At 69.4% G+C, this 55,258-nt stretch carries 58 protein-coding genes (1 of these 58 cut by a window edge); 39 read left to right on the top strand and 19 right to left on the bottom strand.

Annotation, left to right across the window (positions count from 1 at the left end):
• The 6 genes from ABZ441_RS20935 to ABZ441_RS20910 all read left to right on the top strand — a co-directional run.
• Nucleotides 1-672 carry the 3' portion of a response regulator transcription factor gene (locus ABZ441_RS20935; RefSeq protein ID WP_358976177.1) on the top strand. It extends 132 nt beyond the left edge of the window, so only the last 672 of its 804 coding nucleotides appear in the window; its start codon lies beyond the left edge, outside the window; its stop codon occupies nt 670-672.
• 24 nt (nt 673-696) lie between these two features.
• Entirely contained in the window at nt 697-1,740 is a 1,044-nt protein-coding gene (locus ABZ441_RS20930) for a LacI family DNA-binding transcriptional regulator (protein ID WP_358976174.1), read from the top strand.
• A gap of 94 nt (nt 1,741-1,834) precedes the next feature.
• Entirely contained in the window at nt 1,835-3,007 is a 1,173-nt protein-coding gene (locus ABZ441_RS20925; protein ID WP_358976171.1) for a trypsin-like peptidase domain-containing protein, read from the top strand.
• A gap of 13 nt (nt 3,008-3,020) precedes the next feature.
• A complete protein-coding gene (locus ABZ441_RS20920) occupies nt 3,021-3,212 on the top strand; it encodes a hypothetical protein (protein ID WP_358976168.1) in 192 nt (63 codons plus the stop codon).
• 47 nt (nt 3,213-3,259) lie between these two features.
• Nucleotides 3,260-3,991, top strand: a complete 732-nt coding sequence (locus ABZ441_RS20915; RefSeq protein WP_358976165.1) for a response regulator transcription factor — start codon at nt 3,260-3,262, stop codon at nt 3,989-3,991.
• A complete protein-coding gene (locus ABZ441_RS20910; RefSeq protein ID WP_358976162.1) occupies nt 3,988-5,406 on the top strand; it encodes a HAMP domain-containing sensor histidine kinase in 1,419 nt (472 codons plus the stop codon). Before ABZ441_RS20915 ends, ABZ441_RS20910 begins: the two co-directional genes overlap by 4 nt.
• An 11-nt stretch (nt 5,407-5,417) precedes the next feature.
• Here the strand turns inward: ABZ441_RS20910 and ABZ441_RS20905 are convergent, their stop codons facing one another.
• Together ABZ441_RS20905 and ABZ441_RS20900 are read right to left on the bottom strand one after the other, a co-directional pair.
• Nucleotides 5,418-5,960 (bottom strand): PIN domain-containing protein, encoded by a 543-nt coding sequence (locus ABZ441_RS20905; RefSeq protein WP_358976159.1) that lies wholly within the window; start codon nt 5,958-5,960, stop codon nt 5,418-5,420.
• Nucleotides 5,961-5,992: 32 nt separating this feature from the next.
• Entirely contained in the window at nt 5,993-6,439 is a 447-nt protein-coding gene (locus ABZ441_RS20900) for a helix-turn-helix domain-containing protein (protein WP_358976156.1), read from the bottom strand.
• A 310-nt stretch (nt 6,440-6,749) separates the two neighbouring features.
• Between ABZ441_RS20900 and ABZ441_RS20895 the strand changes: the two genes are divergently transcribed.
• A complete protein-coding gene (locus ABZ441_RS20895) occupies nt 6,750-7,148 on the top strand; it encodes a VOC family protein (RefSeq protein ID WP_358976153.1) in 399 nt (132 codons plus the stop codon).
• Nucleotides 7,149-7,221: 73 nt separating this feature from the next.
• Here the strand turns inward: ABZ441_RS20895 and ABZ441_RS20890 are convergent, their stop codons facing one another.
• Both ABZ441_RS20890 and ABZ441_RS20885 read right to left on the bottom strand, forming a co-directional pair.
• Entirely contained in the window at nt 7,222-7,416 is a 195-nt protein-coding gene (locus ABZ441_RS20890) for a DUF397 domain-containing protein (protein ID WP_358976150.1), read from the bottom strand.
• A 13-nt stretch (nt 7,417-7,429) separates the two neighbouring features.
• Nucleotides 7,430-8,281, bottom strand: a complete 852-nt coding sequence (locus tag ABZ441_RS20885) for a helix-turn-helix transcriptional regulator (RefSeq protein WP_358976147.1) — start codon at nt 8,279-8,281, stop codon at nt 7,430-7,432.
• A gap of 246 nt (nt 8,282-8,527) precedes the next feature.
• On the opposite strand from ABZ441_RS20885, the gene ABZ441_RS20880 reads away from it, so the two are divergent.
• Both ABZ441_RS20880 and ABZ441_RS20875 read left to right on the top strand, forming a co-directional pair.
• Nucleotides 8,528-8,989 (top strand): ATP-binding protein, encoded by a 462-nt coding sequence (locus ABZ441_RS20880; protein ID WP_358976143.1) that lies wholly within the window; start codon nt 8,528-8,530, stop codon nt 8,987-8,989.
• 240 nt (nt 8,990-9,229) lie between these two features.
• Nucleotides 9,230-10,306: a cell wall protein gene (locus tag ABZ441_RS20875; RefSeq protein WP_358976140.1), complete on the top strand. Its 1,077-nt coding sequence runs from the start codon at nt 9,230-9,232 to the stop codon at nt 10,304-10,306.
• Nucleotides 10,307-10,313: 7 nt separating this feature from the next.
• Here ABZ441_RS20875 and ABZ441_RS20870 read toward each other — a convergent pair whose 3' ends face one another.
• Nucleotides 10,314-11,201 carry a phosphatidylinositol-specific phospholipase C domain-containing protein gene (locus tag ABZ441_RS20870; RefSeq protein ID WP_358976137.1) on the bottom strand — a complete coding sequence of 296 codons (888 nt, stop codon included), beginning with the start codon at nt 11,199-11,201 and terminating at the stop codon, nt 10,314-10,316.
• A 277-nt stretch (nt 11,202-11,478) separates the two neighbouring features.
• Between ABZ441_RS20870 and ABZ441_RS20865 the strand changes: the two genes are divergently transcribed.
• Together ABZ441_RS20865 and ABZ441_RS20860 are read left to right on the top strand one after the other, a co-directional pair.
• The gene (locus tag ABZ441_RS20865; RefSeq protein WP_358976134.1) at nt 11,479-11,763 is read left to right on the top strand and encodes an AbrB/MazE/SpoVT family DNA-binding domain-containing protein; all 285 of its coding nucleotides are present in this window, start codon (nt 11,479-11,481) and stop codon (nt 11,761-11,763) included.
• A gap of 22 nt (nt 11,764-11,785) precedes the next feature.
• The gene (locus tag ABZ441_RS20860) at nt 11,786-12,103 is read left to right on the top strand and encodes a hypothetical protein (RefSeq protein ID WP_358976131.1); all 318 of its coding nucleotides are present in this window, start codon (nt 11,786-11,788) and stop codon (nt 12,101-12,103) included.
• Nucleotides 12,104-12,187: 84 nt separating this feature from the next.
• Here ABZ441_RS20860 and ABZ441_RS20855 read toward each other — a convergent pair whose 3' ends face one another.
• Nucleotides 12,188-13,990 (bottom strand): bifunctional metallophosphatase/5'-nucleotidase, encoded by a 1,803-nt coding sequence (locus ABZ441_RS20855; RefSeq protein ID WP_358976128.1) that lies wholly within the window; start codon nt 13,988-13,990, stop codon nt 12,188-12,190.
• A gap of 181 nt (nt 13,991-14,171) precedes the next feature.
• On the opposite strand from ABZ441_RS20855, the gene ABZ441_RS20850 reads away from it, so the two are divergent.
• The 12 genes from ABZ441_RS20850 (at nt 14,172) to pstB (ending at nt 26,947) form a co-directional block, all read left to right on the top strand.
• Entirely contained in the window at nt 14,172-15,242 is a 1,071-nt protein-coding gene (locus ABZ441_RS20850; RefSeq protein WP_358976125.1) for a PDDEXK nuclease domain-containing protein, read from the top strand.
• Between the two features lie 80 nt (nt 15,243-15,322).
• Nucleotides 15,323-16,246: a mycothiol synthase gene (gene mshD, locus ABZ441_RS20845; RefSeq protein ID WP_358976122.1), complete on the top strand. Its 924-nt coding sequence runs from the start codon at nt 15,323-15,325 to the stop codon at nt 16,244-16,246.
• A gap of 92 nt (nt 16,247-16,338) precedes the next feature.
• Nucleotides 16,339-16,749, top strand: a complete 411-nt coding sequence (locus tag ABZ441_RS20840; RefSeq protein ID WP_358976119.1) for a GntR family transcriptional regulator — start codon at nt 16,339-16,341, stop codon at nt 16,747-16,749.
• Nucleotides 16,746-17,639 carry an ABC transporter ATP-binding protein gene (locus ABZ441_RS20835; protein ID WP_358976116.1) on the top strand — a complete coding sequence of 298 codons (894 nt, stop codon included), beginning with the start codon at nt 16,746-16,748 and terminating at the stop codon, nt 17,637-17,639. The genes ABZ441_RS20840 and ABZ441_RS20835 overlap by 4 nt, the downstream gene beginning before the upstream one ends.
• Nucleotides 17,636-18,613: an ABC transporter permease gene (locus ABZ441_RS20830; RefSeq protein WP_358976113.1), complete on the top strand. Its 978-nt coding sequence runs from the start codon at nt 17,636-17,638 to the stop codon at nt 18,611-18,613. The genes ABZ441_RS20835 and ABZ441_RS20830 overlap by 4 nt, the downstream gene beginning before the upstream one ends.
• 268 nt (nt 18,614-18,881) lie before the next feature.
• Nucleotides 18,882-21,128 carry an RNA degradosome polyphosphate kinase gene (locus ABZ441_RS20825; RefSeq protein ID WP_358976110.1) on the top strand — a complete coding sequence of 749 codons (2,247 nt, stop codon included), beginning with the start codon at nt 18,882-18,884 and terminating at the stop codon, nt 21,126-21,128.
• A complete protein-coding gene (locus ABZ441_RS20820; RefSeq protein WP_358976107.1) occupies nt 21,115-22,104 on the top strand; it encodes a CHAD domain-containing protein in 990 nt (329 codons plus the stop codon). The genes ABZ441_RS20825 and ABZ441_RS20820 overlap by 14 nt, the downstream gene beginning before the upstream one ends.
• Complete coding sequence (locus ABZ441_RS20815; RefSeq protein ID WP_358976104.1) at nt 22,101-22,529, top strand: NUDIX hydrolase; 429 nt, start codon at nt 22,101-22,103, stop codon at nt 22,527-22,529. Before ABZ441_RS20820 ends, ABZ441_RS20815 begins: the two co-directional genes overlap by 4 nt.
• A 271-nt stretch (nt 22,530-22,800) precedes the next feature.
• The gene (gene pstS / locus ABZ441_RS20810) at nt 22,801-23,934 is read left to right on the top strand and encodes a phosphate ABC transporter substrate-binding protein PstS (protein WP_358976101.1); all 1,134 of its coding nucleotides are present in this window, start codon (nt 22,801-22,803) and stop codon (nt 23,932-23,934) included.
• Nucleotides 23,935-24,065: 131 nt separating this feature from the next.
• Complete coding sequence (gene pstC, locus ABZ441_RS20805) at nt 24,066-25,058, top strand: phosphate ABC transporter permease subunit PstC (RefSeq protein WP_358976098.1); 993 nt, start codon at nt 24,066-24,068, stop codon at nt 25,056-25,058.
• Nucleotides 25,055-26,143 carry a phosphate ABC transporter permease PstA gene (gene pstA / locus ABZ441_RS20800; RefSeq protein ID WP_358976095.1) on the top strand — a complete coding sequence of 363 codons (1,089 nt, stop codon included), beginning with the start codon at nt 25,055-25,057 and terminating at the stop codon, nt 26,141-26,143. The genes pstC and pstA overlap by 4 nt, the downstream gene beginning before the upstream one ends.
• A 27-nt stretch (nt 26,144-26,170) precedes the next feature.
• Entirely contained in the window at nt 26,171-26,947 is a 777-nt protein-coding gene (pstB, locus tag ABZ441_RS20795; protein ID WP_031093589.1) for a phosphate ABC transporter ATP-binding protein PstB, read from the top strand.
• Between the two features lie 267 nt (nt 26,948-27,214).
• Here the strand turns inward: pstB and ABZ441_RS20790 are convergent, their stop codons facing one another.
• Nucleotides 27,215-28,213: an inorganic phosphate transporter gene (locus tag ABZ441_RS20790; protein WP_358976091.1), complete on the bottom strand. Its 999-nt coding sequence runs from the start codon at nt 28,211-28,213 to the stop codon at nt 27,215-27,217.
• A gap of 5 nt (nt 28,214-28,218) precedes the next feature.
• A complete protein-coding gene (locus ABZ441_RS20785; protein WP_358976088.1) occupies nt 28,219-28,839 on the bottom strand; it encodes a DUF47 family protein in 621 nt (206 codons plus the stop codon).
• Nucleotides 28,840-29,060: 221 nt separating this feature from the next.
• On the opposite strand from ABZ441_RS20785, the gene ABZ441_RS20780 reads away from it, so the two are divergent.
• The gene (locus ABZ441_RS20780) at nt 29,061-29,408 is read left to right on the top strand and encodes a metal-sensitive transcriptional regulator (protein WP_358976085.1); all 348 of its coding nucleotides are present in this window, start codon (nt 29,061-29,063) and stop codon (nt 29,406-29,408) included.
• 84 nt (nt 29,409-29,492) lie between these two features.
• Here ABZ441_RS20780 and ABZ441_RS20775 read toward each other — a convergent pair whose 3' ends face one another.
• Both ABZ441_RS20775 and ABZ441_RS20770 read right to left on the bottom strand, forming a co-directional pair.
• The gene (locus tag ABZ441_RS20775) at nt 29,493-29,702 is read right to left on the bottom strand and encodes a hypothetical protein (RefSeq protein ID WP_358976082.1); all 210 of its coding nucleotides are present in this window, start codon (nt 29,700-29,702) and stop codon (nt 29,493-29,495) included.
• 99 nt (nt 29,703-29,801) lie between these two features.
• The gene (locus ABZ441_RS20770) at nt 29,802-30,674 is read right to left on the bottom strand and encodes a hypothetical protein (protein WP_358976079.1); all 873 of its coding nucleotides are present in this window, start codon (nt 30,672-30,674) and stop codon (nt 29,802-29,804) included.
• Between the two features lie 153 nt (nt 30,675-30,827).
• Between ABZ441_RS20770 and ABZ441_RS20765 the strand changes: the two genes are divergently transcribed.
• A complete protein-coding gene (locus ABZ441_RS20765; protein WP_358976076.1) occupies nt 30,828-31,010 on the top strand; it encodes a hypothetical protein in 183 nt (60 codons plus the stop codon).
• 144 nt (nt 31,011-31,154) lie between these two features.
• Here ABZ441_RS20765 and ABZ441_RS20760 read toward each other — a convergent pair whose 3' ends face one another.
• The 5 genes from ABZ441_RS20760 to ABZ441_RS20740 form a co-directional block, all read right to left on the bottom strand.
• On the bottom strand, nt 31,155-31,886 hold the full coding sequence (locus ABZ441_RS20760) for a phosphatase PAP2 family protein (protein ID WP_358976073.1): 732 nt from the start codon (nt 31,884-31,886) through the stop codon (nt 31,155-31,157).
• A 301-nt stretch (nt 31,887-32,187) separates the two neighbouring features.
• Nucleotides 32,188-33,177: a bifunctional lytic transglycosylase/C40 family peptidase gene (locus tag ABZ441_RS20755; RefSeq protein WP_358976414.1), complete on the bottom strand. Its 990-nt coding sequence runs from the start codon at nt 33,175-33,177 to the stop codon at nt 32,188-32,190.
• Nucleotides 33,178-33,292: 115 nt separating this feature from the next.
• On the bottom strand, nt 33,293-33,613 hold the full coding sequence (locus tag ABZ441_RS20750) for a hypothetical protein (RefSeq protein WP_358976070.1): 321 nt from the start codon (nt 33,611-33,613) through the stop codon (nt 33,293-33,295).
• Between the two features lie 227 nt (nt 33,614-33,840).
• A complete protein-coding gene (locus ABZ441_RS20745; protein ID WP_358976067.1) occupies nt 33,841-35,637 on the bottom strand; it encodes an alpha/beta hydrolase in 1,797 nt (598 codons plus the stop codon).
• A complete protein-coding gene (locus ABZ441_RS20740; RefSeq protein ID WP_358976064.1) occupies nt 35,637-36,005 on the bottom strand; it encodes a hypothetical protein in 369 nt (122 codons plus the stop codon). The genes ABZ441_RS20745 and ABZ441_RS20740 overlap by 1 nt, the downstream gene beginning before the upstream one ends.
• A 240-nt stretch (nt 36,006-36,245) precedes the next feature.
• Between ABZ441_RS20740 and ABZ441_RS20735 the strand changes: the two genes are divergently transcribed.
• A complete protein-coding gene (locus tag ABZ441_RS20735) occupies nt 36,246-37,823 on the top strand; it encodes an adenosine deaminase (RefSeq protein WP_358976062.1) in 1,578 nt (525 codons plus the stop codon).
• Nucleotides 37,824-37,838: 15 nt separating this feature from the next.
• Here the strand turns inward: ABZ441_RS20735 and ABZ441_RS20730 are convergent, their stop codons facing one another.
• Nucleotides 37,839-38,282 (bottom strand): ATP-binding protein, encoded by a 444-nt coding sequence (locus ABZ441_RS20730; protein WP_358976059.1) that lies wholly within the window; start codon nt 38,280-38,282, stop codon nt 37,839-37,841.
• Between the two features lie 211 nt (nt 38,283-38,493).
• Here ABZ441_RS20730 and ABZ441_RS20725 point away from each other — a divergent pair, with 211 nt between their 5' ends.
• From ABZ441_RS20725 to ABZ441_RS20715, 3 genes are read left to right on the top strand one after another with little or no spacing between them, the layout of a single operon-like run.
• Nucleotides 38,494-39,345: a Scr1 family TA system antitoxin-like transcriptional regulator gene (locus tag ABZ441_RS20725; protein WP_358976056.1), complete on the top strand. Its 852-nt coding sequence runs from the start codon at nt 38,494-38,496 to the stop codon at nt 39,343-39,345.
• Between the two features lie 8 nt (nt 39,346-39,353).
• A complete protein-coding gene (locus tag ABZ441_RS20720; protein WP_358976054.1) occupies nt 39,354-39,542 on the top strand; it encodes a DUF397 domain-containing protein in 189 nt (62 codons plus the stop codon).
• Entirely contained in the window at nt 39,535-39,771 is a 237-nt protein-coding gene (locus ABZ441_RS20715; RefSeq protein ID WP_358976052.1) for a DUF397 domain-containing protein, read from the top strand. Before ABZ441_RS20720 ends, ABZ441_RS20715 begins: the two co-directional genes overlap by 8 nt.
• Before the next feature lie 22 nt (nt 39,772-39,793).
• Here ABZ441_RS20715 and ABZ441_RS20710 read toward each other — a convergent pair whose 3' ends face one another.
• Nucleotides 39,794-40,408, bottom strand: coding sequence for a hypothetical protein (locus ABZ441_RS20710; protein WP_358976049.1), 615 nt, complete (start codon nt 40,406-40,408; stop codon nt 39,794-39,796).
• A gap of 170 nt (nt 40,409-40,578) precedes the next feature.
• On the opposite strand from ABZ441_RS20710, the gene ABZ441_RS20705 reads away from it, so the two are divergent.
• The 10 genes from ABZ441_RS20705 (at nt 40,579) to ABZ441_RS20660 (ending at nt 52,977) form a co-directional block, all read left to right on the top strand.
• Entirely contained in the window at nt 40,579-43,149 is a 2,571-nt protein-coding gene (locus tag ABZ441_RS20705) for a polysaccharide lyase family 8 super-sandwich domain-containing protein (protein WP_358976046.1), read from the top strand.
• Nucleotides 43,150-43,210: 61 nt separating this feature from the next.
• On the top strand, nt 43,211-43,807 hold the full coding sequence (locus tag ABZ441_RS20700; RefSeq protein WP_358976043.1) for a GNAT family protein: 597 nt from the start codon (nt 43,211-43,213) through the stop codon (nt 43,805-43,807).
• Nucleotides 43,807-44,706, top strand: a complete 900-nt coding sequence (locus ABZ441_RS20695) for an aldo/keto reductase (RefSeq protein ID WP_358976040.1) — start codon at nt 43,807-43,809, stop codon at nt 44,704-44,706. The genes ABZ441_RS20700 and ABZ441_RS20695 overlap by 1 nt, the downstream gene beginning before the upstream one ends.
• Entirely contained in the window at nt 44,703-45,398 is a 696-nt protein-coding gene (locus tag ABZ441_RS20690; protein WP_358976038.1) for a DUF402 domain-containing protein, read from the top strand. The genes ABZ441_RS20695 and ABZ441_RS20690 overlap by 4 nt, the downstream gene beginning before the upstream one ends.
• Nucleotides 45,399-45,768: 370 nt before the next feature.
• Entirely contained in the window at nt 45,769-46,077 is a 309-nt protein-coding gene (locus ABZ441_RS20685) for a hypothetical protein (protein WP_015610155.1), read from the top strand.
• A gap of 182 nt (nt 46,078-46,259) precedes the next feature.
• Entirely contained in the window at nt 46,260-47,129 is an 870-nt protein-coding gene (locus ABZ441_RS20680; protein ID WP_358976034.1) for a hypothetical protein, read from the top strand.
• Complete coding sequence (locus ABZ441_RS20675; protein ID WP_358976031.1) at nt 47,119-48,456, top strand: hypothetical protein; 1,338 nt, start codon at nt 47,119-47,121, stop codon at nt 48,454-48,456. Before ABZ441_RS20680 ends, ABZ441_RS20675 begins: the two co-directional genes overlap by 11 nt.
• Nucleotides 48,453-50,003, top strand: coding sequence for an SCO6880 family protein (locus ABZ441_RS20670; protein ID WP_358976028.1), 1,551 nt, complete (start codon nt 48,453-48,455; stop codon nt 50,001-50,003). The genes ABZ441_RS20675 and ABZ441_RS20670 overlap by 4 nt, the downstream gene beginning before the upstream one ends.
• Nucleotides 50,004-50,021: 18 nt before the next feature.
• Nucleotides 50,022-51,440, top strand: a complete 1,419-nt coding sequence (locus tag ABZ441_RS20665; protein WP_358976025.1) for an ATP-binding protein — start codon at nt 50,022-50,024, stop codon at nt 51,438-51,440.
• 1 nt (nt 51,441) lies between these two features.
• Nucleotides 51,442-52,977 (top strand): type IV secretory system conjugative DNA transfer family protein, encoded by a 1,536-nt coding sequence (locus ABZ441_RS20660; protein WP_358976023.1) that lies wholly within the window; start codon nt 51,442-51,444, stop codon nt 52,975-52,977.
• 32 nt (nt 52,978-53,009) lie between these two features.
• On the opposite strand, the gene ABZ441_RS20655 is transcribed toward ABZ441_RS20660, so the two are convergent.
• Both ABZ441_RS20655 and ABZ441_RS20650 read right to left on the bottom strand, forming a co-directional pair.
• Complete coding sequence (locus tag ABZ441_RS20655; protein ID WP_358976020.1) at nt 53,010-53,558, bottom strand: GNAT family N-acetyltransferase; 549 nt, start codon at nt 53,556-53,558, stop codon at nt 53,010-53,012.
• Between the two features lie 185 nt (nt 53,559-53,743).
• Nucleotides 53,744-54,823: an NlpC/P60 family protein gene (locus tag ABZ441_RS20650; protein ID WP_358976017.1), complete on the bottom strand. Its 1,080-nt coding sequence runs from the start codon at nt 54,821-54,823 to the stop codon at nt 53,744-53,746.
• Between the last annotated feature and the right edge of the window lie 435 nt (nt 54,824-55,258).

Here is a 55,258-nt window from a genome sequence, read left to right as displayed (position 1 = left end):
GACGTCATTCTCATCGACGGCCGCCGCGACCTCCCGCAGGTGCGCTCGCTCTGTCAGCTCCTGCGGTCCACCGGGCCGGGCTGTCCGCTGATCCTCGTCGTGACGGAGGGCGGGCTCGCCGCCGTCACCGCCGACTGGGGCATCGACGACGTGCTGCTGGACACCGCGGGTCCCGCCGAGGTCGAGGCCCGGCTGCGGCTGGCCACCGGCCGCCAGCAGATCACCGCCGACGACTCCCCCATGGAGATCCGCAACGGCGACCTCTCGGTCGACGAGGCGACGTACAGCGCCAAGCTCAAGGGCCGGGTCCTCGACCTGACCTTCAAGGAGTTCGAGCTCCTCAAGTACCTCGCGCAGCACCCCGGCCGGGTCTTCACCCGCGCCCAGCTGCTCCAGGAGGTCTGGGGGTACGACTACTTCGGCGGCACCCGCACGGTCGACGTCCACGTGCGGCGGCTGCGGGCCAAGCTCGGCCCCGAGCACGAGTCGCTCATCGGCACCGTACGCAACGTCGGCTACCGCTTCGTCACCCCCGAGAAGGCGGACCGCGCCTCCGAGGAGGCCAAGGCCAGGGCGGCGTCGGAGCCCGTGGGCGAGCCGGTCACCCGTTCGGAGCAGTCCGTGGAGACGGACACAGCCGAAGAAGCCCCGGTCCGGCCTGCCAAGCGGTAGGTCGATCCGCGTAGACTGCCGCGCGTGGCCAAGGTGACGCGGGACGATGTGGCGAGACTGGCGGGGACCTCGACAGCGGTCGTCAGCTACGTCATCAACAACGGACCCAGGCCGGTCGCCCCGGCCACGCGCGAGCGGGTGCTCGCCGCGATCGCGGAGCTGGGCTACCGGCCCGACCGGGTCGCACAGGCGATGGCCTCGCGGCGCACCGATCTCATAGGGATGATCGTGCCGGACGCCCGGCAGCCGTTCTTCGCCGAGATGGCGCACGCGGTCGAACAGGCGGCGGCCGAGCGCGGGAAGATGGTGCTCGTCGGCAATTCGGACTACCGCGACGAGCGCGAGGTCCACTACCTGCGGGCCTTCCTCGGCATGCGGGTCTCCGGACTGATCCTGGTCAGCCAGGGCCCCAGCGAACGGGCGGCGGCCGAGATAGAGGCATGGGACGCCCGCGTCGTCCTGCTGCACGAACGCCCCGAGGCGATCGACGACGTCGCGGTCGTCACCGACGACGTCGGCGGCGCCCAGCTCGCCACCCGCCACCTGCTGGAACACGGCAACGCCTACGTGGCGTGCCTCGGCGGCACCGAGTCGACCCCGGTCGTCGGCGACCCGGTCGCCGACCACATCGAGGGCTGGCGCCGGGCGATGCAGGAGGCCGGGCTGCCGACGGAGGACCGGCTCTTCCACGCGCCGTACAACCGTTACGACGCCTACCAGGTGGCCCTCAAGCTGCTCTCCGGCCCCGACAGGCCCCCGGCGATCTTCTGCTCCACGGACGACCAGGCCATCGGGGTGCTGCGGGCCGCGCGCGAGCTGCGGATCGACGTGCCGGGTGAGCTCGCGGTCGCCGGCTTCGACGACGTGAAGGAGGCGGGGCTGACCGATCCGCCGCTGACGACGGTCTTCTCGGACCGCCCGGCGATGGCCCGGGCGGCGGTGGACCTCGTCCTCGACGACTCGCTGCGGGTCTCGGGGTCACGGCGCGAGCGGCTGAAGCAGTTCCCGTCCGCGCTGGTGGTGCGCCGGTCGTGCGGTTGCGGCGAACCGACGGTCACCGGGCGGTAGCGGAAAGCGCCCTTATATCGGGCATACACGGTTCTGCCGGGCTTCTCAGCGGGTACTCAGGCTGTTCTCATGTTCGCTGTCCACGCTCGTAGACATGACCGACAGCCACCGCCCGAGCGGCGAGTACCCGATGCCCCCCTCGCACGACAACGGTCCGTACGACAACGGTTCGTACGGCACAGGCTCCTCGCACGGCGGCGACCCGTACGGCACCGGCTCGCACGGCGGTGACCCGTACGCCGGTGGCCAGGCGGCCTACCCGCCGCCCCCGGCCTACGGGCCCGAGCGGCCGACCACCGAGGTGCCCGCCGCCGCCCACGCCTGGCCCACACCGGCGCCCTGGCCCGCCCCGGTCGCGGACGCCCCGAAGCCCGAGCGCCGGGTCAAGCGCCCGCTCGCCCTCCTGGCTGCCGTGGCGATCGCCGCGGCAGCGGTCGGCGGCGGCACCGCCACTCTCATCGGCGAGCTCGCGGGCGGCAGCTCCGGCAGCTCCGGCTCCAGCGGTGTCGTCAACGGGACCACCGTCTCGCAGAGCAGCGCCGGCACCGTCTCCGGTGTGGCGGCGGCCGTGTCGCCGGCCATAGTCGAGATCAGCGCCACGTCCTCGTCCGGCGAGGCCACCGGTTCCGGCGTGGTCATCACCGGGGACGGCGAGATCGTCACCAACAACCACGTCATCTCCGGCGCCTCCAAGATCGAGGTGGCCCTCAGCACCGGGAAGACGTACACCGCCGACGTCGTCGGCACCGACGCCGGCAAGGACCTGGCGCTCATCAAGCTCCAGGGCGCGAGCGGGCTGAAGACGGCCTCGCTGGGCGATTCCTCCTCGGTGAAGGTCGGCGACCAGGTCGTGGCCATCGGCTCGCCCGAGGGGCTCACCGGCACGGTCACCAGCGGCATCGTCTCCGCCCTGGACCGCGACGTCACGGTCGCCAAGGACGAGGACCAGAGCCAGGGCCAGCAGCAACAGGGCGGCCAGAACTGGCCGTTCGAGTTCGGCGGTCAGCAGTTCAACGGCGAGACCGGTTCGTCCAAGACGACGTACAAGGCCCTCCAGACCGACGCCTCGCTCAACCCCGGCAACTCCGGCGGCGCCCTGATCAACATGAACGGCGAGATCATCGGCATCAACTCCGCGATGTACTCGCCCAGTTCGTCCAGCACCTCGGGCAGCTCGGCAGCGGGCAGCGTGGGCCTCGGCTTCGCCATCCCGGTCAACACCGTGAAGGCCGACCTGGACACCCTGCGCGCCGGCGACGGCTCCTGACGAAAAGGCCCCCATGAACCCCGACACCGCCCCCTTGGCCGCCGGCCCGTCCGATCTGGCCCTGCCGCTCGCGCTGGCCTCCGAACTGGCCGCCTCGGCCGCGTCCGCGTCGGCGCCCGCTTCCGCCCGTCCGCCCGAGATCCGCAGTGCCACCGGCCGGGGACGACGCGCCGCGCGACGCCGCGCGGCGGCCGTGCAAGGCTGAGAGCGCAGCACACAGCACCCGTCACGCCGAAGGAAGAGGACGAAGCGATGAGCCCCGCCGAAGACGATCCGCAGCGCGTTCTGATCGTCGACGACGAGCCCGCCGTACGCGAGGCCCTGCAGCGCAGCCTCGCGTTCGAGGGCTACGGCACCGAGGTGGCCGTGGACGGCTACGACGCCCTGACCAAGGCCGAGTCGTACGCTCCCGACCTGATCGTCCTGGACATCCAGATGCCCCGCATGGACGGCCTCACCGCCGCCCGCCGTATCAGGTCCACCGGCTCGACCACGCCCATCCTGATGCTCACCGCCCGCGACACCGTCGGCGACCGGGTCACCGGACTCGACGCCGGCGCCGACGACTACCTGGTCAAGCCCTTCGAGCTGGACGAACTCTTCGCCCGCATCCGCGCCCTGCTGCGCCGCAGCTCCTACGCCGTCACGGCGGACGGGGCCCTTCCCGACGACGACGTGCTGTCCTTCGCGGACCTCCGCATGGACCTCAACACACGCGAGGTCACCCGGGGGGCCCGCCCGGTGGAGCTCACCCGAACCGAGTTCACCCTCCTGGAGATGTTCCTGGCCCACCCCCGGCAGGTGCTGACCCGCGAACAGATCCTCAAGGCCGTCTGGGGATTCGACTTCGAGCCCAGCTCCAACTCCCTGGACGTGTACGTGATGTACCTGCGCCGCAAGACGGAGGCGGGCGGCGAGCCGCGTCTGGTGCACACGGTGCGGGGCGTCGGGTACGCCCTGCGCTCGGGTGGCGGTGACGGGTGACCGGCCTGCCCCGCCGGCTCCGCGCCCTGCCGCTGCGCTCACGGCTCGCACTGCTGGTCGCCATCGCGGTGGCGGTGGCGGTGGCGGCGGTGGCCGCCGCGTGCTGGTTCGTGACGCGGCAGGAGCTGGAACACCAGCTGGACGAGTCGCTGCGCAGCTCGAAGGTGGACCAGCCCTACCTGGCGAACCTGTACACGTACTGCAACGGCGGCACCTCGCTGCCACCCCGGCCCTTCACCGGTGTGACGGTCCAGCTCATCGACTCCCAGGGCACGGTCTGCATCGCCCCGGGAACGTCGAAACTGCCGGTCGGCGACGAGGACCTGGAGGTGGCCAAGCGGCAGCGGACCTACGCCCTGCACTCGGTGACGGCCGAGGGCGGCGAGGACATGCGGGTCTACACCTCCCAGCTGGATGTCCGGGGCGGACCGGGGACGGAGTCCGGCACCCTCGCGGTCTCGATCGCGCGCCCCATGAGCGAAGTCACCGAACCGCTCTCCACTCTCGCCTGGGTCCTGCTCCTCGTCTCCGGCATCGGCGTCTTGGGCGCGGGTGCCGCCGGTCTGTGGGTCGCCCGTACCGGCCTGCGACCGGTCGACGATCTCGCCCGAGCCGTCGCGCACGTGGCCGAGACGGAGGACCTGACCCTCCGGATCCCCGCCGAGGGCGAGGACGAGATCGCGCGCCTCTCCCGGTCCTTCAACTCCATGACCAGCTCCCTGGCCACCTCCCGCGACCGCCAGTCGCAGCTCATCGCGGACGCCGGGCACGAACTGCGCACCCCGCTCACCTCGCTCCGCACGAACATCGAGTTGCTCGCCCGCAGCGACGACACGGGCCGAGCGATCCCGCCCGACGACCGCAAGGCCCTGATGTCCTCGGTCAAGGCGCAGATGACAGAGCTGGCCGCCCTGATCGGCGACCTCCAGGAGCTCTCGCGGCCGGACGCCACCCAGCCCGGTCCCCTCCAGGTGGTCGCGCTGCACGACATCACCCGGACCGCCCTGCAACGCGCCCGGCTGCGCGGCCCCGAGCTGACCATCACCGCCGAACTGGCCCCCTGGTACGTACGCGCCGAGCCCGCCGCACTGGAGCGGGCGGTCGTCAACGTGCTGGACAACGCGGTGAAGTTCAGCCCCACGGGCGGAACGATCGAGGTCGTCCTGCACCGGGGCGAACTGACCGTGCGGGACCACGGACCCGGCATCCCCGCCGAGGACCTCCCGCACGTCTTCGACCGCTTCTGGCGCTCGCCGTCGGCCCGCCAGCTGCCCGGCTCAGGTCTCGGCCTCTCCATCGTGGCCCGCACGGTCCAGCAGGCGGGCGGCGAGATCGGCCTGACCCCGGCCGAGGACGGCGGCACGGTCGCCTCGATCCGGCTCCCGGGAGCGCCCCAGCCGCCGCCGGGGCAGTGAGAAGGATCCGTTCAAAGGCGGCGGCGGAACTCGGCGGCGAACTGAGGGGCTCCCCCGGCATCCAGCCTGTCCAGCAAACCGTGCAGGTCACGCGGCTCGCGGCGGTATCGACTCACCTGCACCCGAAGAACGGAGCTCACCTCTGCGGGGGCGAGGTCGAGCAGATCCAAGAGGAAATCGTCCGGGCGCAGCACTTCGATCTCGAACGGCTCCGAAGCCTCTGGGGGGAAGTCCTTCACGTTCAGGGTGACGACGCCATGCGCCTGGCCGCGTACGGCTGCCGCCAGCACATGACGATCCTTGGGGTCGTTCGTCATGGCCGGCATGAGCGCCGCGTATCCGGACACGAGACTGTCCGGGAAGGTGTCCGACATTGCGCTGACCAGCCCCTTGGCCTTGACGTCGCCGATTCGTTCGGCGACGTTCCTCGTCAGCTCGTCAAGGATGTCGTTGGACCAGAGAGGCTCGTAGAGCTCCGCCTCGGCGAGGCGCAAAAGCGTGTCCCTCAGGTAGTTGGGGAAGAGGACGCAAGTGTCCAGGACGACGCGCTGCACATCGCTCCAGTCGATTCGGCTTACTCAGTCGATCAGTTGTCGTACAGACCCGCGTCTTCGGTCAGCTCGGACAGCCGGTCAAGGCCCCTGCGGCGCTGCGAACGCCGCTTCTCCTTGTATGCGAGCACATCTGCCAGCAGCACCCGGCGGTGCCGGCCAGGGCGGGAGAAGGGGACGCTTCCTTCGTCCAGGATCTTGACGAAAGTCGGTCGGCTGACCCCTAGAAGGTCGGCAGCCTCCTGAGTGGTGAGCGTGGTGTTCACCGGGGCGACGGTCACGGCTTTGCCTTCCGACAGTGCCCTCACCACCACCACCAAAGCTTCGTAGACCTCCGACGGCAGGGTGCGCGTACTGCCGTCGGGACCACGCAGCAGTGCAGGCTCCACCGCTTGGGGCGTTCGATCGAGGAAAGCGCAGAGCTCAGCGATCTCCGCACGGTGTTCGGGCAGGAGAGTGCGGTCTTCCGTGGTGCCGTGCATGCTCTGTCTCCTTTGAGGGTCTGCCAAGCATGGCATAATTCGAAAGAAACGCAAGCGAGAGACCTTTGGCGAGTGCGGGCGGCGAGATCGGCCTGAGCCCGGCCGAGGGCGGCGGCACGGTCGCCTCGATCCGGCTCCCGGGAGCGACCCAGCCGCCGCCGGGGCGGTGAGAAATCCGGTCCCGGCACCGCCTCGGGACGGGACGGGAAGATGTCGCGGAGGGCGGTCGACCCGGGCGGGTCGCAGGCTTCCGTGTTTATGCCGGTCATCATGCAAGATCCGAAAGCGACGGCCTGGCTAGGCTGCTCTCATGCTGAGACTCGGAATCCCTGTCATCGGTGTCACGGACCTTCCCCGCGCAGTGGCCTTCTGGACCGCGGCCTTGAACCTGGTCGCCGCTCAGGAGGGGGAGAGCGAAACGTGGCGGACGCTCAACCGCCCCGACGGATCCGGCCGGGCCCTTGGCCTGCTGCGCAGCGCCTCACCCGTCGAGCCGCGGCCCCGCCTCCATCTGGACCTGTTCGTGGATTCTGCCGAGGAACAGCGAGCGGAGATCCGGAGGCTGGTCGGTCTCGGCGCGCGGACCGTCGAATGGGACCTCTACCCGCCTGAGCCCGACTTCGTCGTTCTCGCCGACCCGGACGGAAACATCTTCTGCGTCGTGGACCTGAGCCATGCGCCCAGCGGCGGACACGAGTCGGCGACCTGACACCCGCGCTCCCCTCGCCGAGTCCGGCCACCCGGCCGTCTGCGCCCCGGCCCCCGAGCGAACACCCTCCCGCTCAGGCCAGGTCGTCGAACTCGCCCTCCTTGGCCCCGCCGAGGAAGGCCCGCAGCTTTGCCCGGGTGGTGCGCACGACCACGTCCGGGTTGTCGCTCTCGCGCAGCAGTATCTCGCCGTCGTGCTCGGCCAGTTCGAGGCAGTCGGAGCCCTCGGCGTTCGAGGACTTCGAGGACTTGCGCCACTGGATTTCCATGACCCCTACGCCTTCATACTTGTTGTGCGATCTTTCGAATGAAGTCCCGCGAACGAACCGGGTCGAGTGACCGCTCCTCCGTCCGGTCCAGCGCGACCCGCCAGTTCACCAGACTCGTTTCCGCATCGAGGAATGACGAACCGGTCGCGGTGTCCACCTGCACGGTGTCCAGTTGCTGCACGGGCCCGTACACGTAGTGTGCCGAACTGCTCGCGAACGGGAAACCGCCCGCAGCGAAGGGGATCGCTCGGACCGTGACGTTGTCACGGTCGGATTCCTGCAGCAGGTGCGCAAGCTGGCCGCGCGCCACGGCCGGGTTTCCATAGGTCATTCGCAGCGCGGCCTCGTGAATCAGGAACACGCAGGCGAGCGGATCCTGCCGGTCCAGGACATCGCGGCGTTGCAGCCGGTGGGATACCTGCCGCCGTTGGCGCGCCGGATCGGGCGGCGGAACGCTTTCGGCGAAGACACTGCGGGCATAGTCCTCGGTCTGGAGCAAGCCAGGCATATACATGACCTGCACAGATCGAATGGCAGCAGCGTGGTGCTCCAGCTCGGCCAGATCGAGCGCGTCGCTGGACAGCTCGCCACGGTGATGTTCCCACCAACCACTCACCCGCTCCGCAGCCATGGCGGCGAGAGCATCGACGTATGCCGCGTCAGGGCATTGGTAGTGGTCGGCCCAGGCGCGTACCCGCTGAGGGCTCACCCCGAATCGCCCTGATTCGGTGTTGCTGATGGCGGTGCGATCTGCTCCCAAGCGCTCTGCGGCCTGGGCCAGCGTCAGGCCTGCATGCTCTCTGACTCTGCGCAGCTCGGAGCCCAGCCGGCGCTGCCGCACCGTGAGCAACTTCCTTGGCGGCATCAGAGCCTCCTCTCATCGGATCTCAGTGTGGCCGTACCCGATCCATCGGACGTTCGTTACTCAAATTATCGGATGTCGTATCACTAGTTATGGACTGTGAATGGCTCCGCGAAGACACCGCACCACATGCCATCCGCCCGAAGTGCGGCCGTGTCAGAGCACCTTGAGACGAGTGCGTCCGTACGGCCACCACCACGGTCAACGAGCAGCGCGCCCGTACGGAGCGCACCACGTGGGGAGAACGACATGACCAGCGTCCACACCACCGCACCCTCCGCATCGCCGTACCGGAAGGACGGCGAGGACTACCGGCTCTCCCTGCCCAGCACCGCACGTTCGGCCGGGATCGCCCGGCACTTCGTCACCTCACTACTCACGGGCACCCAGCACAGCGGCATCGTCGACGATGCCCGCCTCTGCGTCACCGAGGTCGTGGCGAACGCCCACCGCCACACCCGCACTTCACTGATCCGTGTTCATGTGGCGATCGGTCCGGAGCAGGTGACCGTCTCCGTCGCCGATGACGCGCCCTGGACCGCACCCCCGGCAGGCGGGTTCCGCACCGGCCCCGCGCAGGAGTGCGGGCGGGGGCTGATCCTCCTGGAAGCGCTGGCCTCGGCGTGGGGATCGGACGTCTGCGGGTGCTGCGCCCCCTGCCACAAGGCGGTGTGGTTCACCCTCTCCGGAGACGCGAAGCCTGCCGCATAGCGCTCATCTCGTCTGCCCGCACGGCGGTTGCGGCCTGACAGCCCGCCGTGATTCACCGGCAGGCCCGGTCACCGGCCCGCCCCACTCCTACGGAACCTGATGCGCCGCACCACCGGCGCGGCCTCGCGCTGCGCTCCTCCCGCATGCCCTGGTCCGGCACACGTCCCCGTTCCCCGCGCCTTCCAGGAGGTCGACTCGACCTCCGCCCGCCACGCCCGACCGCGTGCGTGGCTGCCTGCCGTGGCCTGGATGACCGCCGAGGGCCTCCACCCGCGCGCGAGCGGAACCACACTTGCCGTGGCCCGGGATCTCGCTGCGCGGATGGACTACCGGCGGGGACTCGTCCTGTACGACCTCGAAGGCACCGCAGCCCGGTGCGGAGTGTCGACAGCGACGGTGAAGCGCCATGTCCGGGTCCTGCGGGAGCTGGGCGCGCTGGCATGGCACCGGCACGGAACGAAGAGAAACCTTCGGCTCCCGGGGCGCGCCTACACGGCTACGGCAACCATCTACGCGGCGACGATCCCGGCCGCGTACGACGAGGCGATGGGACACCGGCTCGACGGCACCGGCTACGGCGCCCGACTGCTCGGGGTGACGGACAGGGGGCGGCTGCGCGCGGTCAGCGCCGTCCGCGCCGCGTCGCACCCTGTGGAAAAGCAGCGCACGAACACCGTCTGTCCCGGGGAGCGTGCACCCCATTCTCTTGGGCCCCACCACGACGTCCCTCCTGCTGAACTCGACGGTGGGATCAACTACACCTCGCGGGCGAACCGAAGCACCAGAAGAGTCAGGAACGGAGGCCGCCCGTCGCTCCGGAGCCCGTGGCAGGCGGCCCGCGACATCGAGGTCGCCCGGCAGGTCCGACCGCTCGTCGGCTGGACACAGCCGGAGGGGCTCCGCCGCCTGGCCTTCGCCCTGCGCCCATTGATCGACCGCGGCCTTGAGGCCCATGACATCGCCGCGGAACTCATCGGCCTGGCCGTCGACTGGCGTCCCGCACGGCCTGCCGCGTACATCACCGCCGCTCTCGCCCGGGACCGGCGGACCGAGACGGTCCGCCCGCCGGACAAGGAGCTCACGGCCGACCCGGCTGCTCACCAGGAGTGGCAGCGGTGGCTGGACAACCGCCGGGTCGACGCTCCCGCCCGCACGGACGACGACCGCCGCCACGCCCGCCTCTACGCGTGGGACCGGTGGCCCGAGGTGGCCGCCCACTACGACGAGGGCCCCGACGACGCCCTGGACCTCTACGGAACGCGGCTGTGCGCCTACGCCGTCAAGCGGGCCGCACACACGGCTGCGTCCCCGGCGTAGGAACGCCTCAGCCAGCCGGGTTGTGCCGGATCAGCGACTCGACCAGGCCCGAGCGGGTCGCCGGGTAGTCCAGCAGGACGATTCCGAGGCCGGTCCAGCCCGTCGCCTCCGACCCGTCGAGGAACGCGTGCACCTGCGGGTTGAGCCGGTCGGAGTTCCAGCGCGGCGGCAGCAGGGCCGCCGTGCTGACGTAGTTCATGAACAGCTTGCCGGGCTGTTGGGCTGCCTTGCGGAACTGCGCTTGGATCTTCGGGTACTTGGCTCCCGGCTCGGCCATGTAGTCGTCCTGGATGTCGAAGAGCGCCGGGTCTGCGTACCGGACCCCGGGCAGACCGCCGTTGTCGGCGAGGACGACCACCTTGCCGCGTGCACCGCCGAGGTCCGGGAGGGTGGAGTCGAGACGCAGGAGCGGGCGCCAGCCCTTGTCGTCGAGGTAGATGTCGAAGATCCGCCGGAACGCGGCGTCGCTCTCCTCCGAGTACTCCTGCTTGACGCGCATCAGCACGGTCTCCGAAGGGTGCCTGGCCAGGAAGTCCCGGCAGGCACCAAGGACGTCGTCGAAATTCAGGTTCTGGTAGTAGGCCCCGTGGTGGATCGCGTACGCGTCACCGCTGATCCGGCACCGGACGTCGAGAAAACGTATGCCGCTGTCCAGTTGCTGGGCCACGGTCGTGTTCTGGCACGCCGTCCAGGGGCCGCCGTAGCGCGCACCGGCGTTGTGCGTCCCCGGGATCGTGAGGCGTCGCAGCGGGGTGGAGTCGGCTATGCCGCCCATCCAGTCCTGCGTGCCGAGCGCGCGGGAGGCGGCTGCGGACGTCCCGCCGAGGAGGACTCCGGCGGTGACTGCGAGCGAGCCGGTGAGAAAGCTCCGGCGGGTGGCGGTGTACGGACTCATGGGCGTGTGCCTCCGGGGGCCGTGGGGGCTCGAATTATGTCGGGCACACCTCAATGACGGAACAGGGTCGTCTCGCCACCGACGCCCGCGTGGCCGGAACCCGTCGACCACCGTCCGACCGCGCCCCACCGCCCGACCGGATCGCCGCCGGGAGCCCTCCCAGGAGGCAACCCCGGCAACAAGCAACGCAATGCACGATTGCGAATTTCCCAAACTCGCAATATTCGCATTTCGCGCTACCTTGGCGAGGATGGCGACAGAGGTAGGAGGTCATTGCGTGACTGGAGCCACAGCCATACTGCGAAAGAACGGGCAGATCACACTGCCCAAGGCCATTCGGGCAGCCCTCGGGGTGAACCAGGGCGACGAAATCGAGTTCGAGATCACCGGCGCCGGTGAAGTGACGGTGCACGGACTCACCAAGATCCGCTCCGACCAGGCCTGGTTCTGGACTCCGGAGTGGCAGGAGGGCGAGCGCAGAACCAGCGAGGACATCGCTGCCGCTCGCACCGCCGTCCACGAGGACACGGACAGCATGTTCGCGCACCTCGACGAAGACTGACCCCTGACACCGGGAGGCCCGATTGCCCACTTCTGAGACGGCTGCCCACTTCAAGCGCGACTTCAAGGCCTTGAAGCCTGAGGAGCGGAAGCGCTTCGAGGACGTCATCCGGAAGAAGTTCGTTCCGGATGTGGAGTTGGGGCAGTTCCGACCCGGACTCCGGGTCAAGCCGGTTCAGGGCATCTCCTTGCCGCAGGGCGCACGCCCTGTCATGGAGATGACCTGGGCGCCGGACGGTCGTGCCACCTGGCAGTACGGAGACGAAGTCCGTCCCGGGGAGACTCACATCCTGTGGCGCCGAGTGGGGGGCCACGACATCTTCGTCCCCGGGCCGGCCTGAACAAGCCGACGGCCCGCCACGTGACGTGGCGGGCCGTCGGTCTCCGGGCCCGTGGGAGCGGCTGAACGCTCCCACGCACCGGAACTACTGCACGATCGTGATCCGGTCCGTGGCCGGCGGGGCCAGCGGCGCGGAGGCCGTGGAGTGGGCAGCCAGGTAGGCGTTGAACAGGTCCAGGTCGGACGCACCGACCAGCTTGTTCGTGCCCTGGCCGAGGGCCGCGAAGCCGTCGCCGCCACCCGCGAGGAACTCGTTCATCGCGACGCGGTACGTCTTCGCCGGGTCGATCGCCTCACCATTGAGCAGGATCGAGGAGGCGACCACGCGGTCGGCGCCCGACTTCGTCATGTCCAGCGTGTAGGTGAGGCCCTTGGAGGCCTGGAGGATCTTCGGGGACGCCTCGTTGGATCCGCTGACCTGCTGCTGGAGCGCGGTGACCAGCTGCGCGCCGGTCAGGTCGACGACGTTCATCATGTTGGTGAACGGCTGGACCGTGAACGCCTCGCCGTACGTCACCACTCCGTCGCCCTCACCGCCGGACGCCGTGTACACCAGGTCGGAGCGGATACCGCCCGGGTTCATGAACGCGACGACCGCGCCGCCCTTGTCCGCGGGAGCCAGGCCCTCCAGCTGGGCGTCGGCGATCAGGTTGCCGAGCGGCTTCTCGGGGGCCGTGGAGCCGCGGCCGTTGATGTCGGCGGAGATGAAGCCCTGCGGCCGGCCCGCGATGGGTGCGGCGAGCGTGTTCCAGCGGGCGATCAGCGCCGTCATGTCGGTGGCCTTGGCCTGATCCCGGCTGACGATGTGGTTGGCCGACTCCACCGACGTACGCACGATGTCCTTGGTGCGACGGTCGTAGGTGAGGGTCGTGTCGGTGTAGAGCTTGCCGAACGACGACGCCGAGGTGACCATGCGCGGCTTGCCCGACGGGTCCGGGACCGTGCAGACGTACGCCTGGTGGGTGTGGCCCGTGACCAGGGCGTCGACCTTCGGCGTGATGCCCTTGGCGATGTCGACGATCGGCCCGGAGATGCCGTCACCGGCGCCGGGGCTGTCGCAGTCGTAGTTGTACGAGGAGGAGGCCGGGGCCCCGCCCTCGTGGATCAGCGCGACGATGGACTTGACGCCCTGACGGTCCAGCTCCTTGGCGTACTTGTTGACCGTCTCGATCTCGTCGTGGAACTTCAGACCCTTGACGCCGTTGGCCGTGACGATGTTCGGCGTGCCCTCCAGGGTCACCCCGATGAAGCCGATCTTGACGCCGTTCTTCTTCCAGACCGTGTACGGCTTGAGGATCGGCTTGCCGGTCTTCTCGTTCGTCACGTTGGCCGCGAGGTAGGGGAAGTCCGCGCCCTCGAACTTCTTGCCCTTCGCGTAGCAGCCCTCGACCGGGTGGCAGCCGCCGTTCTGCAGACGGGCCAGCTCCGTGGCCCCCTCGTCGAACTCGTGGTTGCCCACGGCCGTCACGTCGAGGTCGAGCCCGTTGAGCGCCTCGATGGTGGGCTCGTCGTGGAACAGCCCTGACAGCAGCGGGCTCGCGCCCACCATGTCGCCGCCGGCCGCCGTGACGGAGTACGGGTTCCCCTTGCGCGCGGTGCGCAGCGAGGTCGCGAGGTACTCGACGCCACCGGCCGGGACCGACTTCACCGTGCCGTCGGCCTGCTTCTCACTGACCGTCCCCGCCGAACCGGCCGGCGGCTCCAGGTTGCCGTGCAGGTCGTTGAAGGAGAGCAGCTGCACGTCGACCGTGCGGGACGGGTGGTGGCCGTGGCCCCTGTCATGGGCACCCGCCGGCATCGCGGCGACGAGCGCGCCGACGGTGACGAGCCCGGCGGTGGCGGCGAGCACCCGCCGGGGCACACGGTTCTTCTGCGGAGTCGCTGACATCGGTCCCCTTGTGAGTGTCTGGATCCTGCGTGCGGCAGCCTAGAGTCAACGCGCGTAGCGCGACAGGTGTCCGGGGTTACGAACTGGTTGCTTCGTACTCGGAGACGGGCTGATCACCCGTAGGGGGCACATATGCGAGCAGAAACGTCACCGCAGCCATACGTGACGGAATCCTGCACTTATGAACAACGAACTCACAGGCGAGGCAGTGGTGCCGGCCCAGCACCGGGGCGAACTTCCCTCGGGCTTCTACGACATGCTCGACGACCTCAAGTCGATCGTAAGAGGCGCGCACGTACGCGCACAGCTCAAGGTGAACACCGAGATGCTCCAGATGTACTGGCAGATCGGCCGGACGATCCTGGAGAGGCAGGGCGGCGAGAAGTGGGGGACGAAGGTCGTCGACCGCATCGCCACGGAGCTGCGGACCGAGTTTCCGAACCAGCGGGGGTTCAGTGCGCGCAATCTGCAGTACATGCAGCAGATGGCTCGAACATGGACCGAACAATTTGCGCAGCAAGCTGCTGCGCAATTGCCCTGGGGCCACCTCCAGCTCGTCATGGACAAGTGCAGAACCCGCTTCGAGCTGGACTTCTACGCCCAGCACGCCGTCCACCACGGCTGGTCCCGTGACCGCCTCAGCACGCACATCCGCAGCGAGCTCCATCTGGCCCAAGGCGCGGCCGCCAACAACTTCGACGTCACCATCCCGGAGCAGTCCGAGGCCGCGACGCAGATCTTCAAGGATCCGTACCGCCTGGAGTTCACCCAGCTGTCGGACACCGCCGCCGAGCGCGAGCTCGAAGACGCGCTGACGAGCAGGATCATCCAGTTCCTCACCGAGCTCGGCTTCGGGTTCGCCTTCGTCGGTCGCCAGTACCCCCTCACCGTGGGCGATACGGAGTTCCGCATCGACCTGCTCTTCTACCACTTCAGGCTGCACCGCTTCGTGGTGGTCGAGCTGAAGACCACCAAGGCTCACCCCTCGCACCTGGGGCAGCTCAGCTTCTACGTCACTGCGGTGGACCGCCTCCTGCGCGACCCGGAACGGGACGACCGGACGCTTGGCATCCTCATCGCGGAGAGCCAGGACGCGACGACCGTCGAGTTCGCCCTCCAGTCGCAGAACCAGCCCCTCGCGGTGAGCACGTACGCGGGCCTTCCCCCGGGCGTACGGGAACTGATGCCCACCACGGACGACCTCTCCCGCATCGCCCATGAAGTGCTGCACGACGGGGCCGGCACCCGCTGACGAGGCGGGCGGACGGCGCCCCTGCGGGCCGTGCGACAGCCTGCCCCGGCGCCCCACCCCCGCCCCGTACGCTCGTACCCATGACGACTGACGCACCCCTCCCCTCACCCGGGCGCGAGATCGAGACCCTCGACGCGCTCACCCCCGAGCAGGCCGACGCCGTCCTCACCCTCCTCGGCGAGGCCGCCGGGACCGATGGCCGGCAGGCCGTCTCCGAGCAGGGGCGGCTGCAGTTGAGGGGCGGTCACCGTGAGGGCGTCCGGCATTTCCTGCTCACCGTCGACGGTGTGCTGGCCGGATACGCGCAGCTGGAGGACGCCGATCCCGTCGAGGCCCCCGCCGCCGAGCTGGTCGTGGCCCCCGTCCACCGGGGCCGCGGGCACGGCCGGGCCCTGGGTGCCGCGCTCCTCGCCGCGACAGGGAAGCGGCTGCGGGTCTGGGCACACGGTGGCAAGTCGGCCGCCCGGCACCTTGCGCAGGTGCTCGGCCTCTCCCTCTTCCGCGAACTGCGCCAGCTGCGACGCCCGCTGGACTCCCTCGACATCGCCGAGCCGGCCCTGCCGCCCGGCGTCACCGTCCGCACCTTCGTACCGGGTCAGGACGACGCAGCCTGGCTCACCGTCAACAGCGCCGCGTTTGCCCACCATCCCGAGCAGGGTTCGCTCACCCAGCGGGACCTGGACGACCGCAAGTCCGAGCCCTGGTTCGACCCGGACGGCTTCTTCCTCGCCGAGCGCGACGGCGAGATCATCGGCTTCCACTGGACGAAGGTGCACGCCGAGGAGGAGCTGGGCGAGGTCTACGTCGTCGGCATCAGGCCCGACGCCCAGGGCGGCGGCCTCGGCAAGGCGCTCACGGCGATCGGACTGCGGTATCTGGCCTCCCGAGGGCTCCCGACAGCCATGCTCTACGTCGACGCCGACAACCTGGCGGCCCTGTCCGTCTACGAGCGGATGGGCTTCGCCACGCACGAGGTCGACCTGATGTACCGCACGGAGTCCTGAGCAGCACCAAAACCCCGAGGGGCGGCGTCACTTGACGTCGCCCCTCCCTTGGGGCACCCTTTCACTACTCAATTAGTGAAAGGGTGGTGTACATGGCAGAGTCCGCAGCGGTCGAGTTCCGTATCGACCGGCGCAGCGGCGTCGCCACCTACCTCCAGATCGTGCAGCAGACCAAACAGGCACTCCGCCTCGGTGTGCTGGAGCCGGGCGACCGGCTGCCCACGGCCCGCGAGGTCGTCGAAGCCACGGCCATCAATCCGAACACCGTGCTCAAGGCCTACCGCGAACTGGAACGCGAAGGGCTCGTCGAGGCCCGCCGGGGCCTGGGCACCTTCGTCCGCCGGACCCTCGGCAGCGCGGCGGTCACGACCGACCCGCCGCTGCGTGCCGAGCTCGCCGAGTGGACCCGCAGGGCCCGCGCCGCCGGCCTGGACAAGGACGACGTGAGCGCGCTCTTCACCGACGTACTGAACAGCACATTCAAGGGGGACCCGCACTCATGACAGGTGCAGCAATCGAGGCGAACGGCCTCGGTATGACCTACGGGCGAAAGCGCGGGTGGGCGCTGCGCGACTGCTCGTTCCGGCTGCCCACGGGACGGATATGCGCTCTCGTCGGACCCAACGGCGCCGGGAAGTCCACCCTGCTCACCCTCGCCGCCGGCCTGCTCCGGCCCTCCGAGGGGTCGGTACGGGTCCTCGGCTCCACGCCCGCCGAGGCCCGCCCCCGCATCGCGTACGTCTCCCAGGACAAGCCGCTCTACCCGCAGCTCACCGTGGCCGACACCCTGTGGGCCGGGGCCGAGCTCAATCCCGCCACCTGGGACCGCTCGGCCGCGGACCGGATCGCCGGCACGCTTCCCCAGGACGCGAAGGTCCGGACGCTCTCCGGCGGGCAGCGCACCCGGCTCGCCCTCGCTCTCGCGCTGGGCAAGCGACCCGAACTGATGCTGCTGGACGAGCCGATGGCCGACCTCGACCCGCTCGTGCGTCACCAGCTGATGGGCGTCCTGATGGCCGATGCCGCCGAACACGGAACGACCATCGTGATGTCCTCGCACATCCTGACCGAGCTGGAGGGCGCCTGCGACTACCTCCTGTTCGTCGACGGCGGCCGGGTGCGCCTCGGCGGTGAGAGCGACGACATCGTCGCCGCGCACTCCGTGCTGACCGGCCAGGCCCGCGACCTCGCCCCGCACACGGTCGTCGAATCCCGCACGACGGGACGTCAGCTCACCGCGCTCGTACGGAGGGAGGGCCCGGTGGACCACACCGCCTGGGACGTCACGGAGCCCACCCTTGAGGAGCTGCTCCTGGCCCACCTCCGCTCCCCCGAAGCCCCCGCCCTGCTCACGCCGAGCGCGGACGCCCGCGAGGAGGTGGCCGCGATATGAGCACCCTCACCCCGCCCCGCCCTTCCCTGCGCGGCCCCGTCCGTGTCCTGCTGCGACAGCACAGACGGGCCTTGTGGTCGGCCGCCGCGCTGCTCCTGACAGGCATCGCCTTCGTGGTGGGCCTGCGCATCTGGGTCGCGGTGCGCAGTTCCGAGGAGCTGTGCCCCGACGGTGATGTCACCCCGTGCGGCGACGGCACGTACCTGGGGACCTACGCCCGCACCGCAACCGAGACCTTCCTTGCGGACGGCGGGACGGTGATGCTCCTGCTCGCGGCCCTCGCCGGTGTCTTCGTGGCCGGCCCCCTGATCGCACGCGAACTGGAGAGCGGCACCTACCGGCAGGCCTGGACCCAGGACGTCTCACCCGTGCAATGGCTGGCGGTCCGCCTGGTCACGCCCCTGGCACTCGTGACCTCCGGGATGGTCGTCCTGGCGCTGGTCTACCGCTGGGGCCGCTCGTCCGTGGACGGCTCCCCGTACGCCTTCGGCCTCGAATGGCACGCGAAAGGCGTCTACCCCGCCCTCGGGCCGGTGGCCCTCGGGTACACGGCTCTCGCCGTGGCACTCGGGGCGCTCTGTGCCATGGTCGTACGCCGCACGCTGATCGCCGCGTCGGGCACCTTCATCCTGTTCGGGCTGGTGGCACTCGCGATGGGCAAGCTGCGCTATCGCCTCTGGCCGTCGGTTCGGCTCACCGGGGAGGCGTATCCGCAGGGCTCCTTCTGGCACCTGGACTCCGGGATGCTCACCGCCTCGGGGCAGGAGGTGGGCCGTGAGGACTGCTTCACGGTGGACGGATTCACCGACCATGTGGCCTGCATGCGCGCCCGCGGCGGGGTGACGCAGTTCGTCGACTACCACCCCGCCTCCCATTTCTGGCCCCTCCAGCTCGTCGAGACCGGCATCCTGCTCGTCCTCTCCGCCGTGGCCGTCGCGCTCGCCTTCCGCGTCCTGCGCCGCCGCACCGCCTGAGAGCCACCCTCTGTCCGGGCCCCGGGGGGAGCCCGGGCAGGGGGTTCACCTACGGTGAGGGGGACAGCACCGCAGTCACAACGCTTCCTGTACGTCATGTCGCCGTTACCGGCCATTCAGACGGGCTTGCGACCCTCACGGGATGCAGCCAGCTCTGCCCACCCCCCGCAACGGGAGCGGCCCCGGTCCGGGGCCCGCTTCCGCGTCTTCCGCGATCTTTACGGGCTCCGACGCGCCTGAGGAGCCGAAGGCGCGGAAGAATAGGTCCATGAGCCAGCAGCCCAGCTCCGAGGTTCCGGTCCAGCCCGCCCAGCCGTCGGTCGGCTCCCTCGCCGCCCACCGGCCGCACGCCGTCGCGGGCTCCGTGCCCTCAGGCCTGTCCACAGCCGCCGATCTGGACCCCGACCTGGACAACGACCCGGACGCCTACGAGCCCGGTTCGCCCGACGACGAGCTGCCGCAGGGCCGCTTCCTCGACCGGGAGCGCAGTTGGCTCGCGTTCAACGAACGTGTCCTGGAGCTGGCCGAGGACCCCACCACGCCCCTACTCGAACGGGCTAATTTCCTCGCCATCTTCGCCTCGAACCTGGACGAGTTCTTCATGGTCCGGGTCGCCGGGCTCAAGCGCCGCATCGCGACCGGCGTCGCCACCCGCTCCGCGTCCGGGCTCCAGCCCCGCGAGGTCCTCGACCTGATCTGGACCCGCTCCCGCGAGCTCATGGCCCGCCACGCCGCCTGCTACCAGCAGGACGTCGCACCCGCGCTGTCCGACGAGGGCATCCAGCTGGTCCGCTGGCCCGATCTGACCGAGAAGGAACAGGCCCGCCTCTTCACCTTCTTCCGCCAGCGGGTCTTCCCCGTGCTGACCCCGCTGGCCGTCGACCCGGCGCACCCCTTCCCGTACATCTCCGGGCTGTCGCTCAACCTCGCCGTCGTCGTCCGCAACCCCGTCAGCGGCCACCGGCACTTCGCCCGCGTCAAGGTGCCGCCGCTGCTCACCCGCTTCCTGGAGGCGTCCCCGCAGCGGTACGTCCCGATAGAGGACATCATCGCGGCGCACCTCGAAGAGCTCTTCCCGGGCATGGAGGTCCTCGCCCACCACATGTTCCGGGTCACCAGGAACGAGGACCTGGAGGTCGAGGAGGACGACACCGAGAACCTGCTCCAGGCCCTGGAGAAGGAGCTCATGCGGCGCCGCTTCGGCCCGCCGGTCCGCCTGGAGGTCGAGGAGTCCATCGACCCCTACGTCCTGGACCTGCTGGTGCGCGAGCTGAAGATCTCCGAGACCGAGCTCTACCCGCTGCCGGGCCCGCTCGACCTCACCGGGCTGTTCGGCATCGCGTCGCTGGACCGGCCCGAGCTGAAGTACCCGAAGTTCGTCGCCGGCACCCACCGCGACCTCGCCGAGGTCGAATCGGCCTCCGCGCCCGACATCTTCGCCGCCCTGCGCGAGCGCGACGTCCTGCTGCACCACCCGTACGACTCCTTCTCGACCTCCGTCCAAGCCTTCCTGGAACAGGCGGCGGGCGACCCGGACGTCCTCGCGATCAAGCAGACCCTGTACCGGACCTCGGGCGACTCCCCGATAGTCGACGCCCTGATCGACGCGGCGGAATCCGGCAAGCAGGTCCTCGTCCTCGTCGAGATCAAGGCCCGCTTCGACGAACAGGCCAACATCAAGTGGGCCCGGAAGCTGGAGGAGTCCGGCTGCCACGTCGTCTACGGCCTCGTCGGGCTCAAGACCCACTGCAAGCTGTCGCTCGTCGTCCGCCAGGAGGGCGACACACTGCGCCGCTACTCCCACGTCGGCACCGGCAACTACCACCCCAAGACGGCGCGGCTCTACGAGGACCTCGGCCTGCTGACCGCCGACCCGCAGGTCGGGGCCGACCTCTCCGACCTCTTCAACCGGCTCTCCGGCTACTCCCGCCGCGAGACCTACCGCCGGCTGCTGGTCGCCCCGAAGTCCCTGCGCGACGGGCTCGTCGCCCGCATCAACAAGGAGATCACCCACCACCGCGCGGGCCGGCCCGCGTACGTACGCTTCAAGGTCAACTCCATGGTCGACGAAGCGGTCATAGACGCCTGCTACCGGGCGGGCCAGGCCGGCGTACCGGTCGACATCTGGGTACGCGGCATCTGCGCCATCCGCCCCGGGGTCAGCGGCCTGTCCGAGAACATCCGGGTCCGCTCCGTACTGGGCCGCTTCCTCGAACACTCCCGTGTCTTCGCCTTCGGCAACGGCGGCGAGCCCGAAGTGTGGTTCGGGAGCGCCGACATGATGCACCGTAACCTCGACCGCCGGATCGAAGCACTGGTCCGCGTCACCGACCCCGCGCATCGCGCCGCCCTCAGCAGGCTCCTGGAAACAGGCATGTCCGACACCACCACCTCCTGGCACCTGGGCCCCGACGGAAACTGGACCCGGCACTCCACGGACGCGGACGGGCAGCCGCTGCGGCACGTACAAGAGATGCTCATCGATGCCCGGAGGCGCCGGCGTGCGACGCCCTGACCACCAGACGACCCTCTCCGCGGAAGCGGTCCTCGCGCCCTACCTGCGCGAACAGGCCTCCTGCTTCCTACGGGGCCTGCGACTGCACCGCGAACACAGCGCCCCGGGGGACGCGGGCACACAACGCGCCGACGAGGCCGTCCGCGCGCTCCGCCGAGCGGCACGCCGGATCAGCGGCACGCTGCACACCTTCCGGGGAACACTCGAACCGGCCTGGGCCGACCAGCTCCGCGCCGAGCTGGCCTGGCTCTCCGGAACCCTCGCCCGCGAACACGCCTACGCCACCAGGCTCGCCCGGCTCCTGGAGGCGCTGCACCAGCTCTCCGGCACCTCGCTCCCCCCGGCCCGGACATCCGCGGAGGCCGGTGCGACCGAGAGCGACAAGGAGCGGGCGGCACTCGGCGTCGGCGCCGCCCGGGCCGGGGCGCTGCTGGAACGCCGGCTGACCCTCGCCAGGACCCGCGCCCACTCGGCGGCGCTCCAGGCGCTCGGCTCCTCCCGCTTCCACGCCGTCGCCGACGCCGTCGCGCTGCTCGCCTCCGAGGTCCCCCTGGCGTCCACGGCCGCCGAACCGGCGGCTGTGGTGCTGCACGCCCCGGCCGGGCTGGCCGAGCAGCGGATGCTGGACGCGGTAGCCGCGCTCCCGCCCGACGAGGCGGTGGAGCCGTACAACGAGGCCCACGACGCGCTCTGGCACCAGGCCCGGCTCCTGCTGCGGCTGCACCGGTACGCCCACGAGATGCTGCGCGGCGCCCCCGACCCGGCCCTCGGCGGCCCCGGGCACGCGCTGGACCTGCACCGTGACGCGGCGGAGGCCGCAGCGGCAGCGGCGGCGGCAGCGCGCACCCCGCGCATCGCCCCGGCGACGGCGTACGCCCTGGGGGTGCTCCACGCCGACCAGCGGCACGAGGTGGAGGCCGCGCGCAGCGTGTTCCGCGAGACCTGGCCGTACGCGACGGCCGTGAGCGTCCCATGAGCGAGCTCGTCCTGGCGGCGGGCTGCGTGCTCTGGCGCCGGTCCCCGGACGGCGACGGCCTGGAGATCTGCCTGGTCCACAGACCCCGCTACGACGACTGGTCGTTCCCGAAGGGCAAGCTGAAGCGCGGCGAGACGGCGCTGGAGGCCGCCCTGCGCGAGGTCCTGGAGGAGACGGGCCACCGCTGCGTGCCGGGCGCCGCCCTGCCGAACGCCCTGTACACGGCGAACGGACGGCCCAAAGAGGTCAGCTACTGGGCGGCGGAGGCGACGGACGGCACGTTCGTCGCCAACGACGAGGTCGACCGGCTGGAGTGGCTCTCCCCCGCCGTGACCCGGGCCCGCCTGAGCCGCCCCGGCGACCGCATCCAACTGGACGCCTTCCTGCGCACCGGCCCGGCGGATTCAGGCCCTTCCCGCGCCTGAGGGCACGACCCCGCAGCCCCTGGCCGGGGTGCGACACACACGGCCCCCTGCCCGGCCGCGGCCCCGGCGCGCCCTCGCCACGCCGCGTAGCACGCAGAACCAGCCCGCCCTACACGGTTCACCTGTCGTTCACTCTGCCCCGTAGGCCGCTTCACCTGTTCTGCCTAATTTCGGACGTACACGGTGCACGGCGCCAAGCCACCGCACCACCTCTCATCGCACGCCGCCCACCCCACCAGCCGCGGCGGCTCCTGGAAGGAACACCCCGAAAGTGAAGCTTCAGCGCAAGAACCGGCTTCGTGCCACCGCGCTCGGTGCCCTCGCCGTCTCCGGCGCCCTGGTCCTCACGGCGTGCGGTTCGGACGACAACACCGGCGCCGACGCGGACGGCGGCAAGACGCCTGCCGCCGCGTCGGACATCAAGTGCGACGGGGCCGAGGGCCAGCTGCGTGCTTCCGGGTCCAGCGCCCAGAAGAACGCCATGGACCTCTGGGTCAAGAACTACATGGCCGCCTGTTCCGGCGTGGAGGTCAACTACAGCTCCTCCTCCTCCGGTGAGGGCATCGTCGCGTTCAACCAGGGCACCGTGGGCTTCGCCGGCTCCGACTCCGCCCTGAAGCCCGAAGAGGTCGCCGAGTCGAAGAAGGTCTGCAAGACCGGCCAGGGCATCAACCTCCCGATGGTCGGCGGCCCGATCGCGGTCGGCTTCCACCTCGAGGGCGTCGACAAGCTCACCCTGGACGCCTCCACGCTCGCCAAGATCTTCGACACCAAGATCAAGAAGTGGAACGACCCGGCGATCGCCGCGCTCAACGAGGGCGTCAAGCTGCCGGACAAGGCCATCCAGGCCTTCCACCGCTCCGAGGACTCCGGCACCACGCAGAACCTCGGCAAGTACCTGAACGCCGCGGCCCCGAGCGACTGGAAGTACGAGGCCGAGAAGAAGTGGCCGGCCCCCGGTGGCCAGGCCGCGTCCGGCTCCTCCGGCATCGCCTCCCAGGTGAAGGCCGTCGACGGCTCCATCGGCTACTTCGAGCTCTCCTACGCCGCCTCGCAGGACATCACCACCGTCGGCATCGACACCGGTGGCGCCGCCCCGGTCGAGGCCACCTCGGAGAACGCCTCCAAGGCCATCGCCGCCGCCAAGGTCAAGGGCACCGGCAAGGACCTGGCGCTCGACCTCGACTACACCACCAAGGCCGAGGGCGCCTACCCGCTGGTCCTGGTGACCTACGAGGTCGTCTGCGACACCGGCAACAAGGCCGAGACCCTCGGAACGGTCAAGTCCTTCCTGAACTACACCTCGTCCGCGGACGGCCAGAAGGTCCTGACCGAGGCCGGCTACGCCCCGATCCCCGAGGCGATCAACGCCAAGGTCCGCGAGACCGTCGCCGGCCTTTCGTAACCCTCCACCGCACGACACGCACGCAGGTGCGGGCCGGTCCGGCGCACTCCGCCGGACCGGCCCCACCACCCGACCATCCGGTGCACCGCCGCCAGGGGAGCCTCCGCTCCCCCACACAGACCGGAAAGACCATGGCTTCCACCACACCGCTCGACATCCCACCGGCTCCGCCGGTCACGCGCGGCCGCCCCAAGTCCACCGGGCGCGCCGGCGACAAGATCTTCCTGGGCCTCTCGCGGGGCTCGGGCATCCTGCTGCTCGTGCTCATGGCGTCGATCGCCGCGTTCCTCAGCTACCGCGCCGTCATCGCGATATCGAAGGACGAGGGCAACTTCCTCACCACCTTCGACTGGAACCCGGCCGGCGACCCCCCGGTCTTCGGCATCGCGGTCCTGCTCTTCGGCACCGTCGTCAGCTCGATCATCGCGATGCTCATCGCGGTTCCGATCGCTGTCGGCATCGCCCTGTTCATCTCGCACTACGCGCCGCGCAAGCTGGCCGCCCCCCTCGCGTACGTCATCGACCTGCTCGCGGCGGTGCCCAGCATCGTCTACGGCATCTGGGGCGCCCTCGTCCTCGTCCCGTACCTGGAGGGCCTGAACCTCTGGCTCGACCAGTTCTTCGGCTGGACGTACATCTTCGAGAAGACCGAGGTCGGCGTCGCCCGCTCGCTCTTCACCGTGGGCGTCCTGCTCGCGATCATGATCCTGCCGATCGTGACCAGCGTCAGCCGCGAGGTCTTCCTCCAGGTCCCGAAGATGAACGAGGAAGCCGCGCTCGCCCTCGGCGCCACCCGCTGGGAGGTCATCCGGCTCTCGGTGCTGCCCTTCGGCCGCTCCGGCATCATCTCGGCCTCGATGCTCGGCCTCGGCCGCGCGCTCGGCGAGACCATGGCCGTCGCCACGGTGCTTTCGCCGAGCTTCCTCATCTCGCTGCACGTGCTCAATCCGGGCGGCGGGACCTTCGCCCAGAACATCGCGGCCAAGTTCGGTGAGGCGGACGAGTTCGGGCGCGACGCCCTGATCGCCTCGGGCCTCGTCCTCTTCGTCCTCACCCTGCTGGTCAACGGCGCGGCCCGGCTCATCATCGCCCGCCGCAAGGAGTACTCGGGGGCCAACGCATGACCCACGCCACCACCACCGACGTCCAGGACACGCGTCCGCAGACCTCGCCGGAACCCGGGAAGGCCGGCCTCAGCAGCCGCAGCCTCCCCCGCTGGGCCCCCCTCGGCTTCGCCGTCGTGTCGATCGCCCTCGGCGTCGGCGTCTCCCTGGCAGCCGGCTGGCACAGCCGCGTCCAGTGGGGCATGATCTCGGCCCTGCTCTTCCTGTTCCTCTCGTACGTCGCGACGACCGTGATCGAGAACAAGCGCCAGGCCAAGGACCGACTCGCCACCAGCATCGTCTGGGTGTGCTTCCTGGTCGCCGTCGTCCCGCTCGCCTCGCTGCTCTGGACCACGGTCAGCCGCGGCTCCGAGCGTCTCGACGGCTACTTCCTCACCCACTCGATGGCCGGAGTGCTCGGCTCCGAGGACAGCGGCGGTGTCTACCACGCGCTGATCGGCACCCTGGAACAGGTCGGGATCGCCACCGTGATCTCCGCCCCGCTCGGGCTGCTGACCGCGGTCTACCTGGTCGAGTACGGCAAGGGCACCCTCGCCAAGGCCGTGACCTTCTTCGTGGACGTCATGACGGGCATCCCGTCCATCGTGGCCGGTCTGTTCATCCTGTCGATCATGCTGATCGCGAAGCTGGAGCCGTCCGGTCTGATGGGCGCCCTGGCCCTGACGATCCTGATGATCCCCGTGGTGGTCCGATCCACCGAGGAGATGCTCAAGCTCGTCCCCAACGAGCTCCGCGAGGCATCCCTCGCGCTCGGCATCCCGAAGTGGCGCACCATCCTGAAGGTGGTCCTGCCCACCGCGATCGGCGGCATCACGACGGGCGTCATGCTCGCCATCGCCCGCATCGCGGGAGAGACGGCACCGATCATCCTGCTGGTCTTCGGCAGCCAGCTGATCAACACGAACCCCTTCGAAGGCGCCCAGTCCTCGCTGCCGTTCTACATCTACGAGCAGTACAAGATCGGCGAGGCCGCGTCCTACGACCGTGCCTGGGCCGCTGCCCTGGTGCTGATCGCCTTCGTCATGATCCTCAATCTGGTGGCCCGCGGCATCGCCCGCTGGAAGGCCCCCAAGTCCGGCCGCTGAGGCCACGCAGAAAGCAGTTGATTCCACATGGCCAAGCGCATCGACATCAGCGGCCTCACCGCCTACTACGGCTCCCACAAGGCCATCGAGGACATCTCGATGACCGTGGAGCCCCGCTCCGTGACCGCCTTCATCGGCCCGTCCGGCTGCGGCAAGTCCACCTTCCTCCGCACCCTGAACCGCATGCACGAGGTCACCCCCGGTGGCCGTGTGGAGGGCAAGGTGCTGCTGGACGACGAGAACCTGTACGGCTCCGGTGTCGACCCCGTCACCGTGCGCCGCACGGTCGGCATGGTCTTCCAGCGCCCGAACCCCTTCCCGACCATGTCGATCTTCGACAACGTCGCGGCCGGGCTGCGGCTGAACGGCTCCTACCGCAAGAGCCAGCTGTCGGACATCGTCGAGAAGTCCCTCAAGGGCGCCAACCTCTGGAACGAGGTCAAGGACCGCCTGAACAAGCCGGGCTCCGGCCTCTCCGGTGGCCAGCAGCAGCGTCTGTGCATCGCCCGCGCGATCGCGGTGGAGCCGGACGTGCTGCTGATGGACGAGCCGTGCTCCGCGCTCGACCCGATCTCGACCCTCGCCATCGAGGACCTGATCGGCGAGCTGAAGGAGCGCTTCACGATCGTCATCGTGACGCACAACATGCAGCAGGCGGCACGCGTCTCGGACCGTACGGCCTTCTTCAACCTCTCCGCGGTCGGCAAGCCCGGCCGGCTCATCGAGATCGACGAGACGGAGCGGATCTTCTCCAACCCGTCGGTCCAGGCGACCGAGGACTACATCTCCGGCCGCTTCGGATAAGCAGGCTCCGCACGGACGGGCTTCGTGCGAGCACGGTCTCCGCACCAGCGGGACCCGGACGAGCGTGCCTCATGCCTCGCGCGAGCACGATCCGGACAACCACGCTCAGGACAACCACAGACGGCCTTGGGGTGCTGCATGGCGGTGCCACCACAAGGCAAAGGGCCCGCCCCCGCTCTCCACAGGAGAGCAGGGGCGGACCCATTTTCCGTACGGGACCGCCCGGTCGGGCAGGGGATCGGCACGGCTCGTCGCCGGCCGGAAGGCTCAGCCGAAGAGCAGTACGACGACCCCGTAGCTGAGCGCGGCCACCAGTGCCGCTGCCGGCATCGTGATGAACCACCCCAGGATGATGTTCTTGGCCACGCCCCAGCGGACCGCGTTCACCCGCTTCGTGGCGCCGACACCCATGATCGCCGAGGTGATCACGTGAGTCGTGGAGATCGGTGCGTGGAACAGGAACGCCGAGCCGAACATGATCGAGGCGCCGGTCGTCTCCGCCGCGAAACCCTGCGGCGGGTCCAGCTCGATGATCTTGCGGCCGAGCGTGCGCATGATGCGCCAGCCACCCGCGTACGTCCCGAGGGACAGCATCGCCGCACAGGCGATCTTCACCCAGACCGGGATCTCGTCGTTCGGGCCCTCGACATCGGCGATGACCAGGGCCATCACCACGATGCCCATCGTCTTCTGGGCGTCCTGCAGACCGTGACCGAGCGCCATGCCCGCCGCCGAGACCGTCTGGGCGATGCGGAAGCCGCGCTTGGCCTTGTGAGGGTTGGCCTTCCGGAATATCCACATGATCCCGACCATCACCAGATAGCCGACGACCAGACCGATGACCGGAGAGAGGAACATCGGGATGACGATCTTGGACAGCACCCCGTCCCAGTGCACCATCGTCCCGCCGGCCAGCGCCGCACCGACCATGCCGCCGAACAGAGCGTGCGAGGACGAGGACGGAAGGCCGTAATACCAGGTGACGAGGTTCCAGATGATCGCGCCGACCAGCGCCGCGAAGAGGATTCCCATCCCCTTCTGGCCCTCGGGCGTGGCGATCAGCCCTTCACTGACGGTCTTGGCGACCCCCTGGCCCAGGAAGGCGCCCGCGAGGTTCATCACAGCGGCCATCGCCAGAGCCGCACGCGGGGTCAGCGCCCGGGTGGAGACCGAGGTGGCGATGGCGTTCGCCGAGTCGTGGAAGCCGTTCGTATACGTGAAGCCGAGCGCGACACCGATGGTCACGATCAGCGCAAAGGTGTCCACGAGGTTCAGGACTCCTTGACCGCGATGGTCTCCACGGTGTTGGCGACGTGCTCGAACGCATCAGCCGCCTCTTCCAGCACGTCCACGATCTGCTTGAGCTTCAGCACGTCCATGGCTTCGTACTTGCCGTTGAAGAGCTGAGCCAGCAGCTTGCGGTGGATCTGGTCGGCCTGGTTCTCCAGGCGGTTGATCTCGATCCAGTACTCGGTCAGGTTCTCCATGCTCCGCAGACTCGGCATGGCCTCGGCGGTCAGTTCCGCCGCCCGCGCCAGGACCTCGATCTGCTGCTCGACACCCTTGGGGAGCTCCTCGACCTGGTACAGCACGACCAGGTCGACGGCCTCCTCCATGAAGTCCATGATGTCGTCGAGCGACGACGCGAGGTTGTAGATGTCCTCGCGGTCGAACGGCGTGATGAAGGAGGAGTTCAGCTGGTGGAAGATCGCGTGGGTGGCATCGTCCCCCGCGTGCTCCGCTGCCCGCATACGCTCCGCGATCTCGACTCGGGAGGCAGAATCCGCCCCGAGCAGTTCCATGAGGAGCTTCGAGCCCGTGACGATGTTGTCCGCGGATGCGGAAAACATGTCGTAGAAGCTCGTCTCCCTGGGGGTCAGACGAAAGCGCACGTGGGGTCCTCGGGGTGCTTTGGATTCGGTCAGGCTGATGCTAGGCGCATCATCCGGCCACGGCTAACCGGCGTTCTTCAGTGTCGCGCATCGGGCACAGTGATCAGCACGGCCCCCCGGTCACGTTTCGGCTGGATTCGTTACGATATACCCGGCAGGGGTATGCAGACGGTACAGAACGGCACGCTTTCCGCAGGCCAAGAGGACAACGGGAGGACCCCATGACCAGCACCGAGGCCACCGACGCAGCCGGCACGGAAGCGGTCGTCACCGACCATGACCGCGGCATCCACGGTTACCACCACCAGAAGGAGGAGCACCTCAAGCGCCTGCGCCGCATCGAGGGACAGGTCCGCGGCCTCCAGCGGATGGTGGACGAGGACGTCTACTGCATCGACATACTCACCCAGGTCTCGGCGTCCACGAAGGCTCTGCAGTCCTTCGCCCTCCAGCTGCTGGAGGAGCATTTGCGCCACTGTGTCGCGGATGCGGCACTCAAGGGCGGCGGGGAGATCGACGCGAAGGTCGAGGAAGCCACCAAGGCGATCGCCCGCCTGCTGCGCACCTGACAACGGGCGCGGACCGTGCCCACGCACGAACCGGCGACCGCCCTCGCTCTCCCGCACCGCCGGAGAGGGGCGGGGTCGTCGACGTCATCCCCGGTGGCGGCCCTGCCGGGGGATCGTCGGCGACTGCCCGGCGGCATCCGCCCCGACGTTGAGCACCTCGTCGATGCGGTCGGGACTCAGCCGGTCCTCGCGTGCGTCCGCTGCCGCGATCATGAGCTCACCGCAGAGTTCGATCTCGGCAAGGGCCACACAGTCCTGAGCGTTCGGAGCGCTGAGCGTCACCACCTGCGTCACCTCTCTCTGCTGTCGCCGACTCCTGGCGCACCGGCTCCCTAGCGTAGGGAGCGTGGTACGCGCCGCGCATGGCACGGACGGACCATTTCGGCCCCCTCCCTACGGCGCTTCCGGGCCACTTCGACCCTGCTGGACGCGCCCCGTGTAGATGCCCCCCTCGGGGGGCAGCTCCACCGAGACCGGCACCCCGAAGCCGTACAGCAGCATCGTCGACACCACCGCGACCGCCGGCCCCTCGGTCGCGAACGTGAAGTGGTGGCGCACCTTCCGCAGCAGGCCCTCGTCGTCCAGATAGGCGTCGAAGGGCACCGTGTCCGTGCTGAACCCTTTCGCTGCGGCGGCCAGCGCCGCGCGCGAGGACGGCGAGGCCTCGCGCGCCGCGCTTTCGAGGTCCGCGACTCCCCGGTAGTGCCGGACCCCCACACCGGCCAGCTCCGTGCGTCCGACGTACACCACCTCGCCCGCCCCCCGGAGCAGCTCGGCGGCGGCAGTCGGATCGGTCACACCGCCGGTGACCAGATTGCCGTCCTCCAGAGCGGAAGTGTCGATGCGTACCCATTTGTCCGCAGGTACGCCGGCACCACGGTTCTTCATGTAGAGCGCACCGGGGGCGAGCAGTTCCGTGATCGGCAGGTGCTCGTCGGTCCCGGCGGCGTCCTTCGGCAGGACGACCTTGATCCGGCCCCGTTGCTCCCGGAAGTCGTACACCCCCTGTCCCCGGATCGTCACCCGGGTCCCACCGGCCGCGGTCTCCATCGAGGTACGCGTCTCGGCGCTGCCCGCACCGACCAGCTCCTCGGCCGCCCGCCGGACAACGGCGGCCGGGGTGCCGGCGCCGTGTGCGCCGGCCACGGCCTGCCGGCCGCCGCTCCCGCCGCCCGCGCATCCGGTGCCCAGCGCCATCACTCCCGCCACGGCCAGGGCGCACACAGCCAGTGCCCCGCCTCCGGACCTCTGCTGCTGCACCACCATCGCCTGCCAACCCCCAACGACGCACACCTGAACGAGTTCCGGCCCGCTTCGCCTAACGACGGCCGGGGCGCCTCGTCACGCCGCACGGCCCACTCCGGACGCCGATCGGCCCACTCCCCGACCGCCGAACGGCGTGCCCGGTACCGTGGACACGTGCATCAGGACCCCTCGGACTCCCCCGTCCACAGCCCCGGCCCGGCACACAGCACCACGACCGTCGAACGGGGCTCGTTCTGTCTGGCCCGGTGCAGCTGCGGCTGGTCGGGCGCCGCCCGACGGTCCCGCGACCGCGCCCGCACCGACGCGCAGGAACACAGCACCGACCTGGACCGCTGAGCCACGGCACCGCTCACGGAAGGGCACCGGCCGGCTGGACGCGTGAGCTGGGCCGGACACGCGCGAGCGGACGAGGGCGATGTCCGGACATGCGTGAGGGGTGCCCCTCGTGGGACACCCCTCACATCGTCGAACCCGACGCTCCTACGCGGCGAGATCCCTGTCGCCCGGCGCACTGCCACGGCCGGAACCCGAACTCGGCTCGGGAATCCCGAGCGACTCACCCCGGCCGTCGGCGGTGGCCCCGGCCCCGCCTGCCCGGACGAGCCAACCGACCGCTCCGGCACGGGCCACCGCGCGCACCAGGGGCGTCAGCAGCATCATCGCGAGCGGGGCGAGCAGCAGAGCCACGGCAGTACCGAGAGCGAAGCCGCCGATCACGTCGGTCGGATAGTGCACGCCCATGTAGACGCGGCAGAAGCCCTCGAGAAGGGCCAGCGCGATCGCCACCAGGCCGAACTTCCTGTTGGCCACGAACAGCCCCACCGCGATCGCCATCGCCATCGTCGCGTGGTCACTGACGAAGGAGAAGTCCGTCTTGCCCTTCACCAGGACTTCGAGCCCCTTGTGGTCGAGGAACGGACGCGGCCGTTCCACGAACCCCCGGATCGGGATGTTGATGAGCAACGCGATTCCGGCGGCGAGGGGCGTCCACACCAGCCCGGCAACCGCCGTCACCGAGTCCTCGGTCGTCCCACGTCGGCGTACGCTCCACCAGCACCACAGGACCGCCAGGACCATGGCGAACATGATCCCGAACTCACCGACGAACTCCATGACCCGGTCGAACCAGGTCGGAGCGGCCTTCGCCAGCCCATTGATGTCGTAGAGCAGGCTGACGTCGGGGTTCGACCCATCGAGTGCGAGTCCAGCCATCTGCCGCGGCCCCTTGCCTTGTCTGCTGCTGCGACGCACAACGGCGTGCGTCGCCTTGGTCTGACCCCCGTGGTCGGTGCGGATCCAGTGCCGCGCCACGCCATGATGCCGTCACGTCGGACTGCTCTGGGCAGACACGCATGGTCATGTGCGCATGCTGTCCCAGTCCAGGGAACGACGCGTCAGTGACGTACGTTCCGTTCTCCACCGAATGATCACCATGACGTTATCGAAGAGTGACTCATCGTCGCAGCTCAGGGCCCGGGCTTCACGGAGAGTTCCGGCCACGGCCGACTACCCGTCAGCTTTCCGGGAGCGTCGTCGGGAGCGCTGCGGCCCCGTCCTTCGTGACCCTTGTCGCACCGAAGTAATCCGGTGTGTCGATCTTGTCGAACCGGATCACCGCGCCGGTGAACGGCGCGTTGATCATGTACCCGCCGCCGACGTAGAGGCCCACGTGGCGGATGGCCCGAGAGTTGTTCAGGTCGTCCGAAAAGAACACCAGGTCGCCGGGGAGGAGCTCGTCCCTCGAGGGGTGCGGCCCGGCGTTGTACTGGTCATTGGCCACCCGTGGCAGCTCGATGTCGACCGTGCGGTACGCGGCCTGGGTCAGCCCGGAACAGTCGAACCTCCCACCCTGGTCGGCCGTACCGTTCCCACCCCAGAGATACGGGGTTCCGAGCTTCTTCTGCGCGAAGTAGATTGCTCCGGCGGCCTGTTGTGAGGGCTGCACCCGGCCGACCGGCTTGGCGAAGCTCTTCTCGAGAGACCGGATGATCTTGACGTAGTTCTGCGTCTCGCTGATCGCGGGGACCCCGCCCGACTGGATCACCCGGTAGGCCCCCGCGTTGTACGCGGCAAGCATGTTGTCGGTCGGGTCTCCCGGCACCTTCTTGACGTACCCGGCGATCTCGCAGTCGTAGGACGCGGCGGACGGAATCGCGTCGGCCGGGTCCCAGACGTCGCGGTCCCCGTCCTTGTCCCCGTCGATACCGTGCGAGGCCCAGGTCCCGGGGATGAACTGCGCGATGCCCTGTGCGGCGGCGTGGCTCTGGGCGCGCGGATTCCAGCCACTTTCCTGGTACAACTGCGCGGCCAGGAGGGCCGGGTTGATGGCGGGACAGAGATTGCCCCACTTCTCCACGAGAGGCTGATACCGCGCCGGCACGGCCCCCTTGGCCAGCCCGACGGCACCGCTCGCCCCGGAGATCCCGGCGGCGGCGGAGTACGTACCGACGACGAGCAGGGCGATGAAGCACAGGCCCAGCCCGATCCCGCCGCCGAGGAACACCCAGTATTTCCGCACCCCCCAACCATCCCCCATTCGGGCGCGGTTCACGTCACGATTCGCTGGTGTGTACGGGTGGATGGGGGCATGAGGGGGCGTCAGGGGCGGCTACGGGGGGTCAGGGGGCGCCGGCTGACCAGAAGGGGGAGTGGATGTTGGGGCGGGGGATGTGCTCCATACCCTCGTAGGTGGGTGCGGTCGCCTGGGTGGTGGACTCTGCGACCTCGGACTCCTCGACGCAGGGGGTGTCGACCTCGAAGAACACCTGGCCCTCACCTCCGACGATCAGGCTGACGCCGAACCCGTCTTCCGTCTGCGCAAAGATGGCCGGGACGTCAGGATCGTTGTTGATGGATTTCATCCGGTACCCGCTTTTGCGCCAGGAGCGATCCACCACACCCAGGAGGTTTCCTCTGCGCTCCGCGGACACGATGGTCATGACTGCGCGTCTTCTCGTTACGTCACAGCTGCCTGTGGTGGTCGGCCCATGGGTCCATCGGATCTCAGGCCGGACCTCGCTGAAGAGGCCATCCAGAATCCTGTCAGCACGAGTTGCCGCTTCTTGCATATCCATTTCAGCCCTCCCTGCACCCTCAGGTGAATCAGCGGCACAACCAGACAAAGCACAGGAAATAAGTACGGCAGCTGCGAACCCGTACGCGCGAGTCATCGATACTCCTCGGACTTGACCTTCTCTGCATGCCCTGCAGAAATCAGGGCGATACTGTTTGCAGACGCCGGATCCCGAACGGGATCGAAGTACTGAGAATGCGCGTCGATGGAAAAACCGTTGCGACTGACAACACCAGGCCCCTCATCCACAGGAAACCGGTTTGCCCCGAATGCCTTGCTCGCCGGGTCCTTTCCGAACCATAGATCATCGTCCCCTGGGTCCGCGACGTCTCCCACAAAGTAGGCGAACGGCCCGGCCAGGGCTGTCGCAGCACCGGCGGCCGTCTGCTGCTTCGACGGCATCTTGGTAACTACGTCGTTTTCTGCCGCACCGACGAACACATGCTCCCTTCCCACTCCGAGATCCCCGGCCTCATCAACGCCCACCCCGGGGCTACCTACCAACACAATGTCGTCGACTCCCGGAATGCCCTCGCCTTGCTGCGTTGCCGCGCCCACGGTCCGGGACCCGTACGAGTGCCCAATGGCCGTCAAATGAGGGTCGTCATTCTCGTTCGTCGCAGCCAAACCAGCCGTGAACTCATTCAAGCGTCTACCACCCTCTACCGCCCGCCCCTCACCAGCTACCGCCAAGCTACTCAGTCCATCAATTGCTTGCGGCGCATCGTAACCAAGCCATGAGATCGCCGCGCTGGACGGATCGTAGTATTGGGCTCCAATCGCTGTGTCACGGGCGCGTTTCAGATCACCCTCCGCAAACCCCTTATCCAAAGCCGTGTTCAGCCCGGGCACATAGGTCGCCACATGCTTCGCCGTATCCGGATTTCCGTACGAGACAATCGCCCGACCATTCCCCTCGTCGCTAATGCCCAAGAGGAACATCGGCGGCTCCCCCGGCTTGGCCCCCGCCCCCAACTGCCGGTCGATCTCCCGCAACCCCGCCAACTGCGTCATCGACTTCTCGTCGTCCCGCCCCTCCAGCTCGCCGATCAGCAGCTGGAGGTTGTCCCGGTTGGCCGCGTCGCGGACCAGTGCCGGGATGCCGTCCAGGTTCCCGATCTGGTCCGGGTACACCGCGAGGTACTCCTCGCGCTGCTCCTGGGTCAGCCCCGCCCACCAGTCCCGCCGCTCCGCCGGAGACGCATCGTGCGGGATGGCGTCCTTGAGGTAGGCCCCCGCCGCATCACGGACCTCCGCCGCGTCGCCCGCCGCGTCCTTCCACGTGGAGTCGGGGACCTTCAGGCCCTCCTCCGCCTTCAGCCGGCGCAGGATGCCCGCATACCGCCAGTCGATCTCGGCCGCCGCCCGCACCGCCCCGGTCACCCGGTCCGCGATGTCCTGCGCCTTGGCCACGTTGGGGTTCGGCGCGACCAGGCCGGAGGGCGGCACCAGTCCCGGAGGCCCGCTCGACGCCGCAGTGCCGCCCCGCAGTGGTGCACCCTCGATCAGCCCTTCGCCACCGGCCGGATACGTCACCGTCCCGTCCGCGTGCACCGTGAACCTCAGCGCGGCCGCGTCGTCGAGCGCCTCCCCCAGCACCCGCTGCTGGGTCCTCATCTCATGGGCCAGGGAGTTCAGGGTCGTGCGGAGAAGCCCGCACTCGGTGTACACGTACTGGAAATTCCGGCCCAGCTGTCGCAGCCGTGCGACCGCCGCCTGCGCCGCCTCACCCTCCTGAGTGTCACGGAGCCCGGTGAGCAGTTGCTGCTCGACGCGGTCCCGGGCCGCGTCGGCCCGGTTGCTCGACTTGCCCCATCCGTCGGCAGCGCCCTCCAGCTCGGCGCACTTCAGATCCCGTAACTGCGCCCAGGTCAGCGTCGGCATCGGCATCACCGGGTGTCGCCCTCACACGGCATCACCGCGGCGAAGGACGACCTGACGGCCTCGTTCGTCGCGCCCTGTGTACGTGCGACGTCCCGCAGTTTGGCCGCCAGGCTGCCGCACTCGCCCTGCGCCGCCTGGATCCGCCGCTCCCAGGACTCCCGTACGGACGCCAGCTCAGCCAGAGCCGTCAGCCGGCCCGCACCCGCCATGAGGCCCTGATGCGCCAGACCCAACTCGCCCCGTACCGGTCCCAGCTGGGTCACCAGCTCGTCCGCACCCCCGGCGGCCCGCAGCCACGCCCCGTCGCTGTGCTTCAGCCTCTGCCCGCAGTCGTCCCCGGCCGACGGCCCAGCCGGATCGCTCAGCCCGCTCATGACAGTCACAGTGCTCACCCCGTTCGTCGATCACGGAGCGGCACTGTGCCAAACGCCACGTACCCGACACGCCGGGCACGCCGTCGACGTGCCGCCGCACTCCTTCCCCCGCAACGAACGCCCCCTGCCGAGATCACCCGAACGAGCCCGGCCGCCCGACGCGGTCGGTTTCCCCCGGACGGATGGTTTACGAGGCTCTGTCCACGCGCTCCCGGTAACCCACCCCCGCTCTTCGTGATCATGCGAGGCGTGATCTCCGTACAGCACAACTCATCGCGTCACCGGCGGCTGTTGACGGCCGCAGGACTCGCCGCTGCAGCCCTCGCCGCGTCCTTGCCGGCCGATACGTCGGCCCAGGCTGCGACGGCCTCATCCGTACCGCCGTCCCGGACGGCCACTGCCTCCGAGGCGCGTACCGCCGCCTGGTTGGAAACCCACCCGAAGGACGCCGCCCGGTTCTTCCGGGACATGCCCAAGGGTGGTGACCTGCACAATCACCTCTCCGGCGCGGTACGCACGGAATACCTCATCCAGCTCGCAGCCGACGACGGCCTCTGCATCGACGCGACGATGACCGCCGTAGCCGCACCGTGCGCCACCGGTACCCGCCCGGCCACCGATGCCCTCACGGATGCCGGCTTCCGTCAGGAAGTCGTCCGGGCCTGGTCCATGCAGGACTTTCCCCGGGCCGAGTCGGGACACGACCACTTCTTCGCCACGTTCGGAAAGTTCGGCGCCGCGACATCGCACCGCGGGAAGATGCTCGCGGACGTTGCGGGCACTGCTGCGGCGCAGAACCAGACCTATCTGGAAACGATGGTGAGCCCCGCGTCGGCGGGAGCCAGGCAACTGGCCTCCCAGGTCGGCTGGGACTCGGACCTGGCAGCCCTGCACCGCAAGCTCCTCGCCGGCGGACGGCTGGACGGGCTGGTGACGGACGCCGAGCAGGAAGCCGACACCGCCGACACGGAGTTCCGCGAGACCGCACGCTGTGCGACCGCCGCCCCTGATCCTGCATGCCGGGTCACGGTCCGATGGGTCTCCCAGGTGTCACGCAACAGCGCCCCAGAGCGCGTCTTCACCCAGATCGCCCTCGGCCTCCGCCTGGCCGAACGCGATCAGCGGTTCGTCGCCGTGAACCTGGTCCAGCCGGAGGACGGCGAGATCTCCCTGCGGGACTACCGCCTGCAGATGCGCATGCTCAACTACCTGCACGGCGTCTACCCCGACGCCCACATCACCCTGCACGCCGGTGAGCTCGTCCCCGGCCTGGTGAAGCCCGAGGACCTCACCTTCCACATCGACGACGCAGTACGCACGGGGCAGGCCGAACGCATCGGCCACGGCGTCGACCTCGTACAGGAGAACGACTGGCGCCGGCTCGCCCGCGACATGGCACGCCGACAGATCGCGGTGGAGGTGCCGCTGACCAGCAACGCGCAGATCCTCCAGGTCGAGGGTGACGAGCACCCGTTCCCCGTCTACCGCCAGTACGGAGTCCCGGTGGTGCTGTCCACCGACGACCCGGGGGTGTCGCGCGGTGACATCGGCCAGGAATACCTCAAGGCGGCCCGCACTTACGGACTCGGCTACCCCGAGCTGAAGGACCTGGCCCGGGCATCACTGGAGTACGCGTTCCTCCCGGGCCGTAGCCTCTGGCGCCCGGACCCCGTACGCCGGGGCTACCGCCCGGTGCAGGAATGCGAGACGGCCGAGTCGGCCCGCTGCACCCGGTTCCTGGCGACCAGCCCGAAGGCCCGCCTGGAATGGCGCCAGGAGCAGTCCTTCCGCACCTTCGAGGCCGGCTACGCCGGCTGATCCTGCCCAGCCCGGTCACGAATGGGGCGGGACGGTGCACTCGGCCCAGAGCACCTTCCCGCCCTGCCCGGGCAGCCCGCCCCTGATCGGGTACGCGCCCCAGCTCTCCGCACACTCCCGTACGAGCTGCAGCCCACGGCCCCGCTCGGCCAGGACGCACGATTCCTCCATGCCGAAGCCGCCGAACGGAGCCGGAATCTCCGGATTGCTGTCCCACACACCGACCCGTACCCGGTTCCGGCCCGCCCCGCGCAGCCGGAGCGAGTACGGGCCCGAGGAGTGCCGGTACGCGTTGGTGACCAGCTCGCTCGCCAGCAGCTCGGCGGTGTCGATCAGGTCCCTCATCCCGTGCACGAGGAGCACGGTCCGCAGGGTCGCCCGGGCGATGCCGGGCCCACGCGGATCCTGCGGAAGTTGGAGGGTGTACGCCCAGGGCGGCGTTACGGTGGCCAGAACCATGGAAGTCTCCGTTCACGGACAAGCGTTGAGGTGTATGTCGCAGGCCCGGTGACGAGGCCGCTCCGTCGAGCGGGGTACTTCCGGGCGGGTGGCCTGAGGCATAGATTAGACAGACGCAAGGAATACTTGCGCTGTTCGCCCTTAATCTTTGAGATTATCCACTCGTGTGAGTGACCCGCTCCAATGCAGCGAATCCCAGGGAGAGTTTGAGATGGCAGGCAGAGCAGCCCCTACTGCGCGCCGCACACGCCTGGGCGCTGAACTGCGCAAGCTGCGCGAACGCGCCGGGCTGACCACAACACAGGCAGCGGATCTCCTGGGCACGAGCGCCGGGCAGCTCAGCAACATGGAGGTGGCGCGCTTCGGCGTCAGCGCCGACCGCGTGCGGGTCACAGCCCACACCTACTCCTGCACGGATCAGGCCCTGATCGAGGCCTTGGTCGACATGACGGGCGACCGTAGGCGCGGCTGGTGGGAGGAGTACAGGGAGATCCTGCCCTCAAAGCTCCTCGATCTGGCGGAGATCGAGCATCACGGCACAAGCCTGCAGGCGGCGCACAGCATCCATATCCCAGGCCTCCTGCAAACTGTCGATCACGCCCGTGCGATCTACCGGCAAGCCGTTCCTGAGATCTCGCCACCCGAGATCGAACACCGAGTCTCATACCGCGTAAAGCGACAAGCCGTCCTCTACCGGAACGGTGCCGTCCCATACCGGGCCCTCATCCACGAAGCTGCCCTCCGCATGCGATTCGGCGGCCCCGCCGTCGCCCGCACCCAGCTTCAGCATCTGCTCACACTGAGCGAACACCCTCATGTATCGATCAAGGTCGTCCCGTTCTCCGCAACGAACTACCCCGGGTCAGGCCAGTCCGTGTACTACGTACAGGGTTCTGTTCCCGCCCTCGATACCGCTCAACTCGACCAGTCCCACGGCCCGGTGTTCATCGACGCCGAAGCCCAACTGTCTCAGTACCGACTTCTGATCGAACGGCTCGACGCTGCCGCCCTGCAGACGGAGCAGTCACGAGCTCTCATTCATTCCATCGCTCAGGAACTGTAGGGACATAGATGATCATCCGGAACTGGCAGAAGTCCTCCCGCTGCGCCCAAGGAGAGGCCTGCATACACGTCGCCGCCGACCAGGGCTCGGTAGCCCTCACCGAGAGCAGCGACCCCAGCGGCTCGATACTCCGGACCAGCCGGCCCGCCTGGGCCGCCCTCATCCGCACCGTCAAAGAGACCCGTGCCCGTGACTGACCACCCCACCGACCTCGCCTGGACCCGCGCCGCCCCCGAGGACGCGGAGGGCCCCGGCCCCTGGATCGAGATCGCGTTCGGCCCCGGCGAGCTCGTGTACCTCCGCGAGACCAGTGCCCCCGGCACGGTGGTGACCACCACGGCTCAGAAATGGGAGGCATTCGTCCAAGGCGTCATGGCCGGGGAGTTCGACCACTTCGCCGAGACAGACGTCACCGCCGACGGCTGACGCGCTGCGCAGGGCCCGGCATTCAGCCGCAGTCCAGCGGGTTCAGTTCCGAAGCGACGATCGGGTCGGTGGCGGACCCGCTGACCGCGAACGTGCCGTCGGCCCCACTCCAGCGCAGCTCGTACGCGCCTTCGGCCACAGGCCGGTACATGTCGTCCGCCGTCCAGGAACCTGACGGCTGCCACGCCACTCCTGTGCGGCCCACCGCGTACACCACACCGTCGCTGGCCTTCAGGAAAGACGTCTCCCGCACCACCGCCACGCAGCCGTCGGGTCCTACGGGCCGAAGAACCCGGTAGTCCGCACCGCCCGCGAGATCGCTGACTGCCCCGAAGACACAGCCGAGCCCGGCTGCGGCAGCCAGCAGGCCGAGGACGAGGTGTCGCAGGCCCGGCCGGGGTATGGGTGCCTTGTCATCCGCCGCACCAAGCTTCCGGACCGTATGAACACCCGCCAGTATCAGCGATATGACGAGCAGCGAGCTACCCACCACCCACGCAGGGATGACCTGTCCTCCGACAACCACTATCAGACTGCTCCAGCCCGCCACGGCGGCAAGGACCAGGAGAACCGCGGCAACGACCTGATACGGGAACGCCTGCGTCACTCTGCCGACTCGCCGCTGCTTGGACTCCATCGGTGCACCCTATGTCCACGCCCGCCAGGGCAGAGCGGACCGGTGGACGAGCCCCTTCACATCGCACCGCACCATTGACACGGTCAGGGCGCGTTGCTTGGCTGGCGAAGACAGCAGCAGGAGCTACAGAGGCAACAAGCCTTTGCAGCCCCGGACTTTGGAGCGTGCTGGTGGAGCTCTCGCGTCGTACCGCACTCGCCGCGATTCCCGTCGCCGCCCTCTGGACGCTGTCCCGGACGCTCCACGCCGAAGCCGCCGTCTCCGTGCGCTCCTCGCCGCCGTCGGAATCCCGGGAAGCGCCCCAGGAAGCCCTCCTCCGTAACACCGTCGCCGTCTTCGCCGGCACCGCAGAGTCCAACGCCCGCCCCGAAGTCGCCCCCAAGCTCGCCTCCCTCCTGGCGACCGCGCGCGCCCGGCTCACCGCGATGGACGGCGCCGGACCGGAGGAGATATTCGAGGGCATACCCCTCGGCACCAGTGACCCCAACCTGAGCACGTCGTACCAGTACCTCTACGAGATCGCTCTCGCCACCTGCCTCCCCGGCACCGACGCCTCCGGCCTGCACGGGAACGCGACGGTCCGGCGCCGGGTCGTCGACGGCCTGGCCCGGCTCCACGACGACTGGTTCGGCGACCAGTCGAAGGGCTACTACGGCAACTGGTTCCACTGGGAGATCGGGATCCCGGCCCACGCGACCAAGACCCTGGCCCTGCTCAGGGACGAGCTCGCGGCACACCGGCCCGATCTCACCGCGACGTACGTCACCTCCATGGACGCATACCTGCGCAACGGCAAGGACGGCGACGTCGATCTCGACTCGCGCTTCCACACCGGCGCCAATCTCGCCGACATCACGACCAACCGGATCCTCCAAGGCGCCCTGCTCGGCGACGGGACCCGCATCACCAAGGCCCTCGCCGACCAGCTGACCGTCTTCGCGACGATCGACCCCTACCGCCCGCGCCACGGGGTCACCGACGGCTTCTACGCCGACGGGTCCTTCGTCCAGCACGGCTCCGTCGCGTACACCGGCTCCTACGGCAAGGGGCTGCTCACCCGGATCGTGCAGACGGTCAAGATCCTCGACGGCACCGGCTACGTCCCCGACGACAGCCTGGTCGGTGTCGTGCAGGGCTGGGTGGCCGACGGCTTCGCCCCGCTGATCTTCGAGGGCTGGATGATGGAGATCGTCAAGGGGCGTGCGGTCTCACGGACCGGCACGGGGTACGCGGACGTCACCGCCGTCGTCGAGGCCGTCGTCGACCTGTCCGCACACACGCCCGGTAGCGGTGCGGAGGCGCTCGAGGGCTACGTCAAACACCTCCGCCAGACGTCGAAGGCGGGCCTGGACCCGGTCGCCTTCGTCTCCCCCGTCAGCATCGCCCGATACGCCGACATCCTGAGCTCCGCGGCGCCCGCCCGGGATCTCGTCCCGACAGCCGCGCACGCCGCTTACAACGCGATGGACCGCACCGTCCACCGCAGGCCCGGCTACGCCTTCGCGCTGGCCCGCAGCTCCGCCCGCGTCAGCATGTACGAGTACATGAGCGGCGAGAACCTGATGCCGTGGTTCCAGGGCACCGGCGCCCATTACCTGTACCTGTCCGGCGCGGACCAGCGGCAGGCCTACGGCGTCGACTACTTCACCGCTGTCCCGCCCCACCGCCTCGCGGGCGTCACGGCCCCCACCGAGACGCGCCGTACCGTCCCCGAGCTGTACGGCACCCTCTGGTACGACAACCCCGAGCGCGGCTTCACGTCATCCTCCGAGTCGCAGAACGCCTACGTCTACTTCCCGCGCGCCACCCAGGCGTTCTCCGGCGGAGCTCGCCTCGGCCCCTACGGCGCGGCCGGTCTCGTACAGTCCGACGACGCCGCGTACGCGGCGCAGCAGGCAGGCACCCTGCCCGAGGACTTCGTGGCCTACCGCGCGGCGGCTGCCACCAGGTCCTGGTTCATGTTCGACGACGAGATCCTCGTGTTGTCAGCCGGCGTGACCGGCCTGGCGGGCCGCGCGGTGACCACGACGGTCGACAGCCGCATCGCCGATCCGTCCTCCCCCGTCGTCGTCACGGGCGGGCTCCGCGACGGGTCACCCTGGCGGAGCACCGGGAACGCCCCACCGGCCTGGCTGCGGTACGCCGACGAGGGGCAGAGGACCTCCGTCGGGTACGTCTTCCTGTCCGGCCCGTCGCCGGTCGTCGCGCTCGACACGGTCACGCGCAGCCGACGCCTCGTGCGCCTCGCCAACGCGGACACGGCAGTGACCAAACAGCTCTTCACACTGTCCTACGAGCAGGCTGCCGGAGCGAGGCCCGCCTCCATGGCGCACGCCCTCGTCCCCAACGCCTCCGAGCGGCAACTCGCCTCGTACGCCCATGGCCCGCTCTCCGTACTGTCCAACACGGACCGCCTGCAGGCGGCAGCCCATACGCCCCTCGGCATCACCGCCGCGAACGCGTTCACCCCAGGGACGCACCGGGTGGGGCGCCTCTCAATCGACGGTCCGGCGTCGGTCATGCTGCGACGGACAGCGGAGGGCACGTACACCGTCGCGGTGTCCGACCCCACGACGACACGGCGCACGGTGTCCCTCACCCTCCACGGCAGACCCCTGAGGCGCGTCTCGGCCGACGCCGGAGTCCGCGTCCGCCACGTCCCCGGCGGCACCCGTCTCGACGTCACCACCCACCGTGCGTACGGCCGCAGCTTCACGGCGACCCTGGCGCAGAGGACCTGAGGGAACCACACCCCGACAATGCGGTTGTCGGGCGCACCCCGGTCGCGAGAGCATCCCGACCATGGAAGAGCCCGCTGATCTCCTGAGCCACGGCCAGGTCGGACTGCGCCGCTGGCACACGAGCGACCTCGACGCCCTCCACGAGGCGATCTCCGGTTCGCTGCCCCACCTGATCCCGTGGATGCCCTGGGCGGCGGCCTACGACAGGCGGATGGGCCCCGCTTTCCTCGCCCGGAACCAGGCGGAGTGGGTGAGCGGGGAGGCCTTCGGTTACGCGATCACCTCCGAGGGCACGGTCATCGGCAGCTGCGGCCTCTTCCGCCGGATCGGTGCGGGCGGACTCGACATCGGCTACTGGCTGCATCCCCGGTGGACCGGGCGGGGTCTCGCGACCATGGCCGCGACCGCGCTCGTCGAACAGGGCTTCCGGCTGACGGGCGTCGACCGCATGGAGATCCACCACGACGCCGCCAACCCGGCCGGCGGAGCAGTCGCCCGCCGCCTGGGCTTCACGGAGGCCGGACGCGGCCCCACACCCGAAGGGCCGACCGCCCCGGGTGAAGTGGGTGTCGACGTGACGTGGCAGATCACCGCCGCCCAGTGGGCGGCGAGAACGACCGCACAGTCCGACAAGCAGGCGAGTGGCAGAATCCGATGATGCCCTCATCATCCGAGACGATCACCGCAGCAGCCTCCGGCACCTGGAAACTCGGCGACCTGACGGTCAACCGCCTCGGCTTCGGTTCGATGCGTCTCGCCCAGGACGGCACGGCGTTCGCCGACAGAACCTCCAGCGACCGGGACCGCGCCCTGCGCGTCCTGCGCCGCGCCGTCGAACTCGGCGTGAACCACATCGACACCGCCTCCTTCTACTTCTCACCGCTGCGGTCCGCCAACGAGCTGATCAACAGCGCGCTCGCCCCGTACGCCGAAGACCTGGTCATCACCACCAAGGTCGGCCCCGGCCGGGACCCCTCCGGCACGTGGGCGTGGGCCACACCGGAGCAGCTGCGCGGCCAGGTCGAGGAGAACCTGCGCCAGCTCGGCCGGGACCACCTGGACGTGGTGAACCTGCGCCTCGCGGTGAGCCGGGCCTCCGCTCCCGTCACCGAACTCTTCGGCGCCCTGGCCGAACTCCGCACAGCCGGACTCATCCGCCACCTGGGCATCTCCAACACCACACCGGAACAGCTGGCAGAGGCTCGGGGCATCGCCCCCGTCGTCTGCGTACAGAACGCGTACGGCCTCGGCTCCCCGGCCGAGCACCACGCCTTCCTGCGCGCCTGCGGCGAACAGGGCATCGCGTTCGTCCCCTTCTTCGCCATCGCCGGCGCGGGGCGCGAGGAAGGCGCGAGCGACAACCAGGACGACGCGACGCTGACCGTCGCACGCCGCCACGGGGTGACGGCCGCACAGGTGCGACTGGCCTGGACACTCCACCAGGGGCCGCACGTGCTGGCCATCCCCGGCACCGGTAACCCGGACCACCTCGTCGAGAACGTGGCTGCCGGCGCGCTGCGGCTCACCACCGAGGACCTGGCGCTGCTCGCGCGATGACCGGGGCTGGATGCGGGGTGGGGGCCGGGAACGGGGCCGGGAACGGGGCCGGGAACGGGGCCGGGGCCGGATCTGCGGCCGGGCAGATCCTCCGCTGGAACCTCTTCATCGGCGGCCACCTCAGCCACTCCGTGCCCGTACGGCTCGTCGAACGCATGGACGAGGGTCAGTTGGTGTGGCTGGAGACCGGCACACCTATGTGGCGCACGGAACTGCCTCGTGGAGCCCACCTCCGGGACATCGCGCCCGAAGACCGGCCCGCACACGGCTATCCGGCGAAGGCCGGACGATGGCCGATGGGCAGCGCCCTCATCCACCAACCGGCCGAGGCTGGTCATGCGGTGCTCTGGCTGTTCGGGCGGAGACAGAAATTCCGTGGCTGGTACGTGAATCTCGAACAGCGGACCCACCACGGCGCGGACATCGACGTAGCCGACCACGAGCTCGACATCACCGTGGCACCGGACCGAAGCCGACGATGGAAGGACGAGCGGTCGTTCGCCCAGAAGACCGGGCACCCCGCCTACTGGTCCGCGCGAGAGGCGTCGGAGATCCGCGCGGAGGGGGAACGCGTGGTCCGTCTCCTCGAGGCGAGGGCATTCCCGTTCGACGGCTCCTGGTGCGACTTCAAGCCACCGTCGCACTGGGAGACTCCGGACCGGGGACCGGCGCCCCTGCGTACCGTGCTGTGACGCACGGGTCGCTGGACCTTCCCCGCACGGCGCCTGACGACACGTCGGCCTGAAGCCACCGGCGCACACACGGCTCTCGAACAGCGCGTACGAATGCCCCGCGTCCCGTGAACGCATCAACCGCACCCGGAACCCCTGGCCATCGTCGTTGCTAGCCGTCACACCCCGTGATACACAGAGTTACCATGCATATGCGGGCAGATTCCGCCGCAAGCCGCAGGTCAGGGCAGCTTCCCCGGTCAAACGTGCGAGATCCGGGTAAAGAGACCCGGGAAGGCGTCGTGCGATGCCGGTTTCATCAGCGAAGATAGAGACCGACCCGTGTCGCACGGCGCGGGCTGCGAACTACCCAACAGGGGCGGTGACTTACATGATCCTGGCAGCGGAAAAGGGCGACATCACCACCATCATCGGCGGAATCGCCCCGAACTGGGGGCCGTTCGGGACTCTGGGCAACGAGGCACGCATCATGATCGAAGTGGTGATGGCGATCGCCATCCTGCTCTGCCTCGGCATCGCGATCTGGGGCGCGGCAAAACAGCGCATCGGCGCGACCGCACTGCGCGACACCTTCAGCGCAGAGCAGGGCAAGGGGCTGATCGTGGCAGGGCTGACCGGCGTCTTCATCATCGGATCGCTGGGCACGCTGTTCACGATTGTCTACGGAATGGCTGTCTGACCGCCTGTCAGGCAAGCCCCGCCCCCGGGCCGGCCCCGTCCACCCACACCATCCGTCCGTCGTGCCCACCGGCAGAGGTTGCGTCCCCTGATGTCGAGTAACCACACCGCGCCCACGCGGAAACCAGCAGCGCTACCGTCGTACTACGCGGAACTGCACACGGTCGAGGGGGCGTACGCGGCATGACCCAGGGCGATGAGCGCGGTTACGGCGGCAACGAGCCGGGCGGCCGCTCGGACGACGCGTACAGCACCCTCGGCGGGACGCGCCAGACGCGCACGCGTCTGCCCGGCGGTGGCGACGACGGCGACGGCTATGGCCGCAGGCCCGCCCGGAACTCCCGCTCGCTGATCATGGTGGTGGGCGTGGTGGTGCTGCTCATCGCAGCGATCGCGTTCGCGAACCAGAGCGGAGGCGGCACCTCGGACGGCGGCAAGGAGAAGGACTCGGCCGCAGCGGGGTCGGGCCCCACCGCCGCGACGGGCACGAAGCCGGTCACGGGCAAGAACGGGACGATCGCCTCCGGGTTCGCGCACGACGAGCAGGGGGCGCAGAGCGCGGCGGCGAACTACGCGGTTGCGCTGGGGTCTGCGGAGATGTTCGACAAGGACCGTCGTCACAACATCGTGAACAGCATCTACACGTCGACGGCCGCATCCGAGCTCAAGGGTCCTCAGGATTCGGCATACTCGACTGATTTCCTCAGCAAGCTGGGGCTGGACGCTGACGGCAAGGCTCCTCAGGGCAGCATCTTCATCTCCAGAACTATCCCTGTGGGCACCAAAGTAGCGTCCTACAGCCCCGCGACTGCCACAGTGGATGTCTGGTACACGGGTCTCATCGGCATGTCCGGACCAGAGTCGACAGACCCTGTGAGCACCTCCTGGAAGACCTGGACTGCTGAACTCGTGTGGTTCGACGGGGACTGGAAGATTTCTAGCGACAAGCAGAAGGACGGCCCCGCTCCGGTGCCCGGCGATGTCGCTGCCTCCACGTCTGACGAGATCAGCAAGGCTGTCGAGGAGTACGGAGGCTTCACTTATGCCAGGTAGCCGTCGGTTTGGCTTCCGCTCGCTCCTCGCTGTGGTGGCCACAGTGCAAGCAACTGCTGTCCTCGCGGCGACGCGGGCTGTTGCCGCACCCACCCCGACTCCCACGCCCAGCGAAAGCAGCAGTCCGTGCGAATTGCTCATTGGCCCAGCCAAGGAGTACTGCGTCGACGGCGAATCCGGCAGAGGCGCCCGCAGCACACCCCCCGTCACCGACGACGCGCTCGACCCCCTGACCTCCCTCGCCCGCGGCTGCGCCGACGCCGCCGCCTACCTCGTGGGCAAGCTCAGTGAGGCCGTGGAGAGCACCGCGACCGTCGACTTCACGAACTCCACCTTCCGCACCCAGTACGCAGTCGTCTTCGCTGCGTCCACCATCCTCACCCTCGTCCTCTGGCTCTTCGCCGTGGCCAAGCGCGCCATCAGGGGCGTTCCGTTCACCACCGCGATCTCCGAGGCCATCGGCTTCCTCTGGCTCACGGTCCTGGCCTCGGCCTTCACCCCGCTCATCCTGTACGTGGTCGTCTCCGCCACCGACGGCGTCACGGAAGTCATCTCCGCCGCGACCGGCGGACAGACCGACGTGTTCTTCGGGTCGTTCGCCGAGGCGCTCAAGAAGGGCACCGACATCGGCGGCGGGCCCATCATGCTGATCGTCGTCTCGCTCGTCTCGATCCTCGCCGCCGGCATCCTCTGGCTGGAGCTCGTGATCCGGGCCGCCCTGCTCTATGTGGGTGCCCTGCTGGGTGTCGTCGTCTACTCCGGGCTCGTCGACAAGAACATGTGGGGCCACGTCCGTCGCTGGGCAGGCATCATGATCGCCGTGATCATGGTGAAGCCGGTCATCGTCATCGTGCTCGGTCTCGCCGGGGCGCTCTCCGCGGACGACGGACCCAACGCCTTCTCGGCCGTCGTCTCCGGCCTCGCCATCATCCTGCTGGCCATCTTCGCCTCCGCCATGATCTACCGCTTCGTACCCGGCTTCGGCGACGAGATCCAGGGCGCCCGCACCAACCGCAAGCAGGCCACCGACGGCTCCCAGGCCGCCGCCATGATCAGCTCGCCCGCCGCTCTCGTCTCCCAGGGGATCAAGACCCACAGCGGCCGCAGCGGCGGCGGCGAGGGCGGAGGCGGTGGCGGCGGTGCGCGGCCGGCCAACCCGGCCAGCGGCGGTGTCGCCGCGCACAGCTCCCGCACGCCCGGTGGGAGCGCCGCGCCCTCGCCGCGCAGCGGTTCCGGACCCACCTCCGGCACCCCCCACGGCACCCGCTCCCCACGAAGCGGTCCAGGCAGCACAGGTAACACGAGCACAGGAGGTGGCGGGCGTTGACGACCCATTCCCACACGATCGCGCCCCGCCGTACGTATCTCATCGGCCGCGCCCGGCCGAACGCGATCATCGGCAAGAACCGTGAGACGGGCGAGATCGCGCTGATCATCGCCGGGGCGTTCCTCGGCATGATGAGCGGTCTCCTCGTCCCGGTCCTCTCCCTGCGGATCGTGACACTCATGGGCTTCCCCATGCTGGCCCTGGCCGTCGTGTACGTCCCCTACAAGGGCCGCACCTTCTACAAGTGGTTCGAGATCAACCGCAGCTTCAAGCGCACACTGCGCCGCGGCACGGCCTACCGCTCCGGCGCCGTCGAAGCCGGTGTCGGCGCCGACGGGCGCGAGGTGGAGATCGGGCCGCCGCCCGGCATCGGCCGGATCAGCTGGCTCGCCGCGCCGTTCGGCCCCGACGAGATCGCCGTACTCCTGCACGCCGACCGGCGTACGGTCACCGCCGCCATCGAGATCGAGGGCCCCGGGGTAGGCCTGCGCGACAGCGAGGACCAGGAAGCCCTGGTCGACCGCTTCGGCACGCTGCTCAAGCACGTGGCCAACGGCGACGGCTTCGTGACGCGCCTCCAGATGCTGGCCCGCACGCTGCCCGCCGACCCGGACGCGCACGCCAAGGACGTCGCCCAGCGTGGTGACAGGTCCGCGCCCGGCTGGCTCCAGGACTCCTACGACCAGCTCCAGTCGATGGTCTCCACCTCCAGCGAGCAGCACCGTGCCTACCTCGTCGCCTGCATGCACTACAGCCGCGACCTGGCCGCCGAGGCCAACGCGATGGCCCGGGCCATGCGCCCCCAGGGCGGCCGCAGGGTCGACCGGGACGCGGGTCTCGCCGTCGTCATGGCGCGTGAGCTGACCGACATCTGCGCCCGGCTCGCCGAGGCCGACATCCGGGTCCGCCAGCCGCTCGGCCAGAGCCGGCTCGCGTCGCTCGTGCACTCCATGTACGACCCGGACCACCCCATCGACCACATCCAGGCGATGACGAAGCGCAACGCCTGGCCGGCCGAACTGGACGCGGTCGAGCCGACGTTCCTTCAGGCCAAGACCCGCGAGTCGTCGACGCGCGCCCCCTGGTGCCACTCCACCGCCTGGGTGAAGGAATGGCCGATGACCCCCGTCGGCGTCAACTTCCTGGCCCCTCTCCTCGTCCACACGCCCGACGTGATCCGCACGGTCGCGGTCTGCATGGACCTCGAACCCACCGAGATCGCCATCGAGCGGATGCTGACGGAGAAGACCAACGACGACGCCGAGGCGAGCCGCCAGGCCAAGATGAACCGCACGGTCGACCCGCGCGACATCGCCGCCCACGGCCGGCTCGACCAGCGGGGTGAAGATCTGGCGAGCGGCGCGGCCGGGGTGAATCTCGTGGGGTACATCACCGTGTCGTCCCGGTCCCCCGAGGCGCTCGCCCGCGACAAGCGGACGATCCGCGCGTCGGCCGGCAAGTCGTACCTCAAGCTGGAGTGGTGCGACCGGGAACACCACCGCGCCTTTGTGAACACCTTGCCGTTCGCCACCGGCATCCGTCGCTAACGAGAGGGCAGTCACGCCATGCGAGATCCGCTGTCCGCGTTGTCGGATGCCTTCACCGGCTTCCTCTTCGGAAACGTGGAGACCACCCGGCTCCCGGTGCGCACCTCGACGGGGCAGGCCCAGGCCGTCTACCTCCCGACCGCCGCACCCGGCCTCGGCGACTCCGGCGTGATCATCGGGCGTGAGGTGTATTCGGGCAAGGGCTACATCTACGACCCGTTCCAGCTGTACGGGCAGCAGCTCCCCGCCCCGCACTGGCTGGTGCTCGGCGAGTCCGGGAACGGCAAGTCGGCCCTGGAGAAGACGTATGTGCTGCGCCAGCTCCGCTTCCGCGACCGCCAGGTCGTCGTCCTGGACGCCCAGGGCGAGGACGGCGTCGGCGAGTGGAACCTCATCGCCGAGGAACTGGGCATCACGCCCATCCGGCTGGACCCCACCGCCGCGCTGAACGACGGGATCCGGCTCAACCCCCTGGACCCGTCGATCACCACGACCGGACAGCTGGCCCTGCTCCGTACGATCATCGAGGTCGCCATGGGCCATGGCCTCGACGAACGCTCCGGCTTCGCACTCAAGGTGGCCCACGCCTACGTCACCGACACCATCACCCAGCGCCAGCCGGTCCTGATGGACATCGTGGAGCAGCTGCGCCATCCCAAACCGGAGTCCGCCGAGGCGATGAACGTCGACATAGACGACGTACGGGCCTGGGGCCTGGACGTCGCACTCGTCCTGGACCGACTCGTCGACGGTGACCTGCGCGGCATGTTCGACGGCCCGACCACCATCGGCATCGACCTCGACGCACCGCTGATCGTCTTCGACCTCTCGCACATCGACCGGAACTCCATCGCCATGCCGATCCTCATGGCGATCGTCGGCGTGTGGCTGGAGCACACCTGGATCCGGCCCGACCGGAAGAAGCGCATCTTCCTGGTCGAAGAGGCCTGGCACATCATCAACTCCCCCTTCGTCGCACAGCTCTTCCAGCGTCTGCTGAAGTTCGGACGACGCCTCGGGCTGTCGTTCGTGGCGGTCGTCCACCACCTCAGCGACGTCGTCGACGGAGCCGCGGCCAAGGAGGCGGCGGCCATCCTGAAGATGGCGTCCACCCGCACGATCTACGCCCAGAAGGCCGACGAGGCCAGAGCGACGGGCAAGGTCATCGGCCTGCCCAGATGGGCGGTGGAGATCATCCCCACGCTGACCCCGGGCATCGCGGTGTGGGACGTCAACGGCAACGTCCAGGTCGTCAAGCACCTGATCACCGAAGCCGAACGCCCCTTGGTCTTCACCGACCGCGCGATGACCGAGGGCTCGTCGGCGGACCTGCTTCCCGAGGACGTACGGGCCGCGGAGCTGGAGGCGGAGCAGCGGGCGGCGCGGATCGAGCACCAGCAACGGCTGAACGAGTCGTCCGAGTCAACGGTGGCATGACATGGCACGCCAGGCACCATCAGGACCGGGGCGCGGAGGCGAGGGGCAGGGCGGCATCCCCGACGGCCTGCTGATCGGCCTCCTGGCCTTCCTCTTCGGGCTGACGGTCCTGGCCTGGACGGCGACGGGCCTCGCCGGACTCTTCGCGCACGGAGGCTGGCCCGACGGCGTCACGTTCACGCGGACGCCGCTGGCCCTGCGCGCCCTGGCCGTCGAGCCGGCGGACCTGTCGGCCGCCTGGCCGGACACCCCGCCCGGCGACCTCTCCGGATACGGGCTGTTCTGGGGGCTGTTCATCGGCGAACTGATGGTGCTGCTGGTCCTGACGGTGTTCGCGGTGGGTGTGGTGACCCGCTGGCGACTGGTCCGGAAGCAGCGGGGTACGGCCCCGGCACCGTACGAGTCGGAGCAGGACCCCCTGCGCTCCCGCACGGCGGCCGGGCCACCCCCGCGCGAAGCCATGCCCGCCGAAACGCCCCGGGCACCCGCTCCGGCACCCGTCGAGGCGGCCCAGGCCCCGGCCTTCGCCGCCCCGTACGCGCGGCAGACCGCTCCCACCGAGCCCCTGTCCTCGTACACGCAGGAGACCTCGCCGCTGGTCCCCACCCCTCGCACCCCGCACGTCCTCTACGGCGCCTCGGCCACCCGCCGGCCGGCGGTGGTCCAGGCCGTCCGGGAGGCGGAGGGCTCCGCACTCGTCGTCACCTCGGACCCCACCGTCTGGGCCGAGACGAAAGACGCCCGCAGCAAGCTCGGCCCGGTCCTCGTCTACGACCCGGGCCACCTCTGCGACACCCCGGACCGCCTCCACTGGTCGCCCGTCGCGGGCTGCGAGGACCCGGCCACCGCGGCCTCCCGGGCCACCGCGCTCCTGACGCCCGTGCGCCCCCGGGCCAGGATCGACGCCGCCGTCGCCGACACCGCGCAGACCCTGCTCCAGTGCTGGCTCCACGCCGCCGCCGTGGACGGCCGTCCCTTCCGCCAGGTCCACCGCTGGGCCTCCGGCGCCGGCGGGCACGAACCCGTGCGCCTGCTCCGCACCCACCCCAAGGCGGCCTCCGGCCACGCCGGACTGCTGGAGTCCGCGCTCACGGCCTATCCCGAACGCCGGGACATGGCACAGGAACTGACCGTACGGGCCTTCGCGGCCCTCTCATCGGTCCACATCCGCGAAGCGTGCACACCCAACCGAGCCGATGCACTCGTACTGGATTCTTTTGCACGTGAAGGGGGAACGCTCTATGTGGTCGGTGAACCCATCGAGGATCCCCGCCACCACCCCGGTGCGATGCCCCTGCTCACCGCACTCGCCTCGCACGTGGTCGAGCACGGCCGCCGCATGGCCGTACGGTCAACCGACGGTCGGCTCGACCCACCAATGACGCTCGTCCTCGACGACGTCGCAGCGGTGGCGCCCCTTCCCGAGCTCCCCCGCCTGCTGTCTGCCGGCCAGGAGCAGGGGATGACCACCCTGGCCCTGCTCCGCTCCGAGGAACAGGCCCGCGCCCGTTGGCAGGAACGCCTGCTCGCGCCCTGACCGCACTCCCCGGGCCTATCCGCCACAGCCTTCTAACGACGGATCTCGAACTCCAGCTCCAGGGCGCTCGGATCACCCTCCATCGGCAACGTCCTCCCGGTCGGGACGAAGCCGATCCTCCGGTACGAGGCCGCGGCCCGCCCGTTCTTCTCGTGGACATAGAGCCGTACCCGCCGCAGTGGCGGTCCCGCCAACGACCAGGACCAGTCGATCGCTTCACGGAACAGCGCGTCCACCACTCCGCGCCCCCGGTGGCCCGGCCTGACGAACACCCCCACCAGATGGGCCTGATCGACCTCGGCGGCCTCCCCGAAACCAGGCTCACCGCCACGCCGCTCCACGAGCACCGTCACCGTTCCCGCCCACCGTCCGTCGGACGTCTCCGCGATGAACTGGCGGCTGTGCTCCCCCGCCGCGGCGCCCGCCGTCCGCTCCTGCCAGAACACGTCCGGCTTGGTCAGTGCGTGCTCGTACGTCTCGAGGAAGGCGATCGAGGCAACCGGGTCCCTCAGGGCCACCAACCGGATCTCCCTGGCCCGCCGCCATTCCTCGGCCCGCACCGCACGCACGACGTAGTCCATCAGCCGATGGTGCCCTGCCGCCTCCACCACGGCAAACGAGATTCCCCGGGCTGTCAGCACGTCCAGCCGCAGAGCGTTCCTGGTGCGCTCGACGAAGGCCCCGGCGGCGGGACCACCGGGATAGTCGGGCGCCAGGGTCTGATGCAGAGCGACGAAGCAGCGGGTGGCCGAGGGGTCGGGGGTGATCAGATGCGCACCGCGGCCTGGTAGCTGCCGATGGTGCTCATCGACTCGTAGCGGACGTTGGTGCCCGGGTACGGAGCGTGCAGCACGGTGTTGTTGCCCGCATAGAGACCCACGTGCGAGGTGTTGCTGAAGAAGACGAGGTCGCCCGGCTTCAGCTGGCTGCGGGCGATGCGGGTGCCCTGGTTTATCTGAGTGAACGTGGTGCGGGTGATATCGGCACCGGCCTGGGCATAGGCCCACATGGTCAGCCCTGAACAGTCGAAGGAGTTGGGACCCGTGGCAGTTCGGACATAGGGCTTACCCACCCGTGTGTGGGCGGCCTGGAGGGCGGCGGCACCCAGGGCGGACGCGGGAACCTCCTTGCCCAGGTCGACAGCCTCGTCACCACCGGACCCGTTACTGCGGGACCCGTTGCCCAGGTCCACCCGGTCACCGGCGGCGCGGGTGGCGCGCTGCTCCTCCTCCTCGGCCATCTTGGCCCGCTCGGCGGCGGTGAGGGTGTTCAGCAGCTTCTGGGCCTCGGCGAGCTTGCCCTGGAACTTCTGCTTGTTCGTGCCGAGCGTCTTACGAACGTCGTCGAGGTCGCTGAGCTTCCCCTGCGCCTCCTTGCGCTGCTGCGCGAGGGCGCGCTGCTTCGCCTGGATCTTCTGCAGCGACTCGGCCTGCTTGGCCGTCAACTGGTCGAGCGCGGAAGCCTGGTCCAGGAAGCTGTCCGGGTCCGAGGAGAGCAGCAGCTGGACGGAGGGGTCGAGTCCGCCGGAGCGGTACTGCGCGGCGGCGAGCGAACCGAGCTCGCCGCGCAGGGTGTTGAGTTCGTCCTGGCCGCGGGCGACCTTGTCCTGGAGCGCGTCGGCCTGCTTCTTGAGCTTGTCCTGCTGCTCCTTGGCCCCGTTGTACTTCTCTGTGGCGACCTCGGCCTCGTGGTAGAGCTTGTCGACCTTCGCCTTGACCTCGCTCTTGGTCGGCTTGGGGTCGGCGTGGGCGGCCTGGGAGGTCAAGGCCACGGCTGCGGCGGCGGTCGCGGTGAGCACGGTCACGCGGGCACGGCTCGGCTGCTTGGGACGACGGTGGGACGCCACGAAGGAAAGCTCCTTCTTCCTCGAGCCGCCTACCGGGTCATGGGGGATACGAACCAATCCCCGGCTCCGCGCACGTCACGGACTCGGCGGTTCCTTCGCCGCCACCCCTGATGAGTGAACTATCGCGCGAAGGTTCGAAGCCTGACCCTAGTGACCATCCTGTGAAGAGTTCAATCTTCACAGGATGAATGTCGACACACAAGGCACTTCTTTTACTCACGACGTACGGCGCGTAGCGGAGATCTGACGGTCCGGCGGCACTTACGAGCGCGGGCCCCTGCGGGGCGGTGCCCTGCCACCGGAGACGCATCCCACTCCGGATCTGCCGGCCGGCCGTGCTGTGAACGCAGAAAAGCCCCGTGCCACAAGGGCACGGGGCTTTCCCGGAATAATTGTTCGGCGGCGTCCTACTCTCCCACAGGGTCCCCCCTGCAG

It is taken from the genome of Streptomyces sp. NPDC005752, from assembly GCF_040630715.1.
Lineage (GTDB): Bacteria > Actinomycetota > Actinomycetes > Streptomycetales > Streptomycetaceae > Streptomyces.
Note: the sequence above shows the minus strand (reverse complement) of the source record. Positions and strands in the feature narration are given on the sequence as shown.

What these genes read in the sequence shown, in the direction of transcription:
- pstA (WP_358976095.1), top strand. Translation starts at nt 25,055, where the DNA reads ATGACCCACGCCACCACCACCGACGTCCAGGACACGCGTCCGCAGACC.
- mshD (WP_358976122.1), top strand. Translation starts at nt 15,323, where the DNA reads ATGACGACTGACGCACCCCTCCCCTCACCCGGGCGCGAGATCGAGACC.
- ABZ441_RS20695 (WP_358976040.1), top strand. Translation starts at nt 43,807, where the DNA reads ATGCCCTCATCATCCGAGACGATCACCGCAGCAGCCTCCGGCACCTGG.
- ABZ441_RS20740 (WP_358976064.1), bottom strand. Translation starts at nt 36,005, where the DNA reads ATGAGCGGGCTGAGCGATCCGGCTGGGCCGTCGGCCGGGGACGACTGC.
- ABZ441_RS20725 (WP_358976056.1), top strand. Translation starts at nt 38,494, where the DNA reads ATGGCAGGCAGAGCAGCCCCTACTGCGCGCCGCACACGCCTGGGCGCT.
- ABZ441_RS20890 (WP_358976150.1), bottom strand. Translation starts at nt 7,416, where the DNA reads ATGGAAATCCAGTGGCGCAAGTCCTCGAAGTCCTCGAACGCCGAGGGC.
- ABZ441_RS20710 (WP_358976049.1), bottom strand. Translation starts at nt 40,408, where the DNA reads ATGGAGTCCAAGCAGCGGCGAGTCGGCAGAGTGACGCAGGCGTTCCCG.
- ABZ441_RS20745 (WP_358976067.1), bottom strand. Translation starts at nt 35,637, where the DNA reads ATGCCGATGCCGACGCTGACCTGGGCGCAGTTACGGGATCTGAAGTGC.
- ABZ441_RS20825 (WP_358976110.1), top strand. Translation starts at nt 18,882, where the DNA reads ATGAGCCAGCAGCCCAGCTCCGAGGTTCCGGTCCAGCCCGCCCAGCCG.
- ABZ441_RS20760 (WP_358976073.1), bottom strand. Translation starts at nt 31,886, where the DNA reads ATGGCTGGACTCGCACTCGATGGGTCGAACCCCGACGTCAGCCTGCTC.
- ABZ441_RS20830 (WP_358976113.1), top strand. Translation starts at nt 17,636, where the DNA reads ATGAGCACCCTCACCCCGCCCCGCCCTTCCCTGCGCGGCCCCGTCCGT.
- ABZ441_RS20880 (WP_358976143.1), top strand. Translation starts at nt 8,528, where the DNA reads ATGACCAGCGTCCACACCACCGCACCCTCCGCATCGCCGTACCGGAAG.
- ABZ441_RS20680 (WP_358976034.1), top strand. Translation starts at nt 46,260, where the DNA reads ATGACCCAGGGCGATGAGCGCGGTTACGGCGGCAACGAGCCGGGCGGC.
- ABZ441_RS20750 (WP_358976070.1), bottom strand. Translation starts at nt 33,613, where the DNA reads ATGACCATCGTGTCCGCGGAGCGCAGAGGAAACCTCCTGGGTGTGGTG.
- ABZ441_RS20920 (WP_358976168.1), top strand. Translation starts at nt 3,021, where the DNA reads ATGAACCCCGACACCGCCCCCTTGGCCGCCGGCCCGTCCGATCTGGCC.
- ABZ441_RS20885 (WP_358976147.1), bottom strand. Translation starts at nt 8,281, where the DNA reads ATGCCGCCAAGGAAGTTGCTCACGGTGCGGCAGCGCCGGCTGGGCTCC.
- ABZ441_RS20895 (WP_358976153.1), top strand. Translation starts at nt 6,750, where the DNA reads ATGCTGAGACTCGGAATCCCTGTCATCGGTGTCACGGACCTTCCCCGC.
- ABZ441_RS20840 (WP_358976119.1), top strand. Translation starts at nt 16,339, where the DNA reads ATGGCAGAGTCCGCAGCGGTCGAGTTCCGTATCGACCGGCGCAGCGGC.
- ABZ441_RS20730 (WP_358976059.1), bottom strand. Translation starts at nt 38,282, where the DNA reads ATGGTTCTGGCCACCGTAACGCCGCCCTGGGCGTACACCCTCCAACTT.
- ABZ441_RS20660 (WP_358976023.1), top strand. Translation starts at nt 51,442, where the DNA reads ATGGCACGCCAGGCACCATCAGGACCGGGGCGCGGAGGCGAGGGGCAG.
- ABZ441_RS20870 (WP_358976137.1), bottom strand. Translation starts at nt 11,201, where the DNA reads ATGAGTCCGTACACCGCCACCCGCCGGAGCTTTCTCACCGGCTCGCTC.
- ABZ441_RS20735 (WP_358976062.1), top strand. Translation starts at nt 36,246, where the DNA reads ATGCGAGGCGTGATCTCCGTACAGCACAACTCATCGCGTCACCGGCGG.
- ABZ441_RS20815 (WP_358976104.1), top strand. Translation starts at nt 22,101, where the DNA reads ATGAGCGAGCTCGTCCTGGCGGCGGGCTGCGTGCTCTGGCGCCGGTCC.
- pstC (WP_358976098.1), top strand. Translation starts at nt 24,066, where the DNA reads ATGGCTTCCACCACACCGCTCGACATCCCACCGGCTCCGCCGGTCACG.
- ABZ441_RS20770 (WP_358976079.1), bottom strand. Translation starts at nt 30,674, where the DNA reads ATGGTGGTGCAGCAGCAGAGGTCCGGAGGCGGGGCACTGGCTGTGTGC.
- ABZ441_RS20850 (WP_358976125.1), top strand. Translation starts at nt 14,172, where the DNA reads ATGAACAACGAACTCACAGGCGAGGCAGTGGTGCCGGCCCAGCACCGG.
- ABZ441_RS20855 (WP_358976128.1), bottom strand. Translation starts at nt 13,990, where the DNA reads ATGTCAGCGACTCCGCAGAAGAACCGTGTGCCCCGGCGGGTGCTCGCC.
- ABZ441_RS20925 (WP_358976171.1), top strand. Translation starts at nt 1,835, where the DNA reads ATGACCGACAGCCACCGCCCGAGCGGCGAGTACCCGATGCCCCCCTCG.
- ABZ441_RS20915 (WP_358976165.1), top strand. Translation starts at nt 3,260, where the DNA reads ATGAGCCCCGCCGAAGACGATCCGCAGCGCGTTCTGATCGTCGACGAC.
- ABZ441_RS20685 (WP_015610155.1), top strand. Translation starts at nt 45,769, where the DNA reads ATGATCCTGGCAGCGGAAAAGGGCGACATCACCACCATCATCGGCGGA.
- ABZ441_RS20720 (WP_358976054.1), top strand. Translation starts at nt 39,354, where the DNA reads ATGATCATCCGGAACTGGCAGAAGTCCTCCCGCTGCGCCCAAGGAGAG.
- ABZ441_RS20900 (WP_358976156.1), bottom strand. Translation starts at nt 6,439, where the DNA reads ATGCACGGCACCACGGAAGACCGCACTCTCCTGCCCGAACACCGTGCG.
- ABZ441_RS20700 (WP_358976043.1), top strand. Translation starts at nt 43,211, where the DNA reads ATGGAAGAGCCCGCTGATCTCCTGAGCCACGGCCAGGTCGGACTGCGC.
- ABZ441_RS20835 (WP_358976116.1), top strand. Translation starts at nt 16,746, where the DNA reads ATGACAGGTGCAGCAATCGAGGCGAACGGCCTCGGTATGACCTACGGG.
- ABZ441_RS20690 (WP_358976038.1), top strand. Translation starts at nt 44,703, where the DNA reads ATGACCGGGGCTGGATGCGGGGTGGGGGCCGGGAACGGGGCCGGGAAC.
- ABZ441_RS20655 (WP_358976020.1), bottom strand. Translation starts at nt 53,558, where the DNA reads ATGGACTACGTCGTGCGTGCGGTGCGGGCCGAGGAATGGCGGCGGGCC.
- pstB (WP_031093589.1), top strand. Translation starts at nt 26,171, where the DNA reads ATGGCCAAGCGCATCGACATCAGCGGCCTCACCGCCTACTACGGCTCC.
- ABZ441_RS20665 (WP_358976025.1), top strand. Translation starts at nt 50,022, where the DNA reads ATGCGAGATCCGCTGTCCGCGTTGTCGGATGCCTTCACCGGCTTCCTC.
- ABZ441_RS20675 (WP_358976031.1), top strand. Translation starts at nt 47,119, where the DNA reads ATGCCAGGTAGCCGTCGGTTTGGCTTCCGCTCGCTCCTCGCTGTGGTG.
- ABZ441_RS20780 (WP_358976085.1), top strand. Translation starts at nt 29,061, where the DNA reads ATGACCAGCACCGAGGCCACCGACGCAGCCGGCACGGAAGCGGTCGTC.